At 37.2% G+C, this 49,557-nt stretch carries 51 protein-coding genes and 1 tRNA gene (1 of these 52 cut by a window edge); 17 read left to right on the plus strand and 35 right to left on the minus strand.

Features of this window, described 5'->3' with window-relative positions:
- Together IPU53_RS16045 and IPU53_RS16050 are read right to left on the minus strand one after the other, a co-directional pair.
- A protein-coding gene (locus tag IPU53_RS16045) for a diaminopimelate dehydrogenase (protein ID WP_207452031.1) crosses the window boundary here: on the minus strand, window positions 1–479 show its 5' end (the start). The gene continues 508 nt to the left of window position 1, outside the view; only the first 479 of its 987 coding nucleotides appear in the window; its start codon is at window positions 477–479; its stop codon lies beyond the left edge, outside the window.
- An 82-nt stretch (window positions 480–561) separates the two neighbouring features.
- Window positions 562–1,917, minus strand: a complete 1,356-nt coding sequence (locus IPU53_RS16050; protein ID WP_207452032.1) for a TrkH family potassium uptake protein — start codon at window positions 1,915–1,917, stop codon at window positions 562–564.
- A gap of 179 nt (window positions 1,918–2,096) precedes the next feature.
- Between IPU53_RS16050 and IPU53_RS16055 the strand changes: the two genes are divergently transcribed.
- Window positions 2,097–2,291 (plus strand): alpha/beta-type small acid-soluble spore protein, encoded by a 195-nt coding sequence (locus IPU53_RS16055; protein WP_207452033.1) that lies wholly within the window; start codon window positions 2,097–2,099, stop codon window positions 2,289–2,291.
- Between the two features lie 316 nt (window positions 2,292–2,607).
- On the opposite strand, the gene IPU53_RS16060 is transcribed toward IPU53_RS16055, so the two are convergent.
- The 9 genes from IPU53_RS16060 to IPU53_RS16100 all read right to left on the minus strand — a co-directional run bounded on the left by IPU53_RS16060 (window position 2,608) and on the right by IPU53_RS16100 (window position 14,358).
- Window positions 2,608–5,682 carry an efflux RND transporter permease subunit gene (locus IPU53_RS16060; RefSeq protein WP_207452034.1) on the minus strand — a complete coding sequence of 1,025 codons (3,075 nt, stop codon included), beginning with the start codon at window positions 5,680–5,682 and terminating at the stop codon, window positions 2,608–2,610.
- 198 nt (window positions 5,683–5,880) lie between these two features.
- Window positions 5,881–7,464 (minus strand): peptide chain release factor 3, encoded by a 1,584-nt coding sequence (locus tag IPU53_RS16065; protein WP_207452035.1) that lies wholly within the window; start codon window positions 7,462–7,464, stop codon window positions 5,881–5,883.
- A 126-nt stretch (window positions 7,465–7,590) separates the two neighbouring features.
- Window positions 7,591–8,646: a M42 family metallopeptidase gene (locus IPU53_RS16070; protein ID WP_207452036.1), complete on the minus strand. Its 1,056-nt coding sequence runs from the start codon at window positions 8,644–8,646 to the stop codon at window positions 7,591–7,593.
- Window positions 8,647–8,901: 255 nt separating this feature from the next.
- On the minus strand, window positions 8,902–9,537 hold the full coding sequence (locus IPU53_RS16075) for a hypothetical protein (RefSeq protein WP_207452037.1): 636 nt from the start codon (window positions 9,535–9,537) through the stop codon (window positions 8,902–8,904).
- Window positions 9,538–9,560: 23 nt separating this feature from the next.
- Complete coding sequence (locus IPU53_RS16080; RefSeq protein WP_242698347.1) at window positions 9,561–10,487, minus strand: AEC family transporter; 927 nt, start codon at window positions 10,485–10,487, stop codon at window positions 9,561–9,563.
- An 89-nt stretch (window positions 10,488–10,576) separates the two neighbouring features.
- Window positions 10,577–11,341 (minus strand): (S)-benzoin forming benzil reductase, encoded by a 765-nt coding sequence (locus IPU53_RS16085; RefSeq protein ID WP_207452038.1) that lies wholly within the window; start codon window positions 11,339–11,341, stop codon window positions 10,577–10,579.
- A 116-nt stretch (window positions 11,342–11,457) separates the two neighbouring features.
- Window positions 11,458–11,613, minus strand: coding sequence for a hypothetical protein (locus IPU53_RS16090; protein WP_165589567.1), 156 nt, complete (start codon window positions 11,611–11,613; stop codon window positions 11,458–11,460).
- 246 nt (window positions 11,614–11,859) lie between these two features.
- The gene (gene wrbA / locus IPU53_RS16095) at window positions 11,860–12,468 is read right to left on the minus strand and encodes an NAD(P)H:quinone oxidoreductase (RefSeq protein WP_207452039.1); all 609 of its coding nucleotides are present in this window, start codon (window positions 12,466–12,468) and stop codon (window positions 11,860–11,862) included.
- A gap of 477 nt (window positions 12,469–12,945) precedes the next feature.
- Entirely contained in the window at window positions 12,946–14,358 is a 1,413-nt protein-coding gene (locus IPU53_RS16100) for an FAD-dependent oxidoreductase (RefSeq protein ID WP_207452040.1), read from the minus strand.
- A 181-nt stretch (window positions 14,359–14,539) separates the two neighbouring features.
- On the opposite strand from IPU53_RS16100, the gene IPU53_RS25470 reads away from it, so the two are divergent.
- Together IPU53_RS25470 and IPU53_RS16110 are read left to right on the plus strand one after the other, a co-directional pair.
- Window positions 14,540–15,358, plus strand: coding sequence for a helix-turn-helix transcriptional regulator (locus IPU53_RS25470; protein ID WP_207452041.1), 819 nt, complete (start codon window positions 14,540–14,542; stop codon window positions 15,356–15,358).
- Window positions 15,359–15,552: 194 nt separating this feature from the next.
- A complete protein-coding gene (locus IPU53_RS16110; RefSeq protein ID WP_207452042.1) occupies window positions 15,553–15,747 on the plus strand; it encodes a hypothetical protein in 195 nt (64 codons plus the stop codon).
- Here the strand turns inward: IPU53_RS16110 and IPU53_RS16115 are convergent.
- The 7 genes from IPU53_RS16115 to IPU53_RS25305 all read right to left on the minus strand — a co-directional run bounded on the left by IPU53_RS16115 (window position 15,717) and on the right by IPU53_RS25305 (window position 22,194).
- The gene (locus IPU53_RS16115) at window positions 15,717–17,315 is read right to left on the minus strand and encodes an extracellular solute-binding protein (protein ID WP_207452043.1); all 1,599 of its coding nucleotides are present in this window, start codon (window positions 17,313–17,315) and stop codon (window positions 15,717–15,719) included. The two genes, IPU53_RS16110 and IPU53_RS16115, sit on opposite strands and share 31 nt — an antisense overlap.
- Window positions 17,316–17,390: 75 nt before the next feature.
- The gene (locus IPU53_RS16120) at window positions 17,391–18,290 is read right to left on the minus strand and encodes a carbohydrate ABC transporter permease (RefSeq protein WP_207452044.1); all 900 of its coding nucleotides are present in this window, start codon (window positions 18,288–18,290) and stop codon (window positions 17,391–17,393) included.
- Between the two features lie 16 nt (window positions 18,291–18,306).
- Window positions 18,307–19,272, minus strand: coding sequence for an ABC transporter permease (locus tag IPU53_RS16125; protein WP_207452045.1), 966 nt, complete (start codon window positions 19,270–19,272; stop codon window positions 18,307–18,309).
- Between the two features lie 103 nt (window positions 19,273–19,375).
- Window positions 19,376–20,206 carry an MBL fold metallo-hydrolase gene (locus tag IPU53_RS16130; RefSeq protein ID WP_207452046.1) on the minus strand — a complete coding sequence of 277 codons (831 nt, stop codon included), beginning with the start codon at window positions 20,204–20,206 and terminating at the stop codon, window positions 19,376–19,378.
- Window positions 20,207–20,262: 56 nt separating this feature from the next.
- The gene (locus IPU53_RS16135) at window positions 20,263–20,856 is read right to left on the minus strand and encodes a histidine phosphatase family protein (protein ID WP_207452047.1); all 594 of its coding nucleotides are present in this window, start codon (window positions 20,854–20,856) and stop codon (window positions 20,263–20,265) included.
- Between the two features lie 218 nt (window positions 20,857–21,074).
- The gene (locus tag IPU53_RS16140) at window positions 21,075–21,827 is read right to left on the minus strand and encodes a Cof-type HAD-IIB family hydrolase (protein ID WP_207452048.1); all 753 of its coding nucleotides are present in this window, start codon (window positions 21,825–21,827) and stop codon (window positions 21,075–21,077) included.
- Between the two features lie 244 nt (window positions 21,828–22,071).
- The gene (locus IPU53_RS25305; protein WP_278253297.1) at window positions 22,072–22,194 is read right to left on the minus strand and encodes a hypothetical protein; all 123 of its coding nucleotides are present in this window, start codon (window positions 22,192–22,194) and stop codon (window positions 22,072–22,074) included.
- Window positions 22,195–22,489: 295 nt separating this feature from the next.
- Between IPU53_RS25305 and IPU53_RS16145 the strand changes: the two genes are divergently transcribed.
- The 9 genes from IPU53_RS16145 (at window position 22,490) to IPU53_RS16185 (ending at window position 29,768) form a co-directional block, all read left to right on the plus strand.
- Window positions 22,490–22,562: transfer RNA gene (locus tag IPU53_RS16145), tRNA-Val, on the plus strand.
- Window positions 22,563–22,900: 338 nt separating this feature from the next.
- Entirely contained in the window at window positions 22,901–23,479 is a 579-nt protein-coding gene (locus tag IPU53_RS16150) for a DUF6944 family repetitive protein (RefSeq protein WP_207452049.1), read from the plus strand.
- Window positions 23,480–24,273: 794 nt separating this feature from the next.
- The gene (locus tag IPU53_RS16155) at window positions 24,274–25,278 is read left to right on the plus strand and encodes a phosphotransferase enzyme family protein (protein ID WP_207452050.1); all 1,005 of its coding nucleotides are present in this window, start codon (window positions 24,274–24,276) and stop codon (window positions 25,276–25,278) included.
- Window positions 25,279–25,383: 105 nt separating this feature from the next.
- Window positions 25,384–25,836 (plus strand): GNAT family N-acetyltransferase, encoded by a 453-nt coding sequence (locus IPU53_RS16160; protein ID WP_207452051.1) that lies wholly within the window; start codon window positions 25,384–25,386, stop codon window positions 25,834–25,836.
- A 144-nt stretch (window positions 25,837–25,980) separates the two neighbouring features.
- Window positions 25,981–26,445, plus strand: a complete 465-nt coding sequence (locus IPU53_RS16165; RefSeq protein WP_207452052.1) for an NUDIX domain-containing protein — start codon at window positions 25,981–25,983, stop codon at window positions 26,443–26,445.
- A gap of 39 nt (window positions 26,446–26,484) precedes the next feature.
- Window positions 26,485–27,156 (plus strand): HAD family hydrolase, encoded by a 672-nt coding sequence (locus IPU53_RS16170; RefSeq protein WP_207452053.1) that lies wholly within the window; start codon window positions 26,485–26,487, stop codon window positions 27,154–27,156.
- A gap of 255 nt (window positions 27,157–27,411) precedes the next feature.
- Window positions 27,412–28,629 (plus strand): Bcr/CflA family multidrug efflux MFS transporter, encoded by a 1,218-nt coding sequence (locus IPU53_RS16175; protein ID WP_207452054.1) that lies wholly within the window; start codon window positions 27,412–27,414, stop codon window positions 28,627–28,629.
- 232 nt (window positions 28,630–28,861) lie between these two features.
- Entirely contained in the window at window positions 28,862–29,317 is a 456-nt protein-coding gene (locus tag IPU53_RS16180) for a hypothetical protein (RefSeq protein WP_207452055.1), read from the plus strand.
- Window positions 29,289–29,768, plus strand: coding sequence for a hypothetical protein (locus IPU53_RS16185; RefSeq protein WP_207452056.1), 480 nt, complete (start codon window positions 29,289–29,291; stop codon window positions 29,766–29,768). Before IPU53_RS16180 ends, IPU53_RS16185 begins: the two co-directional genes overlap by 29 nt.
- Before the next feature lie 16 nt (window positions 29,769–29,784).
- On the opposite strand, the gene IPU53_RS16190 is transcribed toward IPU53_RS16185, so the two are convergent.
- The 3 genes from IPU53_RS16190 to IPU53_RS16200 all read right to left on the minus strand — a co-directional run bounded on the left by IPU53_RS16190 (window position 29,785) and on the right by IPU53_RS16200 (window position 33,456).
- A complete protein-coding gene (locus tag IPU53_RS16190) occupies window positions 29,785–31,767 on the minus strand; it encodes a TRAP transporter permease (RefSeq protein ID WP_207452057.1) in 1,983 nt (660 codons plus the stop codon).
- A complete protein-coding gene (locus IPU53_RS16195) occupies window positions 31,751–32,266 on the minus strand; it encodes a DUF1850 domain-containing protein (RefSeq protein ID WP_207452058.1) in 516 nt (171 codons plus the stop codon). The genes IPU53_RS16190 and IPU53_RS16195 overlap by 17 nt, the downstream gene beginning before the upstream one ends.
- A 185-nt stretch (window positions 32,267–32,451) precedes the next feature.
- A complete protein-coding gene (locus tag IPU53_RS16200; RefSeq protein ID WP_207452059.1) occupies window positions 32,452–33,456 on the minus strand; it encodes a TAXI family TRAP transporter solute-binding subunit in 1,005 nt (334 codons plus the stop codon).
- 161 nt (window positions 33,457–33,617) lie between these two features.
- Here IPU53_RS16200 and IPU53_RS16205 point away from each other — a divergent pair, with 161 nt between their 5' ends.
- The 3 genes from IPU53_RS16205 (at window position 33,618) to IPU53_RS16215 (ending at window position 35,368) form a co-directional block, all read left to right on the plus strand.
- Window positions 33,618–34,340 carry an alpha/beta hydrolase gene (locus IPU53_RS16205; protein ID WP_313886507.1) on the plus strand — a complete coding sequence of 241 codons (723 nt, stop codon included), beginning with the start codon at window positions 33,618–33,620 and terminating at the stop codon, window positions 34,338–34,340.
- Window positions 34,341–34,410: 70 nt separating this feature from the next.
- Window positions 34,411–34,920 (plus strand): YjcG family protein, encoded by a 510-nt coding sequence (locus tag IPU53_RS16210; RefSeq protein ID WP_207452060.1) that lies wholly within the window; start codon window positions 34,411–34,413, stop codon window positions 34,918–34,920.
- Window positions 34,921–34,930: 10 nt separating this feature from the next.
- Window positions 34,931–35,368, plus strand: a complete 438-nt coding sequence (locus tag IPU53_RS16215) for a GNAT family N-acetyltransferase (RefSeq protein WP_207452061.1) — start codon at window positions 34,931–34,933, stop codon at window positions 35,366–35,368.
- A 39-nt stretch (window positions 35,369–35,407) separates the two neighbouring features.
- Here IPU53_RS16215 and IPU53_RS16220 read toward each other — a convergent pair whose 3' ends face one another.
- The 8 genes from IPU53_RS16220 to IPU53_RS16255 form a co-directional block, all read right to left on the minus strand.
- Window positions 35,408–35,683 carry a hypothetical protein gene (locus IPU53_RS16220; protein ID WP_207452062.1) on the minus strand — a complete coding sequence of 92 codons (276 nt, stop codon included), beginning with the start codon at window positions 35,681–35,683 and terminating at the stop codon, window positions 35,408–35,410.
- A gap of 121 nt (window positions 35,684–35,804) precedes the next feature.
- Window positions 35,805–36,062 carry a stage VI sporulation protein F gene (locus IPU53_RS16225; protein ID WP_207452063.1) on the minus strand — a complete coding sequence of 86 codons (258 nt, stop codon included), beginning with the start codon at window positions 36,060–36,062 and terminating at the stop codon, window positions 35,805–35,807.
- A 133-nt stretch (window positions 36,063–36,195) separates the two neighbouring features.
- Entirely contained in the window at window positions 36,196–36,342 is a 147-nt protein-coding gene (locus IPU53_RS16230; RefSeq protein ID WP_207452064.1) for a YjcZ family sporulation protein, read from the minus strand.
- Window positions 36,343–36,751: 409 nt separating this feature from the next.
- Complete coding sequence (gene spoVAE, locus IPU53_RS16235) at window positions 36,752–37,108, minus strand: stage V sporulation protein AE (RefSeq protein ID WP_207452065.1); 357 nt, start codon at window positions 37,106–37,108, stop codon at window positions 36,752–36,754.
- A 14-nt stretch (window positions 37,109–37,122) separates the two neighbouring features.
- Complete coding sequence (spoVAD, locus tag IPU53_RS16240; RefSeq protein ID WP_207452066.1) at window positions 37,123–38,139, minus strand: stage V sporulation protein AD; 1,017 nt, start codon at window positions 38,137–38,139, stop codon at window positions 37,123–37,125.
- Entirely contained in the window at window positions 38,139–38,615 is a 477-nt protein-coding gene (spoVAC, locus tag IPU53_RS16245) for a stage V sporulation protein AC (RefSeq protein WP_207452067.1), read from the minus strand. Before spoVAC ends, spoVAD begins: the two co-directional genes overlap by 1 nt.
- Before the next feature lies 1 nt (window position 38,616).
- Window positions 38,617–39,093, minus strand: a complete 477-nt coding sequence (locus IPU53_RS16250) for a YhcN/YlaJ family sporulation lipoprotein (protein ID WP_207452068.1) — start codon at window positions 39,091–39,093, stop codon at window positions 38,617–38,619.
- 328 nt (window positions 39,094–39,421) lie between these two features.
- The gene (locus IPU53_RS16255; protein WP_207452084.1) at window positions 39,422–39,781 is read right to left on the minus strand and encodes a DUF1360 domain-containing protein; all 360 of its coding nucleotides are present in this window, start codon (window positions 39,779–39,781) and stop codon (window positions 39,422–39,424) included.
- Window positions 39,782–39,896: 115 nt separating this feature from the next.
- On the opposite strand from IPU53_RS16255, the gene IPU53_RS16260 reads away from it, so the two are divergent.
- On the plus strand, window positions 39,897–40,415 hold the full coding sequence (locus tag IPU53_RS16260; protein WP_396019956.1) for a CotY/CotZ family spore coat protein: 519 nt from the start codon (window positions 39,897–39,899) through the stop codon (window positions 40,413–40,415).
- A gap of 271 nt (window positions 40,416–40,686) precedes the next feature.
- On the opposite strand, the gene IPU53_RS16265 is transcribed toward IPU53_RS16260, so the two are convergent.
- The 4 genes from IPU53_RS16265 to mgtE form a co-directional block, all read right to left on the minus strand.
- Window positions 40,687–41,211: a CotO family spore coat protein gene (locus IPU53_RS16265; RefSeq protein ID WP_207452069.1), complete on the minus strand. Its 525-nt coding sequence runs from the start codon at window positions 41,209–41,211 to the stop codon at window positions 40,687–40,689.
- Between the two features lie 111 nt (window positions 41,212–41,322).
- Window positions 41,323–42,105 (minus strand): enoyl-ACP reductase FabI, encoded by a 783-nt coding sequence (gene fabI, locus IPU53_RS16270; RefSeq protein WP_207452070.1) that lies wholly within the window; start codon window positions 42,103–42,105, stop codon window positions 41,323–41,325.
- A 262-nt stretch (window positions 42,106–42,367) separates the two neighbouring features.
- Window positions 42,368–44,209 (minus strand): monovalent cation:proton antiporter family protein, encoded by a 1,842-nt coding sequence (locus IPU53_RS16275; RefSeq protein ID WP_207452071.1) that lies wholly within the window; start codon window positions 44,207–44,209, stop codon window positions 42,368–42,370.
- A gap of 477 nt (window positions 44,210–44,686) precedes the next feature.
- Window positions 44,687–46,054 carry a magnesium transporter gene (gene mgtE / locus IPU53_RS16280; RefSeq protein WP_207452072.1) on the minus strand — a complete coding sequence of 456 codons (1,368 nt, stop codon included), beginning with the start codon at window positions 46,052–46,054 and terminating at the stop codon, window positions 44,687–44,689.
- Window positions 46,055–46,277: 223 nt separating this feature from the next.
- Here mgtE and prpE point away from each other — a divergent pair, with 223 nt between their 5' ends.
- Window positions 46,278–47,012, plus strand: a complete 735-nt coding sequence (prpE, locus tag IPU53_RS16285; protein WP_207452073.1) for a bis(5'-nucleosyl)-tetraphosphatase PrpE — start codon at window positions 46,278–46,280, stop codon at window positions 47,010–47,012.
- A gap of 141 nt (window positions 47,013–47,153) precedes the next feature.
- Here prpE and IPU53_RS16290 read toward each other — a convergent pair whose 3' ends face one another.
- Together IPU53_RS16290 and IPU53_RS16295 are read right to left on the minus strand one after the other, a co-directional pair.
- Window positions 47,154–48,887 carry a hypothetical protein gene (locus IPU53_RS16290; protein ID WP_207452074.1) on the minus strand — a complete coding sequence of 578 codons (1,734 nt, stop codon included), beginning with the start codon at window positions 48,885–48,887 and terminating at the stop codon, window positions 47,154–47,156.
- A 208-nt stretch (window positions 48,888–49,095) separates the two neighbouring features.
- Window positions 49,096–49,557 (minus strand): LPXTG cell wall anchor domain-containing protein (locus IPU53_RS16295; RefSeq protein WP_207452075.1); only part of this gene is annotated, 462 nt, incomplete at its 5' end.

Raw genomic sequence — 49,557 nt, forward strand, 5'->3', positions numbered from 1 at the left:
TCAGAATGCCCTTGGCTTAATCCTTTTCCCCAGAATGTATATGTATCTCCAACTGGTAAAATGGTTTCTCCTAACAATCTATTCATCGAGAACATGCCTGGGTCCCAACCAACGGAAATGATACTCACTTTTTCCGACTTTTTCGCTACCTCGTCCATCTTTGCAAAGTACTCAGGAATTTTCGCATGTGTATCAAAACTGTCAATCGTATTAAATAAGGTAGATAGCTCAGGACCTTGTTCTGGTAAATCCGTTGCAGAGCCACCACATAAAATCATAACATCAATTTTATCTTGATACTGTTCTACATTTGTAAATGATTCGACTTTTACATTTGTACCAAGCGGCTTAACACTCGAGGGATCACGTCTCGAAAAGACAGCAACAAGCTCTAAATCATCATTTACTTGAATAGATGCTTCGACACCTCTTCCCAAATTACCATAACCGACAATACCAATTTTAATTTTGTTATCCATAAAATTCCCTCCCGTGATTAAAATGTTGCTAGTGCGTGTTCAAGGCTGTGTTATTTTCACCGGACTTTTTGAACATTTTCTACTAACCAATAATAACTCTTTCTTTCGGATAATGAAAATCTGGCTCCTTTTCATTATTGGACATTGTTAGCAAAAAAGACAGAATCCCAATTCTCCCGATAAACATCAGTAAGATCAATAATGATTTACCTATAATGGACAAATCTGCTGTAATACCCATAGAAGCCCCACAGGTACCAAATGCGGAAGCAACCTCAAAAATAATGGAAAGCAAACTTTCATCCTCTGTCAGAGATAAAATAAAAATAGAGACTCCTGCCAAAATAACAGCTAGCATTAATACAACTAAAGATTTTATCACATCTTCGTGATGAATTTCCCGATTAAAGACTTTTATATTTGATCTTCCCCTGGCAAAGTGGAACAAAAATAATAAATTTAATGCAAATGTCGTGGTTCGTATTCCTCCCCCAACAGAGCTAGGTGAAGCACCAATAAACATAAGCGTTGACATAAATAAGGTTGTTGAAGGGGTTAGTTGATTTATATCCAGTGTTACCAGTCCTGCACTTCTCATCGAAGTGGATTGGAATAAAGAGTAAAAAAGAGCCTCATGCCAAGACTTCCCGACAAAAAAATGACTAAACTCAATTAACAAGATAATAATTGTACCTCCACCTAATAACAAGAAATAGGTAGTCGTTGTAATTTTAGTGAATAAGGTAAAACGAAAACGAATATTTTCTTCCTTATGTGTAAGAAAATTCTTCACTTCAATCCATACTGGAAATCCAATAGCTCCCAACACGATTAAAATCATCGTCACAAACTGAACAAAATAATCATCGGCGAAAGCAACTAGAGAATTGCCTGTTATATCAAAACCAGCATTGGTTGTTGCACTTATCGAAGCAAATATTCCTTGTAAGTAGGCTTCCTGCCAAGAAGAATACTCTCTTAAAAAATATGTCCCTAATATCAACGCACCAATCAACTCAATAATTAAAATGATATAGACTATTTGTTTTAATAAAGCAACTAGCCCAGAAAGGTTTAATTGATTTTGGTCTGTTCTAATCAATTTTCTTTGTTTTAAGCCAACTTTCTTGCCAATGAATAACCAAAAAAAGGTACTGATCGACATAATGCCAATCCCACCAATTTGTAAAACCAGCATTAGAAGAAAAATGCCTTGGGTCGTAAACGTATCGACAATACTAACGGTTGTCAAACCTGTAACACTGACTGCACTTGCCGCTGTAAAAACAGCATCCATAAACGACCAATCCGCTCCAGGCTTCCGTGCAAAGGGCAAACTTAATGCAATAGCAGATAAAGCTACGGTAATAAAATAATAAGTAACTAGCATGCGAAATGGCGTAATTTTCGTTATCTTATTTTTCTTCAAGTGTTTCATTCAGTGTGTTCCTCCAGACCAAGCATTCTTCTATCATAAAACAAAAATTTATTCCTGAAAAGATGTATTATCAAGTATCTTCCTTATAATACATATATAACAAATTCTATTGTAAATTTCCATGAATCCTTTGAAATATTTCGAACCATACTAAAGATAAATGTAAAGGAGGAGTTACAATGGCTAACCAAAGTAATAAATTATTAGTTCCTGGGGTTGAACAATACATGGATCAAATTAAATATGAAATTGCTCAAGAATTCGGTGTATCCCTTGGTTCAGATACAGTTTCAAGAGCAAACGGCTCAGTTGGTGGAGAAGTCACCAAGCGCCTAGTAAAACAAGCCCAAGCACAATTAAATGGCAAAAAATAAAGTGAAACTTCAATCCGTGGAGGTTTTCCCCCATTGATTGGAGTTGTATCAACTGGGTTTTTACTGCCCGTTGATACAGGATAAAATAAAGAGGCTGGACAAAACTAAAATGTTAAGCTCCAAGACGAACAATGTATTACTTAGCGAAAGAAATATATGTAGACTCCTGCGGAAAGTGTGAGTTGGCAAGACCTCGGAAGGCGAAGCCTGAGGAGGCTTGCCACTCGCCCGCGTAAAGCGAAGTATATTTCCGGAGCGAGTATATGGTGAAAACACTCTTGCTCCAGCCTCTTTCTATTTTCCCACAAAGTTATAGCTATTTTCTCCTAGCTTTTTTATTCATCTTTCTTGTTTCAGGATCAAATAAGCTATAGACAACAGGAATTACAAATAAAGTTAATAGCGTACTGCTTAAAAGACCACCAATTACCGTGACTCCCATAGGCTGATTAATTTCTGTTCCTTCACCGATACCGATCGCAAGAGGAACAAGTCCAAGAATCGTTGTCAAAGCCGTCATGAAGATTGGTCTTGCCCTGTCCTTAACAGATTCCACAAGTGCATCTATGCTTGGCATCCCCTGTTCTTTCTTTTGGTTAATGTAATCAACAAGCACAATCGCATTATTTACAACAATTCCAGCAAGTATAATAATGCCGATAAAAGCTGGTATACTCAAAGGCAGGCGAGTTACAAGCATTGAAATCGAAATTCCTATAACCATTAGTGGAACAGTAAACATAATCACAAAAGGATATTTAAATGATTCAAATTGAGCGGCCATCACAAAGTAAATTAAAATGATCGCTAAAATTAAGGCCATTACCATATCTGCTTTCGAGTCTTGCAGAAGCTCTTGTTCTCCACTGTAACTTATCTGTGTTTCATCTGAGATGTTTAAAGCTGAAATCAACTTGTTTACTTCCTTCGTCACAGTCCCCAAATCTGTATTTGCACCATATTTCAATGTAAATTGCACGGCATCCTGTTGGTTAATTCTTTGAATTTCAACAGGACCTTCGCCTTTTTCTATCTTTGCTAAATCTTCGAGTTTTACATAAGAACCATCTGACTTTCTAATTTGTAGATTTTTCAACTCGTCAAAATCCTTGCTGTCACTTTCATCAAGAGATACAAACACTTCATATACATCATCATGCTCTGAAATCATTTGTGTTGCTTGGACGCCTCTTGTCATATCATGAACGATCGTTGCGATTTGAACTGGAGTGAGACCGAGCTCGAAGGCTTTATCTGGATCGATCTGAATTTGAACTTCTTTCATACTCTCCGCTGTACTTAACTCCAACTCTCTCACATTGTCTAATTTCTCCAATGCCTTATGAATTTTTTTTGTGTTTTGATCGAGCCTGTCCTTGTTTGTATCATGGACATTAAATGTTAATGTCTGCGGTGCTAACCCCGAAGCTGCTTCTACATTAAAGGCAAGAGTGGCAGTAGAATTGATTTGTTGAACTTCCTTTTCTATTTTTGGTTTTACACGATCGACAAATTCAAATAATGATTGCGCTCGTTCTTCAAGTGGTTTTAGCTTTACATACATTTCTGCAGTATTCGCTTTTCCCTCCCTTTGAAAAGATGATTCCTGTGTCGCACCAATGAGGCTCACATATACTCCTACATCTTCTTCTCTCTTCAACTCATCCTCCACTTTACTCACAATTTCTTCCGTTTTCTTTAAAGCGGCTCCGTTTTCCAGTTCAATATTGATACTGAAGAATCCTTCATCTGTAGGAGGTAAAAATTGCGTACCTAAATTACTGACCCCGGCAATTCCACCTAAGAAGAGCAGGAAAGCGCTCAGTAATACGACAAAGCGATGTCTTAATGTCCAGCGTATTGAACGATCTAACATATTCAATGATTTAGAGCGTCTTCTTTTTGCTTCATAATCTCCTTTCGGTGTTTTAAGCCACCTACTTGCTAACATTGGAATAACGGTTAAAGCAACAAATAGAGAGGCAAATAAACTGAAAGAGATTGTAAAAGCAAACTCTTTAAATAAATTCCCGAGAATTCCGCTTATAAAAACCACCGGTAGAAACACTGCCACAGTGGTTAAAGTCGAAGCCGTTATCGCACCAGCTACCTCTTTTGCACCATCGCGTGCTGCTTGTTTAGAATTTTTCCCCATTGATAAATGACGATAAATATTTTCGATTACCACAATAGCATTATCTACCAACATTCCTACGCCTAGAGCAAGCCCTCCCAAGGTCATAATATTAAAGGCAAAATTGGCAAAATACATTAATACGAAGGTGACAATCACAGAATAAGGAATGGCCAGACCGACAATAATAGGGCTTTTTATATTTCGTAAAAACAAGAATAAAACGACCATCGCCAACAGTCCACCAATAATAAGAGAAGAAGCAATGTTCCCAATCGCCATTTTGATATAATCACCTTGATCAAATAATACATCTGATTGGACATGCTTAAATGGTTCTCTCTTTAATTGTTCGTTTAATTCTTGTTGAAATGCTTTCGATACACTGGCTGTATTCGCATCACTTTCTTGTAACACACTTAATAGCACCGATGATTGTTGATTAGCTCTCGTGATACTTGTGGATCTTTTTGGCTGCTTTTTCACTTCAGCCACATCTTTAATCAGAATCTTCTCCCCCGTGCGTGGCTCTTGTGTAACGGGAATATCCGCAATATCTTCTTCCGAATGCAGCATACTCAAAACTCTAGTGGATAATTCTTGTTCTTCAGTATGTACTGTATCACCTGGCATCGAAATTTGGTTTGCTTGGATAGCTTGAACAATATCAGATTGAGCTAATCGATATTTTTTTAGTTTATCCTGGTCCAATATGACTCGAATTTCATCCACCATTGTTCCAGATAGATTAACATTCGCGACACCTTCAACCTTCTTTAGCTCCTGAACTAAATCATTGGTTAATTCTTCTGTATTTTCATTTTCATTAGTTTGTAATGATAATTGGATAACAGGAAATTGCGCCGGATCAAATTTCATGAATTTTGGTCTATCTGCATCCGTCGGAACTGGAGTCATATCGATCCTTTGTAGCACCTCATTTTGGATAGCATCAATAGAAGTTGACCAAGAAAATTCAAGTAAAACTAGACTTGATCCTTCTTCTGAAACCGATCTAACATTTTTAATCCCAGGTAAGGTTGATAAATTCGCTTCAAGGGGTTTTGTTACCTTTTCGACCACTTCATCTGGACTTGCGCCTTGATAAGAGGTTACGACCACCGCAACCGGAGGATTGATATCAGGTATGAGTGTTAATGGAATTTTCAATAGAGAAACAATTCCAAGGATGATGACAAGTAGCATAGTGACAATGGTAAAGACGGGCCTTCTGATTGAAAATTGACTTAGATTCACTACGAAACCCCTTCCATTCTTTATCGATACCTACATTATAGCAAGATTCTCTTTCATAAATAATAATAGCTTCCCTTCAACCTTGTTTTTTCCAAGAGAGAGACATAAGTGTGCTGCTTATTCGCTATCGTTTATCTTTCCGAAAAACCCCCTATTCACAGCTTACAAGGCTATGAACAGGGGGTTCTTCCTTACTGTTTATTCATGGTCGTCCATCGGATTACTTAATGTTATATCCGGATTTTTATCTTGGAACCACCGAAGTGCAAATTCATTTTCAAACAAGAATAGTGGATTGTCAGAACGATCTTTCACTAACATACTCCTACTGCTTGATAAGGCTTCATCGATTTTATCATTTTCAATCCATCTAGCAATTTTCGATCCCATCGATTCCATAATAACATCCGAATTATATTCATTCTTCATACGATGTTCAAATACTTCGAACTGTAATTGCCCGACTGCTCCAAGTATATAATCCTCACTCCGATATGTTCGATACAATTGGATAGCTCCCTCTTGCACCAGTTGCTGAATGCCTTTATGATAACTCTTTTGTTTCATGACATTTTTTGGAGTCACACGTACAAAAAGCTCCGGTGTAAATTGGGGTAATTTCTCATATTGGATCTTTTGCTTTCCTGCAAATAGTGTATCACCAATTTGATAATTACCTGTATCATATAACCCAATAATATCTCCACTTACAGCCATATTCACTGTACTACGATCATCTGCTAAAAATTGCGTTGACTGCGATAACTTAAGTGGTTTTTCAGTCCTTGCTAAGGATACATTCATTCCTCGTTCAAACGCCCCTGAACAAATTCTCAAAAAAGCAATTCTGTCTCGATGGGCAGGGTTCATATTGGCTTGTATTTTGAAAATAAACCCAGAAAATTGATCTGTAGCTGGGTCAACAGGCCCATCTATACTCTGACGTGGCTGAGGAGCAGGTGCGAAATCTAGATAGCTTTCAAGAAAAGTTTGAACACCAAAATTCGTTAAAGCACTCCCGAAAAATACGGGGGTTAACTTCCCTGATTGAATTTTTTCCTCTGAAAATTCATTTCCTGCTTCGTCTAAAAGAAGGACTTCTTCTAAAACTTGCTGGTATAAAGAAGTCTCTTTAATCGGATGATCACCATTAATATCACCCGTTTCATCTAACGACAGAAAGCGGTCTTGATCTTCAACACGAAATTGTTCAACTCGTTTATGATAACGGTCGTAAATTCCGTAAAATTCTTTACCCATCCCGATTGGCCAATTCATAGGATAAGATTCGATTCCTAATACCTCTTCTAATTCAGCCAATAACTCTAAGGGTGTCCGTCCTTGCCGATCAAGTTTATTTATAAAAGTGAAAATAGGAATTCCACGCATTCTACAAACTTTAAATAGCTTTAAGGTTTGTTCCTCAATCCCTTTTGCGGAATCAATAATCATAACAGCACTGTCCACAGCCATTAATGTACGATACGTATCTTCACTAAAATCTTGGTGTCCAGGTGTATCAAGAATATTAATCCGTACATTGTCATAGTCAAATTGCATGACGGAAGAGGTAACAGAAATCCCCCGCTGTTTCTCAATCGCCATCCAATCTGATGTCGCGTATTTTCCTGTTTTCTTTCCCTTTACAGTTCCAGCATCACGGATGGCGCCACCAAAATATAAAAGTTTCTCGGTCATCGTCGTTTTCCCAGCATCCGGGTGAGAAATAATAGCAAAGGTTCTTCTTGATTCTATTTCGTCCTTCAAAGAATGTTTATTCATTATGATTTTCCTTCCAAAATTCAGTCTTGTATTATCATATTCCCTCAAGTGAAGAATTTCAAGAAGAAATGCATAACTGCCTATCCATTTTAAAAGCTAGCGTGTAAATGGACTGCTTTTTCAATATTAAATGGTTGTCATCGAGGACAAAACATAAGCATATAGCAGTTTTTCCGTATTAATCAGAGAAGTTTCATGAGTACGTTCAAATGCGTGCGAAGCTTCGATACCAGGACCAACTAAACCATGGACAATATCATGACCTGAGTTAATTGCCGCCGAAGCGTCTGATCCATAATAAGGATAAATATCTACTTTGTAATCAATCTTATGATCACGAGCTAGCTGAATAAGATGTTTTCTTAATCCGTAATGATATGGTCCACTTGAATCTTTTGCACAGATTGAGACCGTGTATTCATCTGATGCCTGACCTTCACCCAAAGCCCCCATATCGACTGCTAGATATTCAACTGTTTCCGGAGAAATACTTGCATTACCACCATAACCAATTTCCTCATTATTGGAAATTAAAAAATGAGTTGTATAAGGAAGCTCGATTTTATTCTCTTGAAGGAATCGAATCAATCGTAATAATATCGCTGTGCTGGCTTTGTCATCCAAATGACGCGATTTAATATATCCACTATCTGTTACTTGTACGCGTGGTTCAAAGGAAACAAAGTCTCCCACTTGAATCCCAAGCTCTTTTGTTTCTTCCGCAGATTCAGTTCTCTCATCGATGCGAACTTCAATATTATCCTCGTTCCTTTTCGCCTCTCCAGCATCTTTATAGACATGAACAGAAGTTTGCTTCATTAGAATCGTACCAGAATAGGATTTCCCCGCTTCCGTCTCAATATTACAGTACTCGCCTTCCACTGAATTCCAGCGAAAACCACCGATCATCGATAATTTTAACCTTCCATTTGGCTTAATCTCCTTAACCATCGCACCTAGAGTATCAACATGTGCGGTCAACATGCGATGTTGATTAGTCTCCCGTCCAGGAAGAGTAACTAATAAGCCCCCCTTGCGATTGCGCTTCATTTCAAGCTGAAGTCCTTGTAAATATTGTTCACAGAAATCAATCACTTGTTTTGTGTTACCAGACGGACTTGGGAGAGAGACAAGCTCTTTAATAAGCAGACATGTTTCTTTGCTATTTGGTTGAAATTTCATATTCATAATTCCTTTCGTATTAAAAATTTCACTGTCATAAATAATAGCACATCTTTTTCATTCTTCTGTAAGATTTACACTGATATTAAGAAAATCGCAAGGCGCCCGCCTCGAGCCGATGGGGCCTGAAGCTGAACAACAACTGCCCAGCCTTGAAGCAATCTTAAGAAAAACTTTATACATTCTTATCTTTTCAAAAAAAGCTACTCTCTATAATTATTTATAAAAAGTAGCTTTTTCTATCTTCTAACATATTTATTTTTCGTCGTCGAGAAAATATTCGATAAACCGAGCAATCATTTCCTTGTTTTTAGCATTCACAGGGGTAAACAGAATTTTCTCCTCTTCATCATTCTGGATAAGATCCTGGAAAATAGATTCTGACCCGATTTTTATTCCGGTTATGCCATTATCATCCCCAGCTAACAATTGCTCTTCTGGGAGAGTGAGCTCCGATACCTCATCCAATGATAATAATTGGCCACTCTGATTCATCTGATCAAAATAATCTTGATCCGCAAGAAAAAAGTCTATATCCCCTGCCGACAGCTGAGCGGCTAATTTTTGCATTTCCATTCCCGCTTGCATATCTTCACTTTTTATTCTTAGTGTTTGAATAATGATATTAGAAGACTCCCGTTCTTCCTTTGTCAGAAGATCCTGTTGAATTTCATCCTTTAATTGTTGCACTTGTTCGGGATCTGCATAATCGGTGATCACTACGAAATTCAAAATATCTTCTTTTTTATTTGCAATACTATAGACGGTATAAGTAATTAGGATAATTAATACAATGAATCCTATAATGTAAAATTTATAATACTCCCAAATGTATTTTATTTTTTCATTAGTTGACATTTCCGACAAGATTTCCTTTAAAGGTCTTTTCATCTAGATCCCTTCTCTCTCTATGTTCAAAAAAAACTTAGTGCAATATAAATAACCAACGTAAGAGTAAACGAACTTAACAATGTTGAACCTATGACGGTTTGGGCAGCAAACTCCGGTTCAGTATTATATTCTTGTGCAATGATGGAACTATTAACCGATGTTGGCATAGCCGTTGAGATCAGAAGTGCCTGTGCAACCACTCCATCAATCCCTACCAACCATAATCCGACTAGTGCAATCGCCGGTCCGATCAACAATCTGAAGAACATGCTTACATACAAAGGTAAGTACGCAAATGAAACACGGATATGGGCGATTTGTGCCCCTAAAGTCAATAACGCAATCGCGATTAACGCATTCGATATGTAAGAAATAGGTGTCAATAAAAACTCGGGTAGCGAAACATGAAAAATATTCAGCAATATCCCTAAAGACATTGCATAAAACAAGGGCATTTTAAAATAATCTAAAATAGCTCGCCATTTCCCCATCGACATCGACTTCAATGAGACGACTCCATATGAAAATAGAAAAGTGTTTTGAAAAGCAACAACAATCACTTGAATCGACATCGCAAAAGGATCATGCTTAAAAACTAAATCATTTACAGGGATACCATAATTTGCTGAATTATAGAAAACTATACTATTCGTAAAAGTTAATTTCTTTGGTTTTTCCATCTTTGATAATTTGGCCACTACCGAACCTAAAATATACAACAGCGAGACAAAGACCAAACAAAAAAAGATCACACCAAAGAATATAGCAGGAGAAAACACACTTTCATAAAGCTTTATAAAGATAAGTGCTGGACTCAAATAATAAATGTTGATTTTCGCAAGCGTATACAAATCCAACTTAAATTTCCTCTGAAGGATAATCCCTATCATAATTAAGATAAAAACAGGCAAAATAATTTCTGTGAAAATAGTCGACAGATTGGATAACAAATAACCTTTCCTCCATTTTACATTGTATAAAAATAAATTTCGACAAAAATCTAAAATTTCCTGCTAAATTTGAAAATAATAGGATGTTATTATGTTTCCAACTCTAGGTTGCGGATATCAGCGATTGGATCCATTTGCAAAAACATTGGACTTTTGATTAATCTGATCAAGATCATAGCTGTTTGATCAGCTGTTTGCAGTTGATTATTTTCTTTATATCCTTTAAATTTATCCACTAGTTCAAAGTCCTCTGCCTTTACAGAGCGTATTGTCTCCTGCATACCTGTATCAATGATCCCTGGGGCGATCGAAATGATCCTTACTCCATTTTCTTTCTTTGCTTGTTCCTCTGATACAACTCTAGTAAAATGATCTAATCCCGCTTTACCAGCACAATAACAACTCCACCCATTATATGGCTGACGGGCTGCCCCAGATGAAATATTGATAATTCGTTTGATCACTGATCGATTTTCTACTTTTTTAATAAACATCGATGTAAGAATCATAGGCGCTGTTAGATTAACCGAAATGCTATTAGCAATTGCTCTAGGTGAATGACTTTCCACTTTGCCAATCGGTTCAATCACCCCAGCATTATTAATTAATGTAATAGACTTACATTCCTCAGGTATCGCTTGGAAGATTTGATCCATTAGGGCAGGAATCTCATCTGTCTGCGCTATATCTTTTTCTATGTAATGTAAGGGGCAATTTTCTTTACACGCCAACTCTTCTAATTCTATATTTTTTGTTCGGGAAATACAAAAAAGTAGATGATCCTTTTGGAGTAATTGCTTACTTAAAGCGAAACCAATTCCTTTTGAGGCACCTGTAATGATATAAATATCCAAGCCCAACACACTTCCCATCTATTAAATTTAATCACAATCATCTTAAGTAAAAAAAAGAACCCGGCGTGTCGGGCTCTTAACAATCTTTTATCTGTTCTAATAGCAAAATAAACATTTTAGTTGAGTTCTTTATTTATTTTGGAAAGAGGGAGCGTAATAATCTTCCCGCCTATTTGGACATGAACAGTATCTTTGAAAATAGCTTTGACAATCCCTTTCAACGAAATAGTTGAGTTTACTGTATATTTCCCAGGATCTGCGCTTGTCGTCATAATGCGAAACCTCCACAATATATTTTTAAATAATTTATAAACCTTGTAATTTACCAAAATCATCTCGTTTAGGGTAGTTTAAACAATTAAGATTTTATTTTATTATGACATGTAAATTTCATCAGTGTCAATGAATAAGATTACTTTTCGTGAAACATATTCATACATATTACAACAGAGTTTTCTTATCACTTTTAAGCCTTTTAAAGCTAAAGAGCCGGTCAAGGAATGACCGACTTCAATTTGTTATTTTCCTGCAATTACACGACTTGCAATATCAACAGTACGTTTTGCTTGATATTTAACAGCTGCCTCTACATCTTCAACCATTTTTCCATCTTGACCTTGTGTAACACTTGTTCCATATGGATTTCCTCCGGCTGCAAATAAAACTGGGTCAGAGTAGCCTGGAGGTACGATGATTGCTCCCCAATGCATCATAGATGTATAAAGTGATAGAATTGTTGCTTCTTGTCCACCATGTGGGTTTTGAGCTGAAGACATTGCGCTGACAACTTTATTAACTGTTTTGCCAGATCCCCATAATCCACCTTGCATATCAATAAATTGTTTGACTTGAGCTGCAACATTTCCGAAACGTGTAGGAACACTAAAGATAATTGCATCTGCCCATTCAATAACTTCAGATGTCGCTTCGGGAACATCCTTCGTTGCTTCCGCATGTGCTTTCCAAGCTGGATTAGATTCAATCGCTGCTGCCGGTGCTAATTCTGGTACTCTCACAACGCGTACTTCTGCTCCAACTTCCTTCGCACCTTCTTCAGCCCATTTTGCTAATTCATAATTTGTTCCTGTTGAACTATAATAGATAACTGCTAATTTAACGTTAGACATTATTCATTTCTCCTTTAATTTGTTTTTTTGTAAGGCCCAAGATCACACTTCCCCTTCAGCAGCAAGTTACTTTTAGTAAGTTTAAAACCAAAAATAAAACTATTACTTTTAAAGGATAACATCCCCTCTTGGACTCTTACTGTTTTTGTTTTCTAAATTCGAAGTAAAAGAAGCTTAAAATCCTGCTAATTCCATCTATTGACTACGTTATCGTCAATATCTCTACTTCGATTATCTCGAATTAAAAGTAATTATAACGCCATCTCATTTTATTGTCAACTACCTAGTTAAAACAATAAAAATCTGGTTTTGACTTTTTAGTGGAACATCGAAAAATGACGCCACATCCTGTGGAACACCACTAGTCTCGCAGCATTGATTCTAACGTTAGACTAGCCCAATTTTATTCTTTCCCATCTTTTAGAAAAGGATGTTCCTGATCGCAACAGAAACATCCTTTCGCACATAAACCTGCTCTTAAGAGAGCGTCACACTTTCCTCTAATGAGAGGATTGCCCCATTTTCACGCAACTTTTCCCTAATGATTTGAACATCCACTTCTTCTGGTAAAATGTTTTGCTGTGCTGCTAATGCTGCCCCGATTCCGGTACCTTCCCCAACAGCCATACATGTTGCCATAACACGAGAAGAGCCAAATACAACCGGATCAACGCTAATACAGCGTCCACTGAGCATGAGGCGTTTGACATCTCTTGAAATCGTTGCTCCATATGTGATTCCATAAGGATCTTTCAGCGATTTAATGATCGTTGAATCACCTGCCCCACTATGAATATCGATAATATATGATCCCAGAGCGATTGTATCTTCTGGTATTTCTCCTTTTAACGCAGCATCTTCTTTAATCATTTGTTTCCCAATAATTCTACGTGACTCACGAACACCCATAAATGGAGCGATCGAAGATAAGTAAATATCTTCAAAACCTGGGACATTTTCCTGTAACATTTCAATTAAAGGGAGAATATTTAAATGAGCATCTATTTCACCTTTACTTAAATCCTCCACCTTTGAGCCATCGAAATTCAGAATACGCAGGCTATTAATAGCGATGTATCCTTCTTTCGGCAAATTAATATAAATGATGGTATCACGATCAATTGGGCATTTTCCTTCTTCCCTCAGTTTAGAAATTGTATTCCTTAAACCAACAAAAACATGGTTGTTGCTGGCACGTAGAAAGTCGGCTGTGTATCCAGGGCGTATTTTCATTGATTCACCGTGTTTTAGTTCTTCAGGATGATCTTCCAAATAATCCATAAACTTCTCTAGTTTAAAACCACCGATAGTAAACATTAAGGTCCCTGGTTGGATCTCTTGCTTTATTTCTCCTTTTGAATATTGACCCTTTTCATACTCTGCACCTGACAAATAAGCAACATCTCCATCACCTGTAGCATCAATAAATACATCGGCAAATATCTCTATTTCGTCTCCTTTCCCCTTTACAATCACAGACTTCAATTCCCCATTTTCTACATTGGTGTCAATCACTTCACAATGCAGTAATGGATGAACACCATATTGCTTTACCTTTTCAAAAATAACAATCCTCATTAAATTTGGGTCAATGACAGTTGTTGAATTGTGTAATGGGCATTCCCTATGGCCGAATGAGCCTCCTAGCTCAATTAAGCGATCGACAATTTCTTGAGCTAATCCTTGAGTAGCAACACGCTTCTGGGCGTCTAAAAATCCTAATAACGGCAGACCTATCGTCATATTGCCACCTAAAAATCCCTGTCGATCAACTATAATCGTTTCAGCCCCTTCACGTGCAGCAGCAAGTGCGGCTCCTAATCCTCCTGATCCACCACCGAGAACAAGAACTTGAGTTTTTAACACTTTTCTTTCCGTACGATTTTCCATAATATCTAACCCCTACTTTCTAATAAATATTTTTGATAATGCTTCCAGATTAAATCAAGCAAGATCAACTTGACATATCTTCTTCACTAATTTCATTGTATAAATAGAAATTGATTAATAACATAGAGTAATGTATCATTTACCATATACTTAATTTCATATATAAGGGGTTGGGTTTACCGTGAACGGTGATTTGTGGAATCGTTCCCTAAGGCTGATTACTCATGCTTACTGGGAAAACAAAAAACAATTTAGTTTAGAGGTGGACACCTATCCTACATGGATTTTGTTTGCTGTTGAATCAGGAAGTTTTAATTATCAAATCGAAAATGAAAGCGGAACCATCTTAGAAGATGAATTTGTTTTCTGTCCTCCTGGTTGTGCCTTTCACCGTGAAGCTTTATCCCCACTCGCCTTACATTTTGTTGGATTTGATTTTGATAAGCCGTTAATATCCGAAAATGATGCACTGCCCCGGTTCAAGGCACAGCCAAGTGATAAACACAGAGTCGCTTCTAACTTTTCGTATTTACGAATGCTCTATCTTGCAAGGGATCCACGTAGCATATTACGAAAACAACTGATGATCAATGATGTATGGCAGCTTGCCTGTAGTAGTTGGGACACTGTAGCCAATAAAGATGAATTTGATGATTTGACAGATTTAAGCAACACAGATGATGAACTAATGAAATGGTCAGTGAAATGGTTAATGGAAAGAGCTCATACCACTTTTAGTATCCGTGAATTATCCGATGCCGTTGGATTAAGTCCTGCGCAGTTTTCAAGAAGATTCAAGAAAGCCTTTCGGATGAACCCATCAGAATTAGTAAGAATTTTACGGATTCGAAAAGCTGCAAAACTTTTACTGAATACAAATTTAACTTTAGATCAAATTGCAGAGAAATGTGGTTACGATAATGGTTTTTACTTAAGTCGAGTGTTTTCTCGCTATATGAATATTAACCCCTCCAAATATCGGCAACAAAACAAAATTTGATCAATTACAGCTGCATTCATCTGCTTATAAAACTATATTTCCAATCAAAGAGGCTAAGACAAAACCGAACTACTAGTTTCATACACCCCGCTCCGGAAATATACTTCGCTTTCCGCGGGCGAGTGGCAAGCCTCCTCAGGCTGGGCTGCTCCCCTAATGTTGGACACTCCTTCCAACATTAGGAGGTCTTGAAAATGTCCAAGTATAGTAATGAGTTTAAGCTGCTAGTAGCCCAACGGTATGAAATTGAAATAATTAGTTATCGTGACCCAGCATTGATGAATCGGCTGTTCGTTCTTGGATCTTTTTTAATTATGTCCCAGCCTCATTGGTCAATCAAAACTTTTTATCTAAATAGCTATTTTGAATTCTCAATATACGTATCATAGGCTGTTTGATAGATATCAATAAAATCTTCTAATCCCATCTGATTTAAAGTATTTATATATTCATCCCAATCTTGATCGATCCCACCTTCTGTAATCCATTTTGCCGCCATCTGATCGGTATGAACTGTAATATCCGTATCGTATCGGCTGATTCCTTTATATTGTTCATTTGTAAATAGTACCTTTGGATAAATCCAATCTTCCATATAAGGTTTTCGTAATTCATACCATTCAGGACTATCTGGATCTAAATGACCTTCTTTTAAATTCGATGTATCCAATTGTTCTTGTTGTTCATTTGTAAAACCATATACAAAACTATTATATGGTGTTTCTTTCACCCGCCATTCTCCTGAACTATATCCTTCTGGAGCATCAATAATTTCATATTTATCACCTACTTTTTCAACTCGATTCGGCCCCTGACGAAGCATAAAGGACATTTCTGGTTCATATGCACGATCTACCCAGCGCATAGTGGCTTCTGGATTTGCATTGGATTTCGTAATCGCGAACATGGCCATATCAAGCTGTGGATTTTTCAAGCCAGTAGCTTGATCACCCTTAGGTCCTTTTAAAGGAATGATCGGAGAATCATAATCCCAATTATAGTCTGGATTCGTAATTTGATCAGGACTCCAACCAAAGAAAGCTCCTACAGATGCTTCATCTTCCGCCGCTAATTTAGAAAGCAATTGTTGCGATTCTAGAGAGAAAATTTCCTGATCAACTAATCCTTCTTCATATAAAGAGCGAATATATTTTATGACTTCCTTATATTCAGGTGTAGCCCTCACAAACTCCACCTTTCCATCTTTCACAATAAATTTCTCATCTAAAGTACCAAAAGAACCAAATAAAACACCAAGACCGTGTAAACCATCTCCATAAATTCCTGTTAAAGGCAGGCCTAGTCCTTCTTCCTTAAATGCTAGTAATGCTTCTTTAAATTCTTCTGTTGTTTCTGGCATATTCATGTCTACTTTGTCTAACCATTTTGTATTAATCCATAATGTATTTCCATCTGAACGCTTATATTCAGCCATATTCGCTAAAGGCAAAGCATAAATATGTCCATCTGGGGCAGTAATAGCACTTCTCACTTCAGGATATTGATCTAGAAAACTAGTTAGATTTGCCGCATATTTGTTAATTAAATCCTCAAGCGGAATAAATACTCCTTGTGAGCCCATTTGTACAACATCGGAGTTGGTTAATTTTAACATGACATCTGGTAAATCTTGACTAGCCCCTAATAATAAATTACGTTTCTCTGCCCAGTCTGAACTAGGTGAAAGTTGCCAATCAATGTTTATATTTGTGCCTTCATTTATCCCTTTAATCGTTTCAAGTTCATTCCAATTTGACCCCGTCCTCGCATCATAAGAGCCAGCAATTGTTAAGGTGATTTCTTCATTCACAATTGGCAAACCAGTTTCATTGAAATTGTCATCTGGCTCACTTTTGGCTACATTTGTTTCATTAGATGATTTAGAACAGCCTGATAACACCCAGACAATTGCACTAACGATCAAAAACGTTGATAATAAATTTCTTCTCCATCTCATTTCCTGTTTCCCCCTTATTGATTTTATTATTGAACAGAAACCCGAATTAAAGATTCTGGTGCAACCACCAAGTCATTAACCTTTTATAGAGCCAATCATAACGCCTTTCACAAAGTAACGTTGTAAAAATGGATACAAAGCTAATATTGGCAAACTCGAGATGATTATTAACGCGTATTTGATTAATTCTTTATATTGTTGTTGTTCCACAATTAACTCCGGATCTACTGCTCCTTCCGTTGCCTGGGCTGCTTCTTGACTTGCGACTAGAATACTTCTTAAAATCAACTGGAGTGGATATAAAGCTTGATCATGTAAATAAATTAAAGCAGGAAAATAGGAGTTCCATTCAGATACTGCACTAAATAACGCCATCACAGCAATAATTGGTGTCGATAAAGGCACGACAATACTGAAGAAAAACCGAAACGTTGAACAACCATCCATTTGTGCTGATTCTAATAATTCATTGGGAATCGTCGTTTGAAAAAACGTTCTCGTTACGATCAAATGATAAGCAGAAACAGCAGATGGAACAACAACAGCCCAAATGGTATTCATCATTTTTAAATCTTGAACAAGTAAGTAGGAAGGGATTAATCCCCCACTAAAAAACATGGTAAATACTATCGCGAACATGAAGAAATTTCTTCCAAATAGATCTTTCCTTGATAGAGCATAACCTGCTGTTGTGACCAACGATACGCCAATTCCAACAGATAAAGCGACATAAAGTAAAGTGTTGCGGTAACCAACCCATACTTCCTTATTTTCAAGTAATATTTGATACCCTTTTAATGTGAAACCAATCGGCCAAAACATTACCTTACCAGCGTTGACGGCATCTGGTTCACTAAATGAAGAAATAAAAATTAAATATAAAGGATACATGACGATCAGAAGGATGATTGTCAAAATTCCATAATTGATAAAATCAAAGATTTTGTCACTTCGAGATTTTGCTATTCTTTGCAAAGTTATCCCTCCTCGTTTAAAACAAAGACTGTTGCTTCATTTTTTTAGCAAACTGGTTCATCATGATTAATAGAATAAAATTGATCACGTTTTCGAATAGCCCGATAGCAGCTGCATAACTAAACTGAGAACTTAAAATACCTGTCTTATAAACATAAGTCTGAATCACTTCAGATGAACTAATATTCAAAGTATTTTGCATAAGCAATACCTTCTGAAAACCTAGGGAGACAAATTTTCCAATATCTAAGATTAAGAGAATCATCACAACTGGCATAATTCCAGGTACATCAATATGACGTACTCTTTGAAATTTACTAGCTCCATCCACGATTGCTGCTTCATGTAATTGGGGGTCAATAGAAGTCAGGGCTGCTAGGTAAATAATTGCACTCCACCCTGTTGTTTGCCAAATTTCAGAACCAATATAAACGGTCCTAAACCAACTTGCCTTGCCCATAAAGTAAATCGGGTCTCCGACAAAAAGTTGAATAATATTATTAATAAATCCATTCGATGGCGAAAGGAAAATAAATAACATTCCCACAAGGACAACGACAGAAATAAAATGCGGTGCATACGTAACCGTTTGGACAATCTTCTTAAAGCGCGTCCTTGTCACTTGATTCAACATTAAAGCGAAGATAATGGGGATTGGGAACGAAAACAGTAATTGATAAAAATTGATAAGTAATGTGTTTTTTAAAAGATTCCAAAATTGATAGGATTGAAAAAATCTTGTAAAATGGTCAAAGCCCACCCATTGACTTCCCCAAATACCATTAACTGGCACAAAATCCTTAAAAGCTATTTGTAATCCATACATAGGTACATATTTGAATATAAAAAAATACGCTAATGTTGGAAACAGTAAGACATAAAGCTGCAAATTTCCGCCTATTTTCTTTAATGTATGGAGGAGCTTGCTTTGTCTAACTGTATCCGCTTCCATATTTGTTATCGTTTTCGTATCTATTTTCATAATCCCCCACCTTTCCGCATTTTTTTATATCGAATTGAAATACTTGTTTGATAGTCACTTAAAGTCCTTGTTCAAAAATAGAGCATAAAGGCCTGATGTCCGCTTAAAATTGTAGAACTAATCCATCATAAGCACACTCAACATTCATAGGACGAAGTACTTCACTCATCTCGTGATGTGGCAGGCAATGCTTATGTGTAAAATGGGTTGCATGAATGCTGGTTCGTTCAGTAATCGCATTAATATTTCTCATTTTCGTAATCATGGTCCCTACCCCATCTACACTCAAATGTCGTGTTTGCCCGGCTTTAAATCCAGTATTTGTCCCGACTGCACATTCGATAATCAGTTGATCTAATTCTATGTCTTCCAGATGCGGCCATACTTCCTCCTTGTACACTGCTGTGTCCGATGCGATTAATACTTTGCTTTTGCCATCATCTATCAAATAGGTTACAGCGTCTCCTATTGACGGGATATGAGTTGCCTTAAGAGCCTTAATAGAATACGGATAAAGGTCTATTTGCTCAAATGGAAGGATAGGCTTTCTTTTCAAGCCTACATCTGCATCCCTGACATCTGAATCGCTTAATAAGGCCATAACAGAGGGTGGAGCTACGAATGTTAAAACCGGTAATTCCTCATATGTGTGATAGCCTAATTTGCGTAAACCTATATTCTTCACATCAAAATGGTCATGATGGCTATGTGTAACTAGGGCATATTTCGTGTTGATTAAATGCACCTCATGCATGGAACAAGCTACAAAAAGATCTGCCCCCATATCCACTAATAAATCATCGTTAATTAAATACATACACCTTTTCCTGAGGTCATACCCACGATGCTTTCGTGCATAGGTACATGTTCTACAGTCACAAAATGGCGATGGAATTTGATCAGGTCCTGCAGTACCTAAAAATGTTAATTTCATGTGAAAACCTCCTCAATACTAATCGATTGCCTTTTAGGTAACATTGATGAGTCGTATTATTTAGTAAATTCCTTTTCAACAAGATGGCGAGTACAATTATAAAGTTTATAACTCACACCTTTTTCCGTATCTTTTATAATGGTAACAGAACAATTTTTTACTAAATCATGTGGATCTGTTTCATTTGGACATATTTCATGTAATGTTTGAATTAGAAATTTACCATGCGTAATCACCAATACTTTTTTTCCTTTATACTGTTTTAATGTGTCTTCCACAAACTGAGCCCCTCGTGCTCGTAAAGCTTCAATGGTTTCCTCACCTAGATCAAGCTGGTGCCAATTCTCACCCCAGATTTTAATTCTCTCTTCTTCAATGGTCCCTTCAATTTGCCCTCGCGAAATCTCTCTTAATCGCTTATCAAAGAAAATAGGCAAATTTAAATAGGAAGCAATAATTTCTGCCGTTTGGCGGGCTCGTAATAAATCACTTGAAATCATAACTTCCCAATCTTCTTCGGCCAGCCGCTTCCCAACAGCATGTGCTTGCCTCATGCCTGTTTCATTTAATGGATTATGTGAGTGACCTTGTGCTCTCTTTTCAATATTCCAATTTGTGTTTCCGTGTCTTACAAAACCAATTTCAGTCATTATTTCACTCCCCTATTTATCTTATAAGAAAAAGAGTTCGTTTCCTTGGGATCTTCTATTACACTTTTATATTAGAGAACCGGTTTTTAATTGTACATACAACTTTTCATCATGGTCCATATACTTATTTTCAGAGAGATTAAGGGCACACCAGATTTTTTATTACTTTTATGAAAAAAAACGAAAGCTGTGCCTAAAATAACAAGGCACAGCTTTCTTTATAAGCTTACATCTTCCTTAAAAAGATATTTTTGAATTGCGCGGGCGACCCCATCCTCTTCATTTGTTGTTGTGATTTGATCTGCTACTTCTTTTAATTCCTTCTCAGCATTGCCCATCGCAATGCCCAAACCAGCCGCTTGGATTAATTCAAGGTCATTTCGATTATCTCCAATCGCCATAACTTCTGCCATTTCAAACCCTAAATGTTCACAAAGGTTCTGTATGCCTGTCGCCTTTGAAACATTGACAAGTGAAATTTCAACAATGCGATTCGACGACCATGTGATATTTAATGTTTCACTACTTTTTAGTTTATCTCTTAATTGTTGAACGGTCCGTTCATCATTATGACTAATGCCAAATTTGAAAAAATTCGTTGCAAAGGTATTATCTGTCCAATCTTCCATCTTGACATGGTCTGTATCGTTATATCCCCAAAACTTTCCCCCAGACTCAAGAGCCATTGCGTGCAGCATGCGAATATCCTTTTGCTTAATATAAAACCTTTTCACAAGCTCTCCAGGTTTATTCCAGATCTCAGCTCCATTGGCAAGTACCATTGGTGACTCTAAACCCAATTCTTGACGAATTCGTTCAACTCTTTGTAATCCTCGACCTGTTGTCAAAACTACGATAACACCAGCGTCAGCTGCTCGTTTTATCCATTTCTTATTTGCTTCAGATACGCTTTTATTACGGGTTAGAACCGTTTCATCTAAATCTAAGGCTAATACTTTATACTTCACCATGTAATCGACTTCTCTCCTTTTTTATTCAATCAATTTAAGTATCTATTGGTGGTGAGTTCAGGAATGATAGATTGTGATTTTCATTATATCATATTGATTTGTCCAGTTTATCAAGTTTTGAATCCCACCCTTACCGTTGTGGAAAGTATCCTTGTTTTTTGAATAGTGCTTACTCTATAACACAAAAGGCATTGAACGACCTCTTGCGTGTCATTCAATGCCTTTCAATTCTCGTTCATACTTGTTAATACCTATTCTTTCGCCATTGATTTCTTATATGAGGTTTAATATCTTGAGGTCCTTCTCTATTCTGACGCTCTGCATCTTTTTTAAAGACTTCCATCGCTTTGATATAAAGTAGATTCATTCTTTAGACCTCCTCAATGCCTAGTTATTTGTATTATTTCCATTTGGGCCTTGAGCAAAACTTCAAATTTTAAATCTTGTTCTTGTGTCAGTATTTTCTCTCGTTTGTGCTCCTTTCTTCCGCATTAAGAGGACTGATACACGACTTCTCCAACGTATTGCCGCCATCTTTTTTCTCGCAACAACATTGTAAAAAAATCATGATTCATTGAAGATTAAGGGATGGAAGAATTTGAAAGTATTGACTTAAAAATATTAATCTAGTATAATTAAACTTGTCTTTAACATAATATATTGATTCTGTAGCTCAGCTGGGAGAGCGCCACCTTGACAGGGTGGAGGTCGCTGGTTCGAGACCAGTCAGAATCACTACGAATCGTCAAATGTTGATATAACAGCGTTTGGCGTTTTTTTATTCTAGGAAATTATAAAGTGAAGCTTCAATCGATGCAAAGAATGTGTTAGTGCAGACGTAGCGATTGTTATCGCGAACTTCATCATGATCCTCATCCCCCACTGAATGTCAGAGGATCGCTGGAGCTAGATTAGGGTATTTAGCTTCTCCGTATTCTTTAAAGCCTTGTGATGGTATTAACTCCTAGCCTATGGATTTGTTGCATGATGCCCTGTTGATGGAAGGAATGAACTGAATAATCGGTTTAAGAATAGAATGTATTAGAAACGAAAATGAGTTGGATTAAATACACATGAATAATCATTTGAAGGAAATAATCGGTTATTTTCTCCTGACAATTGGAACTATACAATCGGCCATCGGCAATACTCCTCAATTACATTTAAGCGAAAAACAAAGCTATCAATTGCGATTGATAGGAAATGTTTTGCAAGCTTCGGGAAGTGCATTGGCCGCAGATGGCCAAGGTTCAGTATCTCTCGAAAAAATCGGAGATGAAATTCAAGAAACAGGGAATTCTACCGTTTTCACAGGGATGTTGCTTTATGGCTATTCTGAGGAAGAGACAGAACAAAGAGTAGTTATTGCAGGAACTTGGATGCAGGCTTTAGGGAGTTTTGTAGGACTGGCAGATGAGTTTTTTGATAGTACAGAAGCTGGAAGAGCGGAAAATATTGTTGGAAACCTTTTACAAGGCATTGGGAACTCCTTGCAAGCAATAAGTACTATTCAGGAACTGCACGGAAATAACTCGGAACAAGGTCAGATTGGGACAGTGGGAAGTTGGATTCAGACTACAGGATCTGTTATATCCTTGATTGGCCAAATCCAAGAGGAAGCGGAGGAAATACGTCTCAACATGAATGAATAAAATAATTATAGGATTGTATTTAAAGCATCTTTATTATTAGATGCTTTTTTGATACGTCAAAATTAGGAGATAGAGAACTATTGTAGAGATATTTAATACTGAAGGACTCCATCTTATGATAAGGTTAAATACTTTTCATCATGCCACAGGACTTACATTTTCGGATTAACTTACCCTCTTGTAAATAGCTGTGAAAAGCAGCATTATTACAGTTGTCACACCGACCGCTGTTTATATCAGGGTGCTCCTTTAATATGTATATAGTATTAAGATCATATTTTTCAGTGTCTATGGTGATCATCCTTTCTTGATGCCTAATATATATTAGCACAAAATTGTCATAATAACAGCTTTTATTTGTGCTATACACTCTAGTAAGAGATATTATAGGAACCTAAAGTTCACTACTTAACTTAATAACTCTTTCCAAAGTGATGAATTAACATTGCTTAATACCAATTACGCAAAAAGAGGTGATGAAATGAAAGTTTTACTTGTAGCAGTATTATCCACTAATCCTTTAACAGCTACTCTGGAGAATATTTCATCATCATATTTCCACGCAATTCAGTTAAATCCAATCTTCGTCCTTGGAACTTAACGTTTTACTTATATCCCAGCCTTTTCATTCCACATTATCAAGACAGTATGGATGGATATACGATAAAATCGTTACATTTCTTGTTGGAAAGTCCCCTCTTTTCTTGTAACTCAATCGGACTGTTAGTTGAAGGAAATTAGTATTAGTACCTCGAATAAGTAATGTATAAACTAAATTAGCGAGGTATCCATCTATGGATCAAAAATTTATTGAAGCATTCACTCAAGAAATTCAATCCATTGGAGCAGTTAAATTTGGTATTGAAATGAGTGATTTAACCCATATTGGCAATTGGCAGAATTTTATATATGAGTACTCAAAAAATGATCAAGATTACATATTAAGGTTTACTCCTAATGCTCATCGTAGTGTAAATGCAGTAAAGGGAGAAATTGATTGGCTTCTTTATTTAGCCAAAAACGGTGTCTCTGTATCTAGTCCCATCCAATCTAAACAAGGTGTTTATGTAGAGGTAATTGATAAACCCGATGTGAAATTCATTGTGACATCTTTTATAAAAGCAGAAGGTTCAAAGATTGATTATCCTGAGTGTCTAAGTGATACAAATCTATACTACAACCTTGGTAAGATTATGGGGAAAATCCATTGCTTATCAAAAAGCTATAAACCAAAGGAGGAATCTATTTGGAGGCACGACTGGAACCAGAATTATTATCTGCAAAACATTCGAAAGTTTGTCCCATCAGATCAATATTTAGTTTATCAATCTTGTGACGAACTCATTGAAAAAATCCAATCCAGTTTTCCTAGAGATGAGCATTCCTATGGACTTATTCACGGTGATATAGGAGTTGGAAATTTCCTAGTAAAGGATAAAGGAATAATCACTCTTTTTGATTTTGATGAGGCACAGTATAGTTGGTTTGTTGAAGATATTGCTATACCCTTATATTATTTTGTTTATGTTTATGGAGGCGAAGCTGGAAAAGCGAGTAAGGAATCTCAAGCTCGCTTATTTATGGAGCATTTCTTAAAAGGATATAAAGAGGAAAACTATTTTGATGAAAAATGGTTAAAACAGATTCCTATTTTTCTACAATTAAGAGAAATAATTGTTTATATTGGCTGTTATCGCAGTTGGGATTTATCAAACATAGACCAATGGAGTATCGATTTTTTGAAGGAAAGTAAAGTAAGAATTGAGACGAGTGAACCGGTTGTTAATATATGGAATTAATAGGATATTAATGAACGAGTTAAGAAAATAATTGGTAAGAGCTCGGCATATGGCCAGAATTTTGCAATCAAAAGAGTTCCTCTATCATAGTCATTGGAGGTTAGTATGTCTGTTGAAATTTTGCCATTTACTGAAATATATGCTGAATCGGTTAAGCAATTGATTATTAATGTTCATCAAGAGTTTGGTTTTGATTATGATCGAAGACTAGACGTCGACTTGGATAAGATATCTCACATCTATGGAGGCCGAGGTGGATTTTGCATTGCTATTGATAACGGGAACATAATTGGGACCTCAGCTTTAAGAGAAGATACCCAATGTACAGGGACTCTGAAGCGTATGTACCTGCTACCACCCTTTCGTGGAAAAGGAATAGGTCAAATGCTGTTACGACAGGTGATTGAACATGCAAAGCAACAGGAATATGAAGAAATTCTTCTCGATACGGTTACCTGGCAAAAAAGTGCAGTAAAATTATATGAAAAATATGGATTTATAAAAACTGGCTATAAGGGTTCTCAACTTTTTTATCAGCTTACATTGGCAAACCGATAATGAATGTGTTTTTATAGACTTATAATCTCAACTTCATAGCTTTGGATTATTCCATCTCTAGCATATTTATAATTTGTTTGAAAAATCCCCTTGATCAAGCATTTTTTTATTTTTCTGGTGTAAGATAGAGAGTGGAGGGATACGATGAACATAAGAAATTCGGCAAAAGCGATTATTATTCAAGATGGGCAATTGTTGGCAATCAAAAAACAGGATACCGATGGGATTTATTATATTTTACCAGGTGGCGGCCAAGAGCATGGAGAAACGCTTTATGAAGCATTAGAAAGAGAATGTGTAGAAGAAGTCAACGCAAGTGTAAAGATTGATCATTTACTATTTATCCGTGAATATATTGGAAAAAATCATGAACATTTTACCTTTGATTCAGATGTGCATCAAATTGAATATATGTTTTTGTGTCAAATAAAGGGAAATTCTAATAATGTGGGAAATGGCCGCTCGCCTGATGATGGGCAAATCAGTGTGGAGTGGCTGCCTTTAACGGAGTTATTAAACTATAGGCTCTATCCTCAATCCATACGCCAGTATGTTCTTGATCATGTTGAGGGGAATAATCTTCCTGTTTATTTAGGAGATATCAACTAAAATACATATTGTTCACTATACAAGGTTAGGAGGTTTTTTATGGTTGAGGCAATATTTTTTGATTTATATGAAACACTGATTACGGAATGGCAAAATAATCAGAGGAAAGCAACATACTCCAGTGTAGAGTTAGGAATAGATGCAAAATTTTTTAAAAAGGCATGGTCTGACAGAAGAGAAAAGAGAATGGATGGTACTTTCCCCGATCATCAAAGCTGCCTTAAGGATATATTGCAATCGCTCAACAAGCCAATAAATGAAAATGTAATTGAAGAAATTCACCAACGCCGATTAAAGGCAAAATTGGTTCCTTTTAAAGAAATAGACAGTGAAATACTGCAAATGCTGCAAATATTGAAAGACAGCAATATAAAAATTGGCTTAATTAGTAATTGTACTGCCGAGGAAGTCGCCGGATGGGAAACTTCTTCACTAGCCTATTTTTTTGATAATGTAGTTTTTTCATATAAGGTAAAACAAGCTAAACCGAATGCTGAAATATATTTGACGGCGTGTCAGCGGCTAAAGGTTTCCCCTGAGCACTCTCTTTTTATTGGTGATGGTGGCTCAAATGAATTATATGGTGCTGCAAAAGTTGGCTTAAAAGCTTATCAAGCAACATGGTTTCAACCAGATTTTATAAGCGAAAGAGTAACAGGCTTTCCTAAGTTAGACAATCCCATGCAAATAATAGAACTTATCGAAGAGTAAATCACTGATTTGATCTAACATTTAGATTACATCCTTTATACAAGACTCAAAGCAAAGTCTAGCGAAAATCATACCGAGATTTTCCTTATTTATTTCAGACATCTGTAGATGCGCGATCACAAAACATTTCCTTTCCCAAAAGACTATCGTATAATGTGTAAAGAATAATAGAATCCGGTTATTTTTTGAGAGTTTCTATAAATCTCTTTTTTTATGGTCAAAACTTAATAATGTTAGAGGAAAGGTGTTACTAATTTGAAACGTTTCGATAAAAATTCAAGAATTAAGTTGGCATTATTGCTTGGGTCGTTGGCAGCTTTAGGCCCCCTTACTATTGATATGTATTTGCCTTCATTTCCAACCATAACCCAAGATTTTCATACCAACGCTTCTCTTGTCCAGTTTAGCTTAACAGCTTGCTTACTTGGACTTGGATTTGGCCAAGTGATTATTGGACCGATGAGTGATGTTCAAGGAAGACGAAAACCATTATTACTATTTCTCTTCCTATACTTTGTCGCATCTATTTTCTGTGCTTTTGCTCCAAATATCTCAGTGTTTATCACTGCCCGCTTTACTCAAGGCTTCGCCGCTGCTGGCGGCATTGTTATTTCTCGTGCTATTGTGCGCGATTTATATCAAGGGCGGGAATTAACTAAGTTTTTTTCATTACTAATGCTCATTAACAATTTAGCGCCAATTCTAGCGCCAGTTGCAGGCAGTAGTATTTTATTGTTCACCAATTGGAAAGGCGTGTTTGTTACATTAGGTTTTGTCGGGATTCTTCTCGTCACGTTCGTCTCACTGAAATTAACTGAAAGCTTACCTGAGGAAAATAGAGTGCCTAGTAATATTGGGCAGACCTTTAGAAATTTCCTCTCTCTCATAATGGACCGAAAGTTTTTAGGATTTGCCCTTACGCAAGGGTTTATTTCAGCGGGTATTTTTGCCTATGTTTCCGGGACACCGTTTGTTTATCAAAATATTTATGGGGCCTCTCCACAATTATTTAGTGTACTCTTTGCGATGAATGGCATTGGAATTATGATTGGAACCCAAGTTGTCGGTCGTCTTGCTGATAAGGTGTCAGAAGAACGCTTTTTAAAAATTGGATTATCATTGGCAATGATTGCAAGTAGTGCGCTACTTTTAGCCGTATTTTTCAAAGGCCCGCTTGTCACAATCGTTATTCCAATTTTCTTTTTCGTCTCATCCATGGGGATCATTTCAACATCATCGTTTTCCTTGGCAATGGAAACACAAGGACATATTGCCGGAAGTGCTGCGGCTCTTTTAGGTTTACTTCCTTTTGTACTTGGCTCCGTTTCCGCTCCTCTTGTTGGGATTGCAGGAGAATATTCGGCTCAACCAATGGGTGTGCTTATTTTTTGTGCAGCCTTATTCGCCACCCTTTCATACTACGGATTAGCGAGCAAAACCCGGCCCCGCGTAAAAAATAAATATGCTTCATGAGAAATATATGGCGGCTTAAAGAACGTCATCTCTAGTGGGTCTCCAAAAGGCTTAAGATAGCAGCCTTTTGGAGGCCTTTTTCATCCGAGCACATCATTCCTTAGAGCCTTCATGGATTCAGATTGGATATCAAATCTCGTTCACAATGTGGGAATGGGCTTAAATCACACTCACGTAATAACAACTATTCAATAAAATATTGTAGGATCATACTTGCGAGGAGGTTTATGGAATGAACATGCCTGATGAAGCTGGCAATAGCACAAGACAAGAAGTCGTCGATCAATTATTAGGTTCCATTGCTCACGAAGAAATGGCATTAGCCAATCTTCTTAATGCTGGTGCATCGAAGCTACACGCCTTTATTGGTTCAGAATATAATTTCCCAACTCAACCATCTAACCAAGAAATTATGACAATGAATAAAGCCGCTCTCCATCTTTTAAGGTCAGCTGTGATGAAAGATTGGTTTTTATTAAACAAGCTAGAAGAGATCTTTGCATTTGATGAAAGACAAAATGCCTCTGACACCCCGAACCTATTTACTGAAGAGATGGTTGAAGAAGTAAATGAAGACACTGAGCCCGAAGTTGCTGAGGAGGAGAACGATGCACCCAATAGTCAAGGGGAATCCAATGAAGATAATTTAGGTGGGCAAGATGAACCCGAAGAATTCTTCAATGAATGAAGCTAGTGACTCTCTTCTCGTTTTGTGGGAAGCGATGATCACATATCATAAAGCTTTACTGTTTCTTTGGAGAGGCATGCATGCTAGTGGGCTCGACGAAAGATTATTGGTCCGATCCATTGCAGATTCATATGAATATATGCATGCATTTGTTCAATTTCTTATTCAGAGATATGAATTAACTGAACTTGCACAAACTCCGCTTCCCCTTCCTGTATTCATTGAAGAAACAGAAATATTGATCCATGAAATTTATTATTTTTCACATGAATGTATCGCCTCCCTTTATCATATAAGGAAGATTTCATGCTTACAAACGAATATTTTACATGATTTGTTATGGTTGCAATCTATAAGTCAGCAAAAAGAAACGGAAAACAATCCAAATACAAAATGGTTAACTTATGAAGTATTTAATCCTATTTCTACATTAAAGGAGGGCCAAAAATAACCTGGCCCCTTATACTTTAAGCTAGTTTATATTTTCCTTTTTTCCTCGTTAGTAGTTGACTGACCACCATAGCAGCAAAGACAAGGAGTCCTACACTATCGGTTACACCCTCTGGATAAACGAGCATCAGCCCTGCAACGATCGCAATAATGCGTTCAAACCAATATAATTTTCTATACCAAAATCCAATGATGCCAGCGCCAATCCCAATCATTCCTGTAATCGCTGTAATGAGGACCCAAATTAATTGGAGAATCGTTGTATCAATCATTAATAGCTCTGGAGATAGGACGAACATATATGGAATGATAAATGCTGCGATCGCAAGTTTAGCTGAGTTAACTCCAGTCCGAATCGGTTCTCCTCCCGATACGCCTGCGGCCGCAAAAGCTGCCAAAGCGACTGGTGGTGTGATATCTGCTACAATACCAAAATAAAAGACGAACAAATGGGCAGAAATTGCAATAGACACTGGCACTGCTGCTCCAGCCGGCATATCCATCATTAACAGAGTAACAATAGCTGGTGCCGCAATCGTTGATGTGATGACATAGTTTGCGGTAGTCGGTGACCCCATTCCTAAAACAATCGCTGTCAGCATCGTGAAAAATAAGGTTAATAATAATTGGCCATTTGCCAGATCGACAAGCCCGTTGGCTAATTTTAGCCCTAGTCCTGTTTTTGTTACTACCCCAACAATAATCCCTGCAGAGGCTGTGGCAGCAGCAACTGTTAAGGCAGTTCTTGCCCCATTTACCAAGGCTTCGATGATCTGCTTAATCCCAATTCTCGTTTCTTTTAAGAATAGACTGACTACAATAGTTGCCACAATCGACCAAAGAGCTGCTCTCATTACGCTCATTCCGCTCATTAGTAACACAATAACCATTAGAATCGGGATCAATAAATGGATTTTCTTCAAAACTTCTTTTTTGTTTGGAAGCTGTTCTTTTGATAAACCGACTAAGCCAACGCGTTTAGCCTCAAAATGGGTCATAATCCAAATTCCCGAGAAATATAAAATTGCTGGAATCACGGCTGCTTTCGCGATATCCCAGTAGCTCACCCCACCAATGAATTCAACCATTAAGAAGGCAGCCGCGCCCATAACAGGTGGCATAATTTGTCCTCCAGTTGAGGCTGCTGCTTCCACCGCTCCAGCAAATTCTTTTTTGTACCCAAGTTTTTTCATCATGGGGATGGTAAATGAACCAGATGTGACAACATTTGCCACAGAACTTCCACTAATCGTCCCTTGTAAAGCACTTGAAAAGATCGCTACTTTTGCAGGTCCCCCAACACGCTTCCCGGCAATTGTAAGAGCTAAGTCATTAAAATATTGTCCAACCCCTGTTTTGACTAAAAAAGCGCCAAACAGTAAAAATAAAAAAATAAAGGTAGCGGATACATATAATGGAGTACCTAAAATCCCTTCAGATGTAAAAAATAACGTGTTAATTAAATTTTCAAAATTAAGTCCTCGATGGGCCAAGAAACCTGGCATAGATTGTCCGAAATAGGCATAGACAATAAATAAAATCGCAATCACTGTAATGGGAATACCAACAGCACGGCGTGTTGCCTCCAAGGTTAATAGCACAGCAATTGTTCCAACCGTTAAATCTAAAGTTGTCAATGTGCCCACCCTATTGGCAATCGTATCTAACATTAGCGGATAATATATTCCAACGCCTACAGAAAGCAACGCCAAAATATAATCATACCAGGCAACGGAATTTTTCTTTTTTGATTTTTTCCGAGCGGGAAATAAAATATAAATAAGGGACAAAGCAAATCCAAGATGGGCAGATAATAAAATTTGCCTTGGTAAAGATTGCGTAATGGAAGCATATAGCTGAAAGATAGAAAAAGCTAATAAAGCTAAAAATACGATACTACCCAGAATTCCTTTTAAATGCCTTGTAGCAGATTCAGGATCATATTTCTCTAATATTTTTTGTTGCTCCTCTTGTGACAGTGTTTCATGTTGATCTGCCAACAATGTTCACTCCTCTCCATAACTCCCATAAAGCGAGACGCTTCTCTTTCAATAATATGAGTGATCCTGGTGAAATCACTTTAGCTAAGTCCAGCTCATGGTCATTGTAGATAATCCGATGCGTTCCCACTACTTGTGCTGTCTTCATATAGATAAACGGGAAGTCCCTTTTCATATTCAAAAGGCGATATTGTCCGTCTTCTATTTTAAAAGTCTCCCCTTTTTCGGCATTAGACGGCATCCCAATTGCTGTATCTTCGTATGTCAATTCAATTTGTCGTATCGTTCCATCCTCTAAGACGGTATAGGTCTCTTCAACATCAGAAAGGTGAATCGAGTGTGTATAACGAATGTGGAAGTTGTCTACGCTTCGATATAAAGGCAAATAGGCAAGTAATTCATTTGTTTTCCCTCCCTCAATCACTAACGCCTTTTGAAAGGGAATACAAATAAGCGCAGAGATCATTAACAGTGAAAATATAACTTTTATATATTTCAATAAAATCTCCTACATTTCTCAGACTCTATCATGAAATGGAAGGAATGAGGCTGGGACAAAAGTGTTTTAGCCGAACTACTATGGTGCATATACCCCGCTCCAGAAATATACTTCCCCTAAAGTAATGCATTGTTGGTCTTTGGAGCTTAACATTTTAGTTATGTCTCAGCCTCATTCCTCGGCTATTATTCTGCTTTCACACCTTTTTCATCAAAATATTTTTGCGCACCTGGATGAACGTCAATCCCCATTCCATTTAAAGCATTTTCTGCCTTAATTAGTTCACCTTTCGCATGGCCTATTTTGTCGGTGTTTTCAAAAATTGCCTTCGTTATTTCATAGACTAACTCCTCAGTTAAATCACTTCTTACAACAAGCATCGCTTGAACTGCTACTGTCTCCACTTCATGATCTGCACCATAAGTACCCTCTGGAATCGTTTCCTGCGCATAATAAGGGTATTTTTCAATGAGATCCTCGATCTTATCATTATCAAGCGGCACAATCACAACATCCTTTGTTGCTGCCAACCCTTCTACTGCTCCTGTTGGCGTTCCTGCTGTAATAAATGCTGCATCAATCGTACCATCCTGCAATCCAGTAGAAGAATCATCGAAGTCTAAATTACGAGCCTTCACATCATCCACTGTCATATCATACATTTCTAAAATTTGTTCAGCATTTGCACGTGTCCCTGAGCCTGCTTCTCCTACAGAAACCGTTTTCCCCTTTAGGTCAGCAACTGTTTCAATCCCTGATCCTTTCAGAGCTACGATCTGAATTGTTTCTGGATAAAGCGTACCAAGACCTTGCACATTATCAATTTTTTCTTCAAACATCATGGTACCTTCAGTGGCATATGTAGCGATATCTGTTTGGGTAAAAGCCACCTCTACATCCTCTTTTTGAATACTAGTCATATTTTCGGCTGAAGCGTTGGAAGTGATTGAGTTTGCTTCAATACCAGTGGCGTCACCTATTAAAGTGGCAAATGTTCCCCCAAGCGGATAATAAGTTCCCCCTGTTCCCCCAGATGCAAGTGTGAGAAAATCAATACCATAATCCTTCCCATCACCATTATCACCAGACTTATTTTCGTTATCGGCATTTTTATCCCCACCACATGCAGCCAAAAGCAGGGAAAGCATGGAGATAACTGCAATCAATAAAAATATTCTTTTTCTTTTCACTAATATTTTCCTCCTCTTCCATAATTTGGGACAAGAATAGTTTATCATATCTCCCTCATAAAAGCATACGCTTTCACTCTTACCTCCATACCCTTTATAAGCCAGTTAAAATACTTTTTCTTCACTTTATGATAAAATAAATTTTAAAAAGTAGGGTGATCATGATGACATTCCCAAGAGGAAAAATCTATGATGCAAATATTGAAAGTACTGTACTACAAGAAAATATCCCACTTCTTGTCTATTTACCAGCTTCTTTTTCGGAAAACGAAAAATACTCTTTGATTATTGTTCAAGATGGGAAAGATTATTTTCAATTAGGAAAGCTTACCCGTTATGCGGATGAATTGATTGATCAAGGAACTTTGGAGAAGACTATTATTGTGGCTACCCACTATAAAAGTGTACAAGATCGTCGCCATAAATATCACCCTTCAGGAGAAGAAAATCTAAAATTCATGGAATTCATAGCAGATGAATTAATTCCATGGATCGAACAGCACTATCCAACTTATTCCTTGAGAGAAAAACGCACCTTAATGGGAGATAGTCTTGCCGGAACCGTTTCGTTACGTTCTGCTCTTTATTACCCAGAGCTATTTAAAAACATTATTCTTCATTCTCCATATGTAAACGAGAAAATTCTTGATGAGGTTGAATCTGCCCCTTCTGTATTTAACTTTAATATTTATCATGTGGTTGGCAAGGAAGAATCAGTCGTAAAAGTTTCTAATAATCGTGATTTTCTTACACCAAATCGCGAGCTTCATCAACTTTTCATCGAAAAGGGCTATGACATTTTTTATGAAGAATTTAATGGTGGACATTCTTGGAAATATTGGCAACCTGAAGTTAAAAGGGCATTACAAACAATGTTTTCTTAAGCAACCTGTATAAGAATCTGTTATAGTTATGATATGAGATATTTATATAAGCAAAAAAGGAGGAAAAAAAATGAAGTATGGAATTGTTATCTTTCCATCAAAAAAATTACAAGATTTAGCCAATTCTTATCGCAAGCGTTATGATTCCCATTATGCCTTAATTCCTCCGCATTTAACATTAAAGGAAGGTTTTGAAACGGAGGAAAAGCCTGAAAAACTAACCGAAATGCTAGATAAAATTGCGCAAAAATATCAGCCTCTCCAATTAAAATTTCTTAAAGTTAGTTCATTTCAGCCTATAACCAATACTATCTATTTAAAAGTTAAAAAAACAGACGAATTGGATCGCCTCCATGAAGAACTATACAAAGAAATGCCAGGTGATCCACCTGAACATCCATTTGTTCCTCATGTCACGATTGGACAAAAACTATCGAATGACGAGCATTCTGACGTTTTCGGTGCACTGGGGATGCTTGGTGTGGATCATGAAGAAACAGTTGATCGAATCCATTTAGTTTATCAATTGGAAAATGGTTCATGGTCAACGTATGAAACTATCCGTTTAGGAAAGGATTAATAAAAATATTATGCAGACTATACAAACAACGACAGAACATCAACTGAATGATGCATTTTATATTAGAAAAAAGGTATTTGTTGAAGAACAAAAAGTACCCTTAGAATTAGAGATAGATGAATTTGAAAATGAATCCACTCATTTCGTATTGTATGATGAAAGTGTGCCAATTGGGGCTGGTAGATTTCGTATAGTAGAAGGTTTCGGTAAGGTTGAACGAATTTGCATCATGGCTGCCTATCGTCGAGCAGGAGCAGGAAAAATGATTATGGAAACAATTGAACAGTTTGCCAGGAAAAATAAAATTCAACAACTTAAGCTGCATGCACAAATCAGTGCGATCCCTTTTTATGAAAAACTTGGTTACACTGTATGTTCAGAGGAATTTATGGATGCAGGAATTCCGCATAAAACGATGATCAAACAACTGCATGAGGAAATTGTTTAGTGTTTTCTTTACATTAAAAATAAGAAAGGCATTTCAATGTCATATATATTCATTGAAATGCCTTCCTTTCGTTTTATAATCAAGTCCATCAAGACGAATAGGCTTTTCAGATAAAATTGTATTACCTTTCGACTTTTTTCTAACGATCTGTTGATTGTTGGACTGTTTATGATGTAAAATCCTTTGAAATGGAGTAAGTAATAACACTTTTTCAGTCGTGGAAATAGGCATTGGATCATGTTTCGTATGCGCTGTCAAAGTTCTTTTATGGTATTCTTGATACTGATAAAGCTGTACTGGTCCAATATATCCCATGAAGACACCTCCTGTGTACCGTTTATACGTTTATATATCTATACCCCAAAATCATATGTATGAAACATTTAAATAGTTAAGTAAAGTGACCGCCCCTTAAGGACGGCCATTTTGCTTTGATTTACCTTTTATTGTTTAACATTTTTGAAATAGCATTCATATCCAATTGGTTTCCATCTTGAATGATGGATTTGACCATTTTATCTTCCATTTCTTGAGAAACAGGCTTATTGGCAATTCGAGAAACCTTTTTAATAATTCCCCTTACCGTTCTCTCGTCTTTAAAGTTGGCATTTTGCAGTGAGTTGGCTAATTCTAAAACTTCATTCATATTGACGCCTGTTTTCTTTTCTACATTTTTAAAAAATTGATTTTCCATTTATTCCGCTCCCTTCCTTTCATACTTTATATGATATGAAGGAAAGTGAAATAAGTGTGGTTAAAATGAGCAATTGAACAGGAAAAGATAGGTTGCTTGATCGGCAACCCATCTTTCTGTATGCTAAACATCTTTAACAGAAGGCTGCACCAACAATTATAAGCAGGATAAACAAAACGACAATCAAGGCAAATCCTCCGCCGAAAAAGCCGCCACCACCTGCATAACCACCGTATCCACCACATCCACAATCTCCTGCACCGTATCCATATCCGTACATCTACGATCACCTCTCTTTTGTTGGTTCCCTATAGCTTATGTGGCTAGTGCCTGTTTTGTATGGGCGAACCTAAAAAAAGACGAATTTAATAAAAGCGCAAGCGCCTTGCTCAGCCCCGACAAGCAAATGTTCTGAGACAAGAAAAGTCCGGTTTTGACTTTTATTGGCTCAGGTTATTAAACGGAACATCGGCTAAGTTCGCGCCGTCCTGGCGGCAGACTCAAACAGCGACGTCCTGTCGCTTCGTCTGCACTAGTAGTACATCCTGCACGTCGCAACGCCGATGGACTCGTATCCTCCGAGCCTCGAGGGGCTAGGCGCTGGAGCTAGATCAAAACACTAGCCAAAATTTTATACTTTCTTCTCTTTCAAGAAAAGTATGGTGAATGAATACGCAAGATTATCGCATTTATCCTTTTGGTTTAAAAATAAGAGCACCTATAAATCCGAAGACAATAGCGGCTGAAATTCCGGAAGAAGTAACCTCAAACATACCTGTCATCACTCCAACCAATCCATGTTTGTCAGCTTCAGCCATTGCTCCTTGCACAAGGGAATTGCCAAAGCTTGTAATCGGTATGGTTGCCCCAGCTCCAGCAAAGTTAATCAATGGTTCATAAAGGCCTATCCCCGCAAAAATAGCTCCTAATACAACTAATAAACTCAGGGTATGTCCAGGGGTTAACTTAAATAGATCCATGATCAATTGCCCAAACATACAAATAAGACCACCAATTACAAATGACCAAAAAAACATAGCGAGCATTGCTTTACCTCCTCTTACTCGTACTCTAATGAAATCGCATGAGCAATACATGGGATCGTTTCTTTTTGTAAAACCGTTAATGGAGAAAGTAGTGCACCTGTTGCCACAACTAAAATCTTCTTATATTTTCCTTTTTTCATTTCATTTACTAAGTGTCCATACATAACCGCAGCAGAACAACCAGGACCACTTGCTCCTGCAAATACCTCTTGCTCATCAGTGTATAGAATTAATCCGCAATCCTGAAACTTATGTTCATCTAATGGTAAACCTTTTTGCTGAAACAGTTCTAAAGCTGTATTTCTTCCAACTTCGGCCAAATCTCCCGTAATCACCAAATCATAATAAGAGGGATCTCTTTTTAAATCAAAAAAATGTCGTTGGATAGTATCCACTGCTGCTGGTGCCATGGCTCCCCCCATGTTAAAGGGATCTGTTAACCCCATATCAATCACCTTTCCGATTGTTGCGGAGGTGATGCGAGGAGCTGGCCCATTCAGTTTGTCGGCTGTTCCGATAAGTCCAACCCCCGAGGCCGTGGCTGTCCATTGGGCTGTAGGCGGTTTCTGTCCGCCATATTCAGTGGGATAGCGAAATTGTTTTTCGGCTGAAGCATTATGACTGGCCGTTCCCGTCAAAATATGATTTGCTCCTCCACTATTAATTATTAAGGAGGCAAGCGCCAGCCCTTCTGTTGAAAGAGCACAAGCACCAAAAAGTCCCAAATAGGGGATTTGATTCGTTCTAGCTGCGAACGTTGTAGGAGTAATTTGATTGATTAGATCACCGGAGAGAAAGAATTGTATATCATCTTCTGTTAGTCCTTTTTTCCGGAGAGCAATTTCAACTGCATCTTCTAACAATACATTTTGCGCTTTTTCATAAGAATCCTTTCCCATTCGCAAGTCATCATGGAATTTATCAAAATCATTTGCCAAACGACATTCTTTTTCAAAGGGTCCTCCGACCACCCCAGTGGATAAAATAGTCGGTTTTTGTGGGAAAACCCATGACTGGGCTCCTTGAAGCATTAAAATCCCCCCCATTGTGTTAGAATCGTTTTAATAAGCGTGATAATAAAAGCTGAAAATACACCGAACAAAATGACGGAGCCAGCTAATTTAAACATATTCCCCCCCACTCCAACAACAAATCCCTCAGAGCGATGCTCAATAGCAGCTGAAATGACGGCATTTCCAAATCCTGTCACTGGTACACCACTTCCTGCTCCACTAAATTGACCTAGTCTGTCATAAACCCCAAAACCTGTCAAAAGCATAGCAATAAATACCATTGTCGCTACAGTTGGGTTACCTGCTGTTTGTTCTGTAAAATTAAAGAAATAAATGTAAAAATAAGTAATTGCTTGTCCGACCAAACAGAAGAGACCTCCGACCCAAAAAGCACGTAGACAATTTTGTACAATAGGACGCTTGAGTTCATGTTTTTTTTGTACCTGATCATATTGTATTTGTTCAGGTGTTTTTGTTTTGTTTTTACTAGCCATCTTATGTCATTTCCTTTTTTAATTTTATAATGTCTTTAAATTGTTTTTCCGCTTCATCCATACTCATATTATCTTCTTCCATTGCTTCTCTCAGGCGAATTGTTTCTAAAAATATTTTATAATCACTCGAAACAATAAAGCTTTTATCTGGATAGTCCTTCTCTAATCGATCCTTTAAATTTTTTTCGATTTTCTTCATGCTAAAACGATTAAGATGCCTAACCTTATAGGCGACAAGAATTTGCTTCTTTCCTTCAATAACTGCCACATCGTATATTTCATTTATTTTTTTTACGTCTTCTCTGACCTGATATGCAACAGACTTATTTTTTTCTTGATTACTTATTTCGATTGGTGCAGGTTGGGTTGTTTTCATTAATGACAGCCTTGCCTCTTCACCGTCTTTATTACCAGAACAACCACTTATCATCAAGCAAAAAACAGTCATTGCGAAGACCCATATCCTTTTCTTAAGCATCGGTACCTCCCGCGTTCATTCGACCTATAAGATATTTTTCTCCAGATTTCTAAAATTATGATCATATTTTAGATAAATTTCCTTCACTTAAAAAAAATGAAACCTAGTCCCCTTCCTTTAAAAGGTAAGAGACTAGGTTTTATCTGCTTTTCAGTAATTTCTTTTAGTTGGCTTTGATGGTCCACATCCACAACCTGTTCCTTTTTTACGGCCTTTCCCAACAGGATTCTTTCTTCTAGGTCTGCTATTCATCACAATCACATCCTGAGTAATTTTCTCTGCACTATACTTTATGTACTCAGTAAAAAATGTGTTTGCCCAATCGCCCTTATTCTTCAGAAATCTTTGATTGGATAATTGTTTCGATAATAGCAGCCAAACCAGCGATCGATAAAATATATACAAATGGTTCTGCCACAACCGGATAAAACCAGCAGATCAAGAAAATAAAGATGGAAATCCATATCCCCGTACACCAATAACAGCTGATAAGTTGACCAATCCAACCTCTAAGCCCCTTTTCTTTGGGGATTAGATAAATCTCTAGCTCGCCATTTTCATCAAGAGCTTCGTATTCCTGCATAAAAGGGCGTCTAATAAACTCCGTTATTTGATCATACACCAATAATCTCGTTAATCGAAAAACCGCTAAGCTTAATAAAATGAATGTAAACCAATTGATTGACATCAATATCACCCGCCTATTTTCTATCATCAAGGCATTTGTCCGTTACCCATTTGGCTAATGTCTAATATGTTATTAGTGAATATGGATCAATAGATGACAAGGAGGAATTTAATCCATGAGTTACGAAGAAATGGAATCAGTTGAGTCAGTTGGTACAAATCACTGTGGTGGTGGCTGTACTTCAGGATGTGTTTGTCAAGTTGTTCGAGCGATAAAAGATATTCAGGAAATGGCTGTTGAAGAAGAAGAATGCCCAAGTTGCCCAACGAATTGCTTTATTGAGCCACTAGGCGGCTCTCCTACTCGTTCCAATGTAGATACCAGAGTATTTACCCTTACAAATAAAAATGGAGAATTATTTAAAGCACTATTTAAAGGCCGTGGAGGCAACTGTGTATCGGTTTATTTCAGAGTTGAAGATATCTTTGATAACTGCTGTGCCACATTGCGCGTATTGGTTCCTTTAAATAAAGAAGGAGAACCAGTAAAAATAACTCACCACGGGGACATTAATTATGAAGCCCTTTGTGCCGTACGCAGATGGGGAAAAAGCAGCAGCTGTATAACCGTTGATCTACACTGCTTCTGTGCAGTACAATGTATTGCTGATGTTGATTTACAACTATGTGATTAATATCGAAAGTGGAGGGTTCACCCCCCTCCTCTTTTAATTAACAACGCCTTGGCGAATTACGCCCAAAAGTTGGGCATCCGCCTTCATTCTGCTGATTTGAATCGCAGGTTGCATTCAGAGGCTGGGACAAAAGTATTTTCACTAAAGAAAAAACCAAATAAGTAGGGTACATATACTCCCGCTCCGGAAATATACTTCGCTAAGATAATACATTATTCGTCCTTGGAGCTTAATTTTTTATTACGTTCCAGCCTCTTTCTCCTGAAGAAAGTTAAAAAATAATCCGAATCGCTTGTAGTTCTTCCCTAGCAACTGTACGAACTTCACCACTAAATGTTTTCACCCGAATATTATCCCCTTCGATACTTTCCAATATGCCGCGTACTCTGTCGCCTTCCTTGATGAATTCACATGGGAATGGAGGTTGAGTCCGAGGAATCTGTGTTAAGTATTGTAGTTTTTCAGATATCGACATTTCTCTAAAAGCTTTAACAGGTGTAAGATTCCAATTACTTTTTCCAACATTAGACTGTTTTCGAAAATAATCAACTGCCGACATAGGCTTTTCCGGTTGATCATCATTTTTTTCTGTAAAGGATTCGTGTTCCTCGAAATCTGTTTGCACTTGAAAAGGAACACTACTTTTTAGCTTTTTTGGCGGTGAGGGCTTATTTTCAGTTTTATTGGCTGTATTTGAATTGGAAGAATAAGATTGTTGCATTGAGAATTCTGGTTTTACAAAATCAGGCTGATGAATATATAGCAAAGGATTTTTCCCTTTCTGTTTCTCTTCCATTAAGGTACACCTCCGTATTTCATACTTCGTTTTATATGTATGCGAAGAAATGGGCAAGGTGAACTTAAACGAAAAAAAACTGCCACCGGATAGGTGACAGCTGAAAAAAAATTATAATGCAACAATATGGAATCCAGAATCAACATGAAGATTTTCCCCAGTAATGCCTCGAGAAAGATTACTAAATAGGAATAATGCTGTATCTCCCACCTCTTCAGGAGTTGTTGTTCTTTTAAGAGGTGCTTTTTCCTCGATATCTTTTAAAACACTGTTAAAATCACTAATTCCCTTTGCAGAAAGTGTACGAATCGGTCCAGCTGAAATGGAATTTACACGAATGCCGTATTGTCCAAGATCATTCGCTAAATAGCGGACACTTGCATCTAATGAAGCTTTTGCCACTCCCATAACATTGTAATTTGGTACAACACGTTCTCCACCTAGATATGTCATTGTGACCATGCTTCCACCTTCTGGCATCATCTCTAGCTCCTGTACAGCTTTTGCTACTGCGGTCAAGGAATAAGAACTAATATTATGAGCTAAAAGAAAGCCATCTCTCGTGACATTTAAGTAGTCTCCATCAAGCTCTTCCTTATTCGCAAAAGCAATGGCGTGGGCAATTCCATGAATGGGCCCAACTACTTCTTTAATCTTACTAAAGCATTGGCGAATCTCTTCGTCATTTGTAATATCACAAGGAAGAACAAGTGATTCATTTCCCTCTAGTGAATCCGCTAATGCACGAACATTTTTTTCCAATCTCTCTCCAGCGTATGTAAATACTAATCGTGCCCCTGCATTGTGGAGTGAACGAGCGATTCCCCATGCGATGCTACGTTTATTCGCTACACCCATTACAACAAAAGTTTTTCCTTGAACAGATAGATTCAAATTTAATCCCTCCAATAATCATTTTTCGGACTTATCTCTACTAATAGGACAATTCAAAAGTAATACGTGATATTAGTACCTAGTAATAACTATATCATACACGACTATTTTTAAGAAGAGGCTGGGATAAAAATGTATTCACCACAGAAAAAACCGAACTACTAGGGTGCATATACCTCCGCTCTGGAAATATACTTCGCTAAGGTAATGCATTGTTCGTCTAGAGAGCTTAACATTTTAGTTTTTCCCAGCCTCTACTTATTTAGAACTGTAATTCACGCATCAGGTCATCTACGAATTCTTTCGTACCAGTAACAACTAGTCGATCTTCTATTTTTAATCTTGTGTCACCATGTGGAACCAATGATTCATTATCACGGAAAACTCTGACAACAATGATATCACCCGCAAACGGAAATTCACGTAGTTTCATATTATGATAGTTCGGATTGCGCATTTCAATTTCATAAAGGGCGGTTTCTTGATTCGTAAAGATATCGGCAATATTTGGTGATTCAATCAGCGCCGTGATAAAAGTTTTTGTTGATAGCAATGTAGAAAATACTTCAATTTCATGTTCTTTTAAAGAGCTCGTTAAATCTGGACTTTCAATTCGAACAATCACTCTCTCAACACCAAGTTCCTTAGCATGAACAGCAAGTGTAGCATTCAATTCTTCATCACCGGTAGATATAAACAAAATATCTGTTTCAAAAACGCCAGCATTTTCTAATTCATCTTCATGATAATTTGGAAGCTCCGTAATGTTAAAGACCGTATCCGAAATATGAGAATCGGGTTTCTCCATCTTCTTATGAAAAACTGTCGTCTCAAACAAGTCCTTATCCAATTCTTTCGATGCAGGAAGCGTAATTTGATTGGCCCCAATAAACGTAACTTCTTGCTTCGGTTCAACGCTATTTTCTTTCGGAAACCATTTTTTGAAGAAAATAGGTGTCACAATACAGCTAATGACAGCAACAAGAATAAATGTACCACTCATTTCAGCTGTAATGACTTCCATGCGCTCCGCTATTTTAGCTGCCGCAATCACCAATGATAATGTTGAAGTAAGTAAAAAGGAGGAAGCCAAGACTGTTTTTGTATCATACCACTTTTTTAAAATAAATACTGGAAAAACCTTTGAAATGAATAATCCAATTAATAGCAATGGAATCAATAATAATATTTCTTTATTACTGAGTAATGACCATAAATCTAGATCAACCCCAACCATGACAAAGAAAATAGGGATTAAAAATCCATAGCCAAAAGAATCGAGTTGTCGAACCATTTCTGGTTTAGGATTTAACAATGAGACAAGCGTTCCTGCCAAGAAGGCACCTAATATATTTTCTGCACCTAGTGATTCGGATAAAGCAACTAATACGATAATTAATGTAAATATCGCGCGCGTTCCTATTTGTACAGTCCCGGTTGACAATCGTTCGATAAAGGAACGATTTTTAAAACGTCTGCCAACAAAGTATAGAATAATTCCTGCTACAAATAAAATGAGTAATAACCACATATTTCCTTGATTATCACCGGATAAGGAAACAAATACCGCTAATAGAATCATCGTCACAAGGTCAGCAATCACAGCAATTAAAAGGATAATTTGCCCAATTCCTGTCTTCATAATATTTGCTTCCTTTAGAGTTGGCACCACAACCCCTAAAGATATAGTAGAGATGATTAATGTCATTAAGAACACATTATCAATAAGTCCCATCCAGACAAATAAATAAGATAAACCAACAGATACAATGAAAATCCCCAAAAATATCACAATGGAAACAGTCAAACGATTGGGCTCCGTTTTTCCATTAGACAGTTTAATTTTCTTGTTTGACATTTTGAATGCTGAAAAATCTATTTCTAATCCACTCAAGAACATCAGAAAAATAAACCCAAGTGTAGAAAGAATATCGAGCCATGAGCCACCACGAATTAAATCAAAACCGCTTTTTCCAATAATTAATCCCATAATAATTTCTGCAATGACAATAGGCATAAATGAAATTCGAAAACGATCAAGAACAAGCGGCGTCAGAAAAGCAAAAATTAATACAATTACCAATGATAGTAATGATTCGTCCATAAAAAATTCTCCCATCTTAAATTACGAATTAAGAGGTCATCATCTTACTAATTAAATGCGTGTTCAAAAAGGAGGATAAATAGGACCAAGGCGGCACAGTTAGTGACGGACTTGTACAGGATGTACTGACTTCTGCATTGCCCACAGGACTTGGATGGTTTTAGCAGAAAAAGCATCCTTGAATCCGCATCGCACGAAGGAAAAGTGGTTTACTTTTCCGAGGAGCACAGAAACAAGCCAACGAACCTCCATAGGATGTGGTGACTTCGATGTTCGATACGGAACGTGTCGGTACTTAGTCGAAGATCCTTTATCTCAAAATGTCATTTTTACCGAGGCCTGCAGGACGCAGGTCACAAAGGCGTTGCGACGTACAGGACGTACTAGTGCGGGCGAAACGACAGGATGTCGTGCTTTGAGCCTGCCGACAGGATGTCGCGAATTTAGCCTTTGTTCCTTACTTTTTGAACATCCTCTTTAATGAATAAGATAACTCATAAGCATTGTCGCTAATCCAAAATAAATCAATATGGATGTGATATCATTCATGGTTGTAATAAATGGACCTGAAGCAACGGCTGGATCAATTTTTAATTTATGCATGATTAGAGGAACAAGCGATCCTCCTATCGTTGCAACTAAAAGAGAAGCAAGAATGGAAAAACCAACTAAAAGTCCTAAAACTAGATCATGCTTCCATACAAAAATCACTAAAGAAACCAAAATGCCACAAAGCGCTCCTGTTACGATCCCTGTTCCAGCTTCTCTCAAAATGATTTTTAACTTCCCAGCATCCTCCATCTCGCCTGTAGCAATCCCGCGAACGGCCACTGCCAAGGATTGTGTTCCCGCATTTCCTGCCATTCCAGCAATAAGTGGGATAAACACCGCGACAATCGGGACTTGGCTCAAAGTATCTTCAAAGCGACCAATTAAACTTGCAGTAAACATCCCTAAGAAAAGCAAAATAACCAGCCAGGGCAAGCGTTTTTTCGCTGCTGTAAAAGGACTTTTATCCATTTTATCAAGATCAGATATACCTGCGAGCTTAGAGTAATCATCGGAGGCCTCTTCATCAATAACATCAATGATATCATCGACCGTAATGATTCCTAATAGATGGTTTTGAAAATCAACAACTGGTAGTGCTAATAAATCATAATCTCGCATTTGCCTGGCAGCTTCTTCTTGGTCAGCCCCGACCGAGATGGATACCACTCGATCAGACATAATCTCTGAAATCATCGTGTCATCATCCGATATAATTAAGTCTCGTAATGACAAAACTCCGGCTAAACGTAAATCTTCATCAATGACAAAAACATAATAAATGGTTTCCGCTGTAGGAGCTTGCTTCTTGAGAATGTACATGGCTGATCGTACCGTTTGATTCTGTGATATGGCCACATACTCGGTGGTCATAATACTTCCGGCCGTATATTCCTCATAGTGGAGCAACCCTTTAATTTCTTGGGCATCCTTTTTATCCATAAGGGTCAGGTAACTGGCCGTTTGATCTTTCCCTAATGTATTTAATACATCCACAGCATTATCGGCGTACATATTTGCAAGCACTTCGGCTGCATATTTCGGCTCCATTTCAGCCAAAATATCCTTATAGTCATTGTCATCTATCTCAAGCATCTCAAAAAAGTCAGCAACTTCTTTTGGAGATAAGTAATAATACATTTTTAATCTAGTCTCTTTATCAATTTTGAAAAAGAATTGGGCCTGATCATATGGGTGAAGATTTAAAAATTCTTCTCGAAAGGATTCGAGATTGCCTTCAGCCGCTGTCTGGATCAGTAGCTCTTCATTTATATTTTCTTGTGTATCGTTTTCCAAGACGACCCACCCCTTCCAAATTGGTCCTCATTATCCTAACAAATCTTGATCCGTTTGTCGTCAATAATTGACTTTTTTTCAATATTTATTTCTTTACCTTATCCGGCCAGTTGCTGAAAGCCTCAATATCATGCTAAAAAGTTGGGCTATGTTAAAATAATGGAAATGAAAATTTTGTCCTTAATGTAAAAGCTATATTTTATGGTGAAATGAGTGTGAAAAGATGAAAATAGATATAATTGGCGATATCCATGGTTGTTTTCAAGAGTTTAAAGAACTTACCCAAAAACTTGGATATTCTTGGGAGACAAGCCTGCCTATACATCCACAGAAAAGAAAATTAGGTTTTATTGGAGATATTACAGATCGAGGTCCCGATTCCATTAAGATGATTGAACAAACATGGACACTTTGGAAATACCACGGGGCTTATTATGTGCCTGGCAATCACTGTAATAAGCTATATCGTTATTTTCTTGGGAGGAATGTCCAAATTAAACATGGCTTAGAAACGACAGTGGCAGAACTTGAAAGACTATCTGTTAAAAAATTTAACCATCTTAAAAAGATGTTTATAGATCTTTATGAACACTCTCCCCTTTATCATGAGCTGGATGATGGTCAATTAATTATGGCTCACGCTGGAATAAGAGAGGATTATATTGGCAAACAGAATAAACGTGTACAATCATTTGTTTTATATGGGGATGTAACCGGAGAGACATTGCCAGATGGAAGGCCAATAAGACGAGATTGGGCCAAACAATATAAAGGGAAGGCACTTATTGTTTACGGGCATACACCAGTGAAACAACCACGTCAATTCGGAAAAACATTTAATATCGATACCGGAGCTGTTTTTGGGGGGGAATTAACAGCTTTGCGGTATCCTGAAATGAATCTCGTCTCTGTCCCATCATCCTTGCCATATATACAGGAAAAATTCGCTCGTTTTTAAATGAGAAAAGAACGAATCTTAAATGAATGCACACGCTTGATATTCTAGTATTCTAGAAACATCATACTTTGCCCAAAACCTAACTTTTTAAAATAACTTCATTATACGTTAGTCATATGTACCATTGAAATCAATAATAGATTACAAAACAGCCTTATCATCAGTCGATGATGAGTCATTCATTTTCGGGATACGATATTGTAAGTATTGACAGTATCCCGATAAATAATGTTCCACATCGTCAATTCTCACTCGAAAAGAGTGATGACGAATAAAGAAAGCACCTACTATCAAACCAGGATTTTTAGTATACATCGCTAATTCAGGATAGAAAAAACCAACCCGCTGATATTCAGCACGTTTATCAATCGTTTTCTCTAATAATGGTTCATCTATATACTGCAAAAGATACTCTCTGTTTAGTTTTTTTATTTGATCAATCATTTTATAAGCAGCCATTGTTAATTCTAAGAATGTTGGATAGGTTGTTTCACGATGATAAATAAAAGAGAGTCGATCATTGCAGTTTTTCAAACCAAAAATAAAATATCGATCTTCTGGTGCATACAAGATTAATTCATTGGTAGCATAACTTAACCAGTGGTCATGATACTTCCAATAATCATGAGCAACGAAATAATCAAATGTCTGTTTTACCTCGTATAACCAAAGATTTTTCTTATCCACTTTATATAAACGCAATAACGACAGGATGGCTTCCCCTTCATAATAAATAATTCGATGAATATCTTTAATTTCAAATGATGGATAGCTTAAAACATGAATAAATCCTCCACTTGGAGTTTTCATCTTTAAAATGCCTCTAGCTAGCGCTTGAGCAATGTCCAAATATTTATGTGAATTTGTTACCTCCATATATTTTGTCATGGCTAATATCGCTGTTGCATTTGAGCCTAATTTAATTTCTTGATGATTGGCATAATCTACTACATAAGCAATTTCCTCAGAATGCTGCTCTTGATAGACGATCGCCTCTCGAATTAAATAATCCATCCCTTTTTCAACCGCATGAATAATTTGTTCGTCTTTTAAAACCTCATACCCTTCCAACATTGAGTACAAAGAACTTGAATGTCGTAATATATTATAGGTTCCAATTCGTTTACCGAAGGCAGCAAAATAACCATAATGAAATTGTCCTGATTCTTGAATTTGATTCATTAAAAAATAGGTTGATTTTTTTATTAGCTCCACTGTTGCTTCCAGTATATGATTAATTTTTCTAATGCCATTTGTCAATTCTCCAGTATATAGTTCTAGAAGTTGAGGGTTTTCCACCTCTTTAAAAACACTCACTGTATTAAATGTATAAACCGGCTGATGGTAATATCGCTTTTTGGTAAAAACAGACCGATTTTTAAAATTCCTTTTCACATACTGGTTAATATTCTCTTCATCTAATTGAAGAGGTTCACCTCTTTTATTTTTTATCATAGCATTCCCATTTATTTCTTGTTCCAAAAAAGCTAGGTGAAAATCGGAATCAAAAGCAATTCCTGACCGAAAATAATTTTTTCTCGTTTTAGATATGTTTAATTCTAATTCTTCAAAAGAATGCGCTACTATTTTATTCACAACATCCATTTTTATCCAGTAGGGATCAACATGAGCTTTTTGTACCAACTGAATCACCTTTTGACGTAGCTGAGAAACTCCCTTAGCGAAGTCGCTTGTTACTACTTTAAAAACACGAGCACGAATATGAGGATTACCAATGGAAAGAAATAAAATATATCGTGATTTATCATTAATATCTATCTTAGCTATTTTCCCATCTTTGATCTTTTCGATAAAATACCTTTCAAAATCATTCATAGCCTGATTTACGTAACTTAATGGAGTTATTGTTTTCAAAATATGCCCTCCTACAAAATGATAGAAAATAAAATATATAATATAAATGTCATTGCCACCTATCATCTATCTACTTTTCATCTATTCCCCATTTCTTCTATTTTTCTATTAACTTCTTGACGTCCTTGCTTGATAATTTCATATGAAGAAATCAGTCTATATTTCAATAGAAATATAGACTGATTAGCATTATTATTTCACTAAAATATTACTTTGCTTGCTTACGCTTTTTACGTGTAAACAATCCTAGTAGGCCAGCCATTACTGCCGCCAACCCACCTATAAGGCCATTGAATGTATTCGTGGCGGTATTCGGAAGTTTATATCCATCATCACTGTTTCCGTAGTAATTTCCGCTACCACTACCAATTCCACCTACATTATTTCCACCTGTGCTGTTTCCACCTTGGCCATTGTTAGTTCCTCCATTGTTAGAGGAATTCCCATTTCCATTTCCATCTCCGTCGCCGTCTCCATCACCGTCTCCGTCACCATCTCCATCACCGTCGCCGTCTCCATCTCCATCAGCATCGGCATCGGCATCGGCGTCGGCATCAGCATCAGCATCAGCATCGGCGTCGGCATCGGCGTCGGCATCAGCATCAGCATCGGCGTCGGCGTCGGCATCGGCGTCAGCATCGGCGTCGGCATCAGCGTCGGCATCGGCATC

The sequence above is a fragment of the Bacillus sp. SD088 genome (genome assembly GCF_017355205.1).
In the GTDB taxonomy this organism is placed as follows: domain Bacteria; phylum Bacillota; class Bacilli; order Bacillales; family Bacillaceae_C; genus Lederbergia.

Bases quoted from the DNA above. Each gene is read 5' to 3' on its own strand.
- IPU53_RS16050 (WP_207452032.1), bottom strand. From the start codon at position 1,917: ATGAAACACTTGAAGAAAAATAAGATAACGAAAATTACGCCATTTCGC.
- IPU53_RS16055 (WP_207452033.1), top strand. From the start codon at position 2,097: ATGGCTAACCAAAGTAATAAATTATTAGTTCCTGGGGTTGAACAATAC.
- IPU53_RS16065 (WP_207452035.1), bottom strand. From the start codon at position 7,464: ATGAATAAACATTCTTTGAAGGACGAAATAGAATCAAGAAGAACCTTT.
- IPU53_RS16070 (WP_207452036.1), bottom strand. From the start codon at position 8,646: ATGAAATTTCAACCAAATAGCAAAGAAACATGTCTGCTTATTAAAGAG.
- IPU53_RS16075 (WP_207452037.1), bottom strand. From the start codon at position 9,537: ATGAAAAGACCTTTAAAGGAAATCTTGTCGGAAATGTCAACTAATGAA.
- IPU53_RS16090 (WP_165589567.1), bottom strand. From the start codon at position 11,613: ATGACGACAAGCGCAGATCCTGGGAAATATACAGTAAACTCAACTATT.
- wrbA (WP_207452039.1), bottom strand. From the start codon at position 12,468: ATGTCTAACGTTAAATTAGCAGTTATCTATTATAGTTCAACAGGAACA.
- IPU53_RS16100 (WP_207452040.1), bottom strand. From the start codon at position 14,358: ATGGAAAATCGTACGGAAAGAAAAGTGTTAAAAACTCAAGTTCTTGTT.
- IPU53_RS16110 (WP_207452042.1), top strand. From the start codon at position 15,553: ATGTCCAAGTATAGTAATGAGTTTAAGCTGCTAGTAGCCCAACGGTAT.
- IPU53_RS16115 (WP_207452043.1), bottom strand. From the start codon at position 17,315: ATGAGATGGAGAAGAAATTTATTATCAACGTTTTTGATCGTTAGTGCA.
- IPU53_RS16125 (WP_207452045.1), bottom strand. From the start codon at position 19,272: ATGAAAATAGATACGAAAACGATAACAAATATGGAAGCGGATACAGTT.
- IPU53_RS16130 (WP_207452046.1), bottom strand. From the start codon at position 20,206: ATGAAATTAACATTTTTAGGTACTGCAGGACCTGATCAAATTCCATCG.
- IPU53_RS16135 (WP_207452047.1), bottom strand. From the start codon at position 20,856: ATGACTGAAATTGGTTTTGTAAGACACGGAAACACAAATTGGAATATT.
- IPU53_RS16140 (WP_207452048.1), bottom strand. From the start codon at position 21,827: ATGGTGAAGTATAAAGTATTAGCCTTAGATTTAGATGAAACGGTTCTA.
- IPU53_RS25305 (WP_278253297.1), bottom strand. From the start codon at position 22,194: ATGAATCTACTTTATATCAAAGCGATGGAAGTCTTTAAAAAAGATGCA.
- IPU53_RS16150 (WP_207452049.1), top strand. From the start codon at position 22,901: ATGAATAATCATTTGAAGGAAATAATCGGTTATTTTCTCCTGACAATT.
- IPU53_RS16155 (WP_207452050.1), top strand. From the start codon at position 24,274: ATGGATCAAAAATTTATTGAAGCATTCACTCAAGAAATTCAATCCATT.
- IPU53_RS16160 (WP_207452051.1), top strand. From the start codon at position 25,384: ATGTCTGTTGAAATTTTGCCATTTACTGAAATATATGCTGAATCGGTT.
- IPU53_RS16165 (WP_207452052.1), top strand. From the start codon at position 25,981: ATGAACATAAGAAATTCGGCAAAAGCGATTATTATTCAAGATGGGCAA.
- IPU53_RS16170 (WP_207452053.1), top strand. From the start codon at position 26,485: ATGGTTGAGGCAATATTTTTTGATTTATATGAAACACTGATTACGGAA.
- IPU53_RS16180 (WP_207452055.1), top strand. From the start codon at position 28,862: ATGAACATGCCTGATGAAGCTGGCAATAGCACAAGACAAGAAGTCGTC.
- IPU53_RS16185 (WP_207452056.1), top strand. From the start codon at position 29,289: ATGAACCCGAAGAATTCTTCAATGAATGAAGCTAGTGACTCTCTTCTC.
- IPU53_RS16205 (WP_313886507.1), top strand. From the start codon at position 33,618: ATGATGACATTCCCAAGAGGAAAAATCTATGATGCAAATATTGAAAGT.
- IPU53_RS16210 (WP_207452060.1), top strand. From the start codon at position 34,411: ATGAAGTATGGAATTGTTATCTTTCCATCAAAAAAATTACAAGATTTA.
- IPU53_RS16215 (WP_207452061.1), top strand. From the start codon at position 34,931: ATGCAGACTATACAAACAACGACAGAACATCAACTGAATGATGCATTT.
- IPU53_RS16220 (WP_207452062.1), bottom strand. From the start codon at position 35,683: ATGGGATATATTGGACCAGTACAGCTTTATCAGTATCAAGAATACCAT.
- IPU53_RS16225 (WP_207452063.1), bottom strand. From the start codon at position 36,062: ATGGAAAATCAATTTTTTAAAAATGTAGAAAAGAAAACAGGCGTCAAT.
- IPU53_RS16230 (WP_207452064.1), bottom strand. From the start codon at position 36,342: ATGTACGGATATGGATACGGTGCAGGAGATTGTGGATGTGGTGGATAC.
- spoVAE (WP_207452065.1), bottom strand. From the start codon at position 37,108: ATGCTCGCTATGTTTTTTTGGTCATTTGTAATTGGTGGTCTTATTTGT.
- spoVAD (WP_207452066.1), bottom strand. From the start codon at position 38,139: ATGCTTCAAGGAGCCCAGTCATGGGTTTTCCCACAAAAACCGACTATT.
- spoVAC (WP_207452067.1), bottom strand. From the start codon at position 38,615: ATGGCTAGTAAAAACAAAACAAAAACACCTGAACAAATACAATATGAT.
- IPU53_RS16250 (WP_207452068.1), bottom strand. From the start codon at position 39,093: ATGCTTAAGAAAAGGATATGGGTCTTCGCAATGACTGTTTTTTGCTTG.
- IPU53_RS16255 (WP_207452084.1), bottom strand. From the start codon at position 39,781: ATGTCAATCAATTGGTTTACATTCATTTTATTAAGCTTAGCGGTTTTT.
- IPU53_RS16260 (WP_396019956.1), top strand. From the start codon at position 39,897: ATGAGTTACGAAGAAATGGAATCAGTTGAGTCAGTTGGTACAAATCAC.
- IPU53_RS16265 (WP_207452069.1), bottom strand. From the start codon at position 41,211: ATGGAAGAGAAACAGAAAGGGAAAAATCCTTTGCTATATATTCATCAG.
- IPU53_RS16275 (WP_207452071.1), bottom strand. From the start codon at position 44,209: ATGGACGAATCATTACTATCATTGGTAATTGTATTAATTTTTGCTTTT.
- prpE (WP_207452073.1), top strand. From the start codon at position 46,278: ATGAAAATAGATATAATTGGCGATATCCATGGTTGTTTTCAAGAGTTT.